This is a genomic window from Hyalangium versicolor, assembly GCF_020103695.1.
Classification (GTDB): domain Bacteria; phylum Myxococcota; class Myxococcia; order Myxococcales; family Myxococcaceae; genus Hyalangium; species Hyalangium versicolor.
The window spans coordinates 1-50,432 of sequence record NZ_JAHXBF010000051.1 but is presented as its reverse complement, the minus strand read 5'-3'; the positions used below and the strand labels follow the sequence as shown (position 1 = coordinate 50,432).

Genomic DNA, 50,432 nt, shown 5'->3' with positions numbered 1-50,432 from the left:
ACAACCGCAAGCGCCGACACTCGAGCCTCGGCTACCTGAGCCCGAGGGACTATGAACGGGCCGCACTACCTGATAGGTTGGCAGCATAACTCCCGTGTCCACTAAACCGGGGCAAGCCCACATCCACCCATTCGTATTGAATGCGAAACATTCCATCCCCAGCCGCTCAAACCAGAGGACTTCCCACCCCGGGCGAGGGCTGACACGTGCCTGAGGCCAACGGGTGCACACCGTCGAGCCCCCAGCAGAAGGAACGCGCCCAGCCTGATCAGTTGGGGCACGGGGCGCCAGCGGCAGCCCAGGTCTCCCACGCGGCGATGAACTCCGGGTACGGCGTGGACACCGGCTCGCGGCCATAGCCCGGGTTCCACCCCCACTTCACGAGCGGGTCCTCGAGGTGGGTGCGGAGCGCGGCCATGTCCATGCCGCCGTTGCGCGCCGGGTCCTTGATCTGCTCGCACAGTGCGCGCGGCGCAACGCCGACGAACACGAGCTTCTCCTCAGGCTTCGGCATGTGCCAGCCCTTGATGTTGCCGGGAGGGACATGGAGGCCATAGTTGCTCGGAGGATTCGCCGGGCCGTGGCACGTCGTGCACTCGGCACCCACCATGCCATGCCCCGTGGGTCCACGCTGCACGTTCATCGCGTGCACGCGGCCCTCATTGCCCTGCAGCGGCGCATCGCCCGCGGGATGGCAGTTCTGACAACGCGGGTGCTGGAGCACCGCGCGCACGGTCCCGAACGCAACCACACCGGTGGCCTCATCCGGCTTCTCGCCCGCGGAAGGCACCGTCTGCTTGCCACCACATCCGGCAAGAACGAGCACGAGCGTCACGAAGATACGCATCATCGAAGGAAGTCCTATGCGAGACGCAGCGGCAGCGTGCGCAGCCGTTGCTTGGTAAGCGCGAACACCGCATTCGCGACGGCAGGTGCAACGGGCGCGGTCGCTGGCTCGCCGATGCCACCCATCTTCGCGTCACTGGGGATCACGTGAACTTGGATCTTCGGCATCTCGAACATGCGCAGCGCGGGGTAGTCGTGGAAGTTGCTCTCGACGACCCGGCCGCCCTCGATGGTCAGCTTGCCGTGCAGTACCGCCGTCAGCCCGAACGCGATCGAGCCCTGGACCTGAGCCTCGATTCCCATCGGGTTGACCGCGGTTCCGCAGTCGACCGCCGCCGTCACCGCATGAACCCTGATGCGGCCACCCTCGACCGAGACCTCCGCGACCTCGGCGATGATCGAGCCGAACGACTCGTGCACCGCGAGGCCACGCGCCCGGCCCGCTGGGGCGGGCGTTCCCCACCCCGCCTTGGCCGCGGCCGTCTCGAGTGCGCGCGCGAACCGAGGCTTGCCCTTCAAAAGCTCCAGGCGGTACGCGAGCGGATCCTTGCCGGCGGCGTGCGCCAGCTCGTCGATCATGCTCTCCATCGCGAACGCGGTATGGGTGTTGCCCACGGAGCGCCACCACAGCACCGTGACCGGGGTCTTCGGGGAGTGCAGCGAGACGTGCTTTGCCTTCAGTTCCTCGAGGTACGGCGACTCGGGGACGCCCTCGACCGACGTCGCGTCGACGCCGTTGTGGACCATGAACTTCTCGAACGGCGTGCCCGCGAGGATCGACTGTCCGACGATGACGTGATGCCACGCCTCGGGCATGCCCGCCTTGTCGAGGCCGACCTGGACGCGGTGGACGAACGCGGGGCGGTAGTACCCACCGCGCATGTCGTCCTCGCGCGTCCAGACGACCTTGACCGGGACGCCGGCCGCCTTCGCGACGATCACGGCCTCGGACACGAAGTCCGCCGCCGGGTTCGCGCGGCGGCCGAATCCACCGCCGAGGAACGTGGTGTGCAGCGTGACCTTGTCGGGCGTCGTGCCCAGGATGGCCGCCGCAGCGCCCTGGTCGACGGTCTGGAACTGGCTCCCCGTCCAGATCTCGCAGCGATCACCGTCGATCTTCACGGTGCAGTTGAGCGGCTCCATCATGGCGTGCGCGAGATACGGCACCTCGTACGACGCCTCGAGCTTGCTGGCGGAGAGGTTGAGCTTCTCCTTCACCTTGCCGGTGTCGGCAACGGTCGTGCCCTCTTCGCGTGCCAGGTCGCGGAACTCGGCGAGGATCTTCTCGGAGCTGGCACCACCGCCCTCGGGCGTCGACCACTCCGCGCGGACGGCATCGCGGCCGAGCTTCGCCGCCCAGAAGTGGCTGGCGATCACCGCGACACCGTTCGCGGTCTGCACGACCTTCTCGACGCCGGGGACCTTCAGCGCATCGGCACCGTCGAACTTCACGAGCTTCGAGCCAAAGGCCGGCGGCCGCAGCACGACCGCGGTCCGCAGACCGGGGAACGAGACGTCGATCCCGAACTGCGCCTTGCCGGTGATCTTCTCGGGCGTGTCGAGCCGGCGCACCTTGGTGCCGATCAGCTTCCACTCCTTCGGATCCTTGAGCTTCACCGTCTTCGGAGGGGACAGCTTCATCGCCTCCTCGGCGACCTCGCCGTACTTCAGCGTCTTGCCGCCGAAGGAGATCACGCCGTTCGCGGCGGTGAGCTTCTCGGGCGTGGTCTTCCATCGGGATGCGGCCGCGCGCAGGAGCAGCACCTTCGCCGTCGCGCCGACGTTGCGGTACCGGTCGAACTCTCCGTGCGTGGACGTCGACCCGCCCGTCATCTGGATGCCCATGGCGGGGTGGCCGTAAACCGGTGCCGCGGGTGCGTGCTCGCTGCGCACCTTCGACCAGTCACAGTCGAGCTCTTCCGCGATCAGCATCGCGAGGCCGGTCCAGATGCCCTGCCCCATCTCGGAGTGCGCGAGCAGGACGGTGACCGAGTCATCACTGCCGATCCGCAGGAACGCGTTCGGGGACGGCAGCGGTGGCTGCGCGGCCTTGGGCGCGGCATGAACCACCTTCGGCACATAGAAGCTGATCACCAGCCCCGCCGTACTCGCCGCCGCACCGGAGAGGAATCCTCGTCGCGAGACGGTCACCTGGCACCTCGCTTCAGCCGCGCGGCGATCCGGACCGCTTCGCGCACGCGCTCGTACGTCCCGCAGCGGCAGATGTTGCCCGACAGCGCGGCGTCGATATCGGAGTCCGTCGGATCCGGCTTCTTGTCGAGCAGCGCCACGGCCGTCATGATCTGACCGGACTGGCAGTAACCACACTGCACGACATCCGCCTCGGCCCATGCGCGCTGCACGGGGTGCGAACCATCCGATGACAGCCCCTCGATCGTCGTGACCTTGCGTTCACCGACACTCGAGACAGGAGTGACACAGGAGCGAACGGGCTTGCCGTCGAGGTGCACCGTACACGCCCCACACTGCGCCATTCCACAGCCGTACTTCGTCCCGCTCAGTTGCAGAAGGTCCCGCAGGACCCAGAGCAGCGGCATGTCGCCGCTGGCTTCCACCTCGCGGACCGCGCCGTTGATGTCGAGCTTCGTTCCCATGCCACGCCTCTCGTCGTTGTCTCAGGTGGCTGCGAGGTCGGCCACCAGCAAATGGCGTCAGCATATACGGCCGAAGCCGCGACTCCGCACGCCGTATTTCAGGCTTGACACGTGTCACCCGCACTCCCCGAGTACACGGTGAAGGCGGAGAAGGGCGACCAGGCGAGCAGCCCTGACACGGGGGGAGGATGGGTCGAGGGCGGCCTATCGCGGGCCGCCCCCGAAGCACTCACCTCATCAATGCTTGCAGTCCGGAGTGGGCGCGGGCTTCTCGACGTCGATCTGGAAGCGGTACCCGTCCTCCCTCACGTAGACGCTGTTGCCCTGGGCCGACTCCATCGGGGCAATCTCTCCCTTGGCTCCCAGCGTCCCCACCCTCACGTAGCGAGAGCTGGCATTGACCTGCCGGGCCAACCGGACGAGCCAGCTCTCTGCTGGAGTCAGCTCCTCCGTCAGCAAGAGATCGTGAAGCTCCGCATCCCGTCCATCCCGGTCGAACACCCGGAAGGTGACCCGGCTCCCCGCGGGCAGCGCCTCATGCGCCTGGACCTGCTGCTCCAATTCCTTCCACTCCGTGGCCTGGAGCGCCGCGGAGCCGAAGTCGACATCCGTGCAGGCGTAGAAGGCCTCCGGGCTGTCTGAACGCTGCCAGATATGGTAGATGACGTGCCGGCCCTGCTTGCCCGCCGGCCAGGGACAATTCACCGTGTAGCGGTTGTTCTGGAGCGGAACAGAGGCGACTTCGCAGAAGGGCGTGGACTCCAGATCCGACCACTTGAGCGGCAGGGCGGGATTGTAGCCACTCTTCGTCACATAGAACCGGTGGTAGCGCGACGCATGGGGTGCGGTCGCGTAATAGATGAAATCGAACCGGCCGTTGGCATTGGGGGCGATCAGTCTCGCGGCCCAGTCCGTCCGGGGCAGATCCAATCCCTTGAACAGCTCGTTGTTCGCGCTGCAAAGCTTGCCATCGGGGATCTGCTGCTGGTGCTGTCCATTGGCCTCCCCGCGCCGCACCCCGTTCCAGTCATAGAGAGCCTGGGTGCCTCCCGCGGCCACCGCGGCCTTGCAGGCAGCGGTCTTGGGGTTCTCCGGCCCTTCCTTGTAGCAGTTGTACACCCGGCTGACGGGGACCTCGAGGGAGCCATGAGCGAAGGAGGAGCCTGCGGACAGCAGCGACAGCACAGCCAGCGAGCCAGAGAGGTGCTTCTTCATGGCGGTCTTCATCCTTGAAGAGAGGGTTTCTCTTCGAGAGGCCATGAGTGCGATTTTCGGGTTTTTCGATATTCCGGGATTACCGCAGCAACCAGCTCTTCCGACCCAAGCGGTGAATTCCGCTCCGAACGAAAGACAGGTTCTCCCTGCATACCTCGTTCAGGCGGGTCCTCCTTGGATTTGCCGGGGAAAAGTCCCCTGCACTTCCGAAGGAACCCATCTGATGAAGGCAATGACGATCGCAGCCCTTGCGTTGGCATCCCTGCTGGCGGGCTCCGCCGTGGCAGGCCCCGAGGCCGATGAAGGCTTGGCCCGGGACGCCTGGGCGCCCACTGGAACCCATGAACTGCAACCCTTGACCGGTGGGACGACCGCGCCAGATGTATTGGATGTCACAACCCTGCCGTTCCTGGCATTGCCGAAGTCTGACGCGTCCGGCATTGGCATGAACGCCACCTCGGGTCCCAACTGTGCGACTCCGCAGGGACCTCTGCCGCCCAGCGGCTGGACGGTGGTCCAGATGGCCAATGTCCCGACCTGCTCGTACCCCTATACCAGCGGCTACTACAGCATCTGCCTCCCGGGCGGCGCGTGCTTCAATCAATACACCTATCGGTCCTACTATGACATCCCCGTCGGCGGCACCCTGCGCTACTGCTCCGCGGTAGGTGTTCCTCCAGGATGGCAGGTGATCCAGATGAACCTGCCCGCGTCGTGCCCGGGTTCTGGCGCGGACTCGGTCATGCAGCACGTGTCCTGCGTTGCAGGCGACACGAATTGCTATCCGCAGTCCGCGAGCATCTCGGCTTCGCCGCAGACCGTCACGGTGCCCTATGGACTCCCGGCGGGCTCCACGACGATCAACTGGAACACGACCAACTACAGCGATCCGTGTGTGTGGGTTCAAAACTCGGGCGGCGGCGTGCAGCTCTGGGCTTGTTCCGGTGGCGGTGCACACAGCGGGGTGTGGCCCTATGTGCCCGCTGGCGGGACGACGACCTTGTGGATCAGCAATGGAGGCAGCGCTTCGCCTTCTCCCAACATCGCCCAGGTCGTCGTGACCGGGCGCCAGGGGACGGCCCCCACCCTCTCCGCATCTCCCAGGGTGGTGACCATTCCCGAAGGCCAGGCTGGCAGCACCACGGTCTCGTACAACCTGTCCGGCTCCGGCCACACGGGAATGTGTGTGTGGGTTCAGAACAGCGGCGGGATTCAGCAGGTCTGGGCCTGCAGCGGCGGAAACACCTTCACAGCCGTCTGGCCCTACGTGCCCAAGGGCGGCACCAGCACCATCTGGCTGAGCCCGAGCCAGACCTCCCCCACCCCCGTCCTGGCCACCGTCACCGTCACGGGCCAGTAACGGAGGATGTAAGGGCGCCGAGCGGCCGAAAACCTAGATCGGCATGAAGATCTTGAGGCCGCTGCGGCCGCCCGCGGCCAGGGTGTTCTGCTCCACGAAGTCGCTGTAGGAGCTCTTGCCGTCGCCCGAGGTGATAGCGGTATGGCCGTAGATGCTGCCGAGGCGCGTGGAGGTCTTCTCCCAGGTGAGCACAAGGCCGGGGATCTTCAGCGCGTCGGCCAGCGACATGTTCACCTGCTTGAACTTGTTCTTCGGCAGGTTGTCGTCGATCTGGTTGCCGTTACCCCACACCTTGATGCCGTAGGTGTTCTGAATGGCGCGGCTCACGCCCGTTGCGCACTTGCCCTGGCTCGAGTAGCCACCCATGCTCATCGCCACCGCGCGGGCATTGTTGGCGAGCGCGGAGTTGCCCTTCACGCCACCGGTGCTGGGAGGGGTCGTGGGCGTGCCGCTCACCGTGATGCCGAGCTGGTTCCAGGTCTTCGGCCCGACGACGCCATCGGCAACGAGGCCCTTCGAGCTCTGGAACGCCTTCACCGCCGCGGTGGTCTTCGGACCGAACTGGCCATCCGCCGCACCGGCATTGAAGCCGAGCTGATTGAGCCGGTTCTGAAGCGCGGTCACTGGAGCGCCACTCTGGCCCTGCTTGAGCGTGGGACCGCTACCACCCGTAGTAGAGGAACCTGCCGCGTTCAGCTTGGCCCACGTCTTCGGCCCGACGATGCCGTCGGCGGCAAGGCCCTTGGCGCTCTGGAATGCCTTCACGGCCGCGGCCGTCTTCGGACCGAACTGGCCGTCGGCCGCGCCCGGAGAAAAGCCCGCTTTGGCCAGGGCCTGCTGAAGGGTCTTTACCGCGGCGCCGGATGAGCCTTGCTTCAGGGTGGGCTGCGAAGGAGCAGCGGCGGAGAGGGTGGTGCGTGCAGCGGAGGAAACCCGCATTTCGATAACCTCGTAAAGTGAGACTGTAGGGAGGTTATCGCCCGCAGGAGGCCCCAAGTTGCGGAAGGGCGCGATTTTTCTGGGGCACCGCCACGGCCACGTCGGAGGCCTGGGTCAAAACCCCCGCACGTGGGAATCGAAAGGAGAAGAAGGAGCCCGCATGCGCGCCGCGATGAGGACGCTCTGCTGGTGCCTCCAGCGCTCCAGCAGAGACTTCGGAATGGAGAAGGACGTGCGGTGACCCTTGCTCTCCAGCAGAAGCAGCCCCTCGAGCAGATTCATGCTGAGGAAGCGCAGCAGCCGGGCCGCGACGGCGCTGGCGTCCCCCATCCGCTCCACCAGCCCGGTAAGGCGCCTCAGGGCCTGAGGGATGACGAAGGCCCAGCCCGGCTGGGGCACCCCCAGCATGTCCGCGACGTTGAGCCCCTGCCACTGATCCTGGTCCAGGAAGAAGCGGATCATGCTCTCGGGCAAGCCCTCCAGGAGCCCCGGAATGATCTGCCTCACGCCCTCGATGAGTGAGGCCGTCATGGCCACGCCCTCGGGCGAAGCGGCGATCTGCCGCTTCCGGATGAGGAACGTGAGCTCCCGGGCCTCCTCCACGGACGCCGGCACCAGCTCCGGGTCCACGCCCATCATGCGCCCCACCGCCGCCCACGTGTAGAGCCAGGACTCCTGCAGTTCGGCGGTGGGCTCGACGCCGAGCATCTTCAACCCCTCCAGCACCACGAAGGAGAAGGTCATCAGCGTGCCTGCCATATCCTCCTGGTTGATGGGCTGACCCAGATCCTGCGCGTCCCACGGGCTCTTGGCGTCGTGGAGGAGCGTGTAGCGGACGGCCGCATGCATCAGCCGCACCTTCTGGACGGTGCGCACTCCCCGGCCATCGGGCTCCAGCCCCCCCTCGGCCATCACGTCCACCACCATCTGCGCTGTCTCGAAGACGCGGCGCACCGCATGCTTGTGCAGATAGCCGGTGCGGTAGAGCACCTGGACGCCCCTGCGCGCCGCGTAGGACGCCGGCAGAGAGTAGAAGCCAAGGACCAGCATCGCCTCGGGGCCAAACAGCTCGAAGAACTTCTGGCCCTGGCGCAGCTTCTCGCGGTCCAGCTTCGGCACATCCGCCTGCGTCTGGGCGAGGTACTCCTTCACGTAGCGTGGCAACCTGCTCGAAGGCTGCTCATCGTTCTCGACCAGGGTCCGCATCAGCCCGTTGATGCTGTCTACCCGGGCTTCGGTGAACAGCCGTTCGATGACGGCGTCGGCGAGCGGATCCATCTTCGTCCGCATCCCGTCCATGAAGGAATGGGACCAGCGGCTCGGGGACATTGGCGCGACCGGGTTCTGCATGAGCTTCCTCGGAGGAGCAGGGAGCGGCCCGTCATCCATCAACGGACATGATCTGCATCATGCACCCGCAGTGCCACCAGTCCCTCCGAGTTTGAAGGCGAAGCACCAGGCCTGCCGGGATGGCCACACGTAACCTCTTGAAAAAACTCACCCGCTCGCGACCTGGCAGGCGGCCGTCCAGGTCTACCACAAGGGACCACTCCTCCCGACCCTTCACTCCTCGGTGCTGCCCTGGATGAGCTCGATGGGCTTCTGGATGCTCATTTGGATTCGACCCGTCCGAGCGGGTTGGCTGCGCCTGTCAGCGCGTTTTGCGCTTCCTGCCAGGCGGAGTCTCCAGGGTAGAGCGCGGTGCGGAGAAAGGCCCAGGTGAGACGCTGGACGGCAGCCACTCGCTCGGGGTTCTCGTCCGTGGTCTCGGCGGCGTCATATCCCGCGATTCCGCCCAGCCCGTGCTCTGCTCCGAACAGGGTGAGCAGGGATTTGGGGCTCGGGGAGAGGAAGTAGGGATCGGCGTGCCAGCCCGCGCCTGCGACCGTCAGATGGGAGAGCCGTCCTTGTCTCCGGCGACCACGAGCGCGGGCGTCGTCATCGTGGAGAAGTCGATGGTCGAGAAGAAGGGGTAATTCTCGGCCGCGAACTTGCTGAGGGCGTTGCCTCGGCCGGGCGCGGCGAGCAGCACGCCCGCCTTGATCCGAGGCTCGGCGAAGTTCACTTCCGTCCCGTCGCGGGGATCCTTGCTCCGCGCGCCCAGCAGCAGACTCGCGGTGTGCCCGCCCATCGAGTGCCCGACGACGGCCACCCTGCTTCGATCCAAGCGCCCGGCGAGCCCAGCGACGGCGCGCTCGATCGCGTCGAGTTGGTCGAGGATGCGCTTCATGTCCTCGGCCCGCGATCGCCAGAACAGCGGCGCATCGGGGTGATCGGAGTCCCGGAGGGAAAGCGTCTTTGAGTCGAGATGGGTGGGCTGGAGCACGACGAAGCCATGTGCCGCCAGGGAGTTGGCGAGTGGGCCGTAGCCGTTCAACGAGGAGAGGTGGTTGGAGTTGCCGTGGCCGTGCGAGAGCAAGAGGATGGGCAGTTCGCCTCCAGTCATGGGTGCGGAGACCCGTACCTGGAGTTCGACGGCGCGACCAGGAGCTGGCAGCACGACGGGGCTGACCGAGAGGACCGGCGTGGGTGCGTTGGGAGTGATGCCTGCGGGAGTCGGTTTGCTCATGATGTCCATCCCGTATTCGTATCTCCCGCAACTGCCCTCTGATTGGACGGAACGGACATTTTCAGTTCCTTTCGCGCCGGATTGATGGGCCGTGGAGGACGCGCGAAAATAGGAGGATGCCGCGCACGATGGACTCTGCCGCCCTGACGTCCTCACTTCCCCGCTTCGTCGAGAACATTCGTGCTGCCGTGCCAATCACTGGACGCGAATATCTCGTTGAACGGCTGCCCGACGGCAGAACGACCCTTGTCTTTCGAGTGCTCGAAGGAGAGCGGAAAGGGGATGTATGCGTCGCGGGCCCGCGAACGCGGGCGCTGTTCAAGAATGCAACCGGAGTCGTGCGGGCAGTCCTCCTTCAGTTCAAGCCCGGCTGGTCGACGCCGCTCCTGGGCGTGACCGCGAACGCGCTGACGGACCAGATCATCCCGCTGGAGGACGTCTGGGGCCGTTCGGGCGCAGACCTCTTCCTCGAGCTCCTTGCAACGCGAAACCTGCCGGAGGTGATTGACCGGCTCTCTCACGCGATCGCCCTTCGTACCCAGCAGACATTCGAACCTGCATCGGCACGGCTCGCTCGCCGTGCGGTTCGCTTGATCGAAGGAGGCGAGGTTCGGGTGGAGAGCGTGGCGGAGCGGCTGGGCGTCACGGCACGGCATCTGCGCCGAGCCTTCATGGAGAACGTCGGCATCGGGCCGAAGGATTTCGCGCGGACCGTTCGCCTGCAGCGTGCCGTGCGGATGGCGGAGACCTCGAAGGACTGGGGACGCATTGCCGTGGACGCGGGCTATTACGACCAGGCGCACCTCATTGCCGACTTCCGGGAGCTCGTCGGGCTCACACCGGGCGCCTTCCTGAAGCGTGTGGGCGATCGGGACGTTCTGTTCGGCTCCGGCGAGGCGGAGACCGCTGTCCACGGCACCACGGAGCGACCCGGGATCAGCTTCCAGCGTCCGACGTGAGTTCTCCGAGTCTTGGCTATCGCGAGCTACGGGGTGGGAGCACCGACGTAGCACTCAGCCTTCATACCGACAGGCGGAAGACGGCAGGAGCGCTCGTCGCGCTCACCGCCGCTACTGGTCGACGTCGCGGACTGCGCCTCGGGCGGCGCTGGTCGTGAAAGCAGCGTAGGCCTTGAGAGCCGCCGAGATCTTGCGCTTGCGCGTGGCGGGCTTCCAGGCCGTGTCGCCCTTGGCCTCCATGGCTGCGCGACGCTCGGCGAGCACAGCGTCGGAGACAGCGAGCCGGATGGCCCGGTTGGGGATGTCGATCTCGATCAGGTCACCCTCCTCGACGAGGCCGATCAGCCCGCCCTCAGCCGCTTCCGGCGAGACGTGCCCGATGGAGAGGCCAGAGGTGCCGCCCGAGAAACGGCCGTCGGTGATCAGGGCGCAGGCCTTCCCCAGGCCTTTCGACTTCAAATAGCTCGTCGGGTAGAGCATCTCCTGCATACCCGGGCCGCCGCGCGGGCCCTCGTAGCGGATCACCACCACGTCGCCCGCGACGACCCTGCCAGCGAGGATGGCGCTGACCGCCGCGTCCTGGCTCTCGTAGACCTTGGCCGGCCCCGAGAACTTCAGGATGCTCTCGTCGACGCCCGCGGTCTTCACGATGCAGCCTTCGAGGGCGAGGTTGCCCTTCAGCACCGCAAGCCCGCCGTCCCGCGAGAAGGCGTGCTCGACGTCGCGAATCACGCCTCGCTCACGATCGAGGTCGAGCTCGTCCCAGCGGCGGCTCTGGCTGAAGGCCGTCTGCGTCGGCACACCACCCGGAGCCGCGCGATAGAAGGTGTGGACGGTCTCGCTGTTGGCGCGGCGAACATCCCAGCGGGACAGGGCCTCGCCAAGCGTGGCGCTGTGCACGGTCGACGTGTCGGTGTGCAGCAGGCCGCCGCGCTCCAGCTCACCGAGAATGGCCATGATGCCGCCGGCGCGGTGGACGTCCTCCATGTGCACGTCGGACTTGGCGGGGGCGACCTTGGACAGACACGGCACCTTGCGCGAGAGCCGGTCGATATCCTCCATGGTGAAGCCGACGCCGGCCTCATGGGCGGCGGCCAGCAGGTGAAGCACCGTGTTGGTCGAGCCGCCCATGGCGATGTCGAGGCTCATCGCGTTCTCGAACGCCTTGAAGGTGGCGATCGAGCGCGGCAGCACACGCTCGTCCTCCAGCTCGTAGTAGCGGCGTGTGATATCGACGATCAGGCGGCCGGCTTCCAGGAACAGCCGCTCGCGGTCGGCGTGGGTGGCCAGGACCGAACCATTGCCAGGCAGGGACAGGCCCAGCGCCTCGGTCAGGCAGTTCATCGAGTTGGCGGTGAACATGCCCGAGCAGGAACCGCAGGTCGGGCAGGCGGAGCGCTCGATCGTCTTCACCTCGGCGTCGCTGATGGAGTCATCAGCCGCGGCGACCATGGCGTCCACCAGATCGAGGGCGACCTGCTTGCCGCGCAGCAACACCTTGCCGGCCTCCATCGGTCCACCGGAGACGAAGACAGCCGGGAGGTTGAGGCGCAGGGCGGCCATCAGCATGCCCGGGGTGATCTTGTCGCAGTTGGAGATGCAGACCATCGCATCCACCGTGTGCGCATTGACCATGTACTCGACGCTGTCGGCGATAAGGTCGCGCGAGGGCAGGCTGTAGAGCATGCCGTCGTGGCCCATGGCGATGCCGTCGTCGACGGCGATGGTGTTGAACTCCTTGGCCACGCCGCCGGCGCGCTCAATCTCGCGGGCGACCAGCTGGCCCAGATCCTTCAGGTGCACGTGGCCCGGCACGAACTGGGTGAAGGAGTTCACCACGGCGATGATCGGCTTGCCGAAGTCGCTCTCTTTCATCCCCGTCGCGCGCCAGAGACCGCGGGCGCCGGCCATGTTGCGGCCATGGGTGGAAGTGCGGGAGCGATAGGCGGGCATGGAGGTCTCGGCGCGAGGGCTCGGGCCCTCTTCGAGGGTATTGTGCCGAAGCGCGCATGCCGGGTCCAGCTCGCCAGCGCGCCGCGCGAATCGCGCGAGAAGGAGGAGCCAACATGCCGAGCGGCCGTCCGAACCTGTCACTCCCCGAAGTCCGGCAGAACCCCTACCCCCTCTACGCCCAGCTGCGCCGCGAGGCGCCCGTCTGCGAGCTGGAACCCGCCGGCTGGGCGATCAGCCGCTACGAGGATGTCGCCCACGTCCTCAAGAACCCGCGAGTCTTCTCCTCCGAGGGACTCCGGTTCGCTGTCGAGCCGCCCTGGTTCGGCCGCTCCAATCCCTGGACCGACTCGCTGGTGATGAAGGACCCGCCCCACCACGCCCGGTTGAGGACGCTCGTCAGCCGGGCCTTTGGCTCCAGTCTCGTGAGCCGCCTGGAGCCGAGCATCCGCGCCACCTGCGAAACCATCACCTCCCGCATTCTGGAGCGCCGCGAGGTGGACTTCGTGCAGGACTTCGCTCTGCCCCTGCCCGCCAGCGTCATCGGCGGCCTGATGGGATTGGATCCCTCTCTGCAGTCGCGCTTCAAGAAGTGGGCGGAGGACATCGTGGCCCTCTCCGTGTCTCGGCCGGAGGACACCGAGCTGCTGGCTTCCGCTCGCACCACCGTGGAGGAGATGGAGCGCTACTTCAATGAAGTGATGGATCATCGTCGTCGCGAGCCCGGCGAGGACATGGTGAGCGATCTGCTCCGCGCCCGTGTGGACGGAGAGCCGCTCACGAACCGGGAGCTGATGGGCTTTCTCTTCTTCCTGCTGCTCGCGGGGCTGGAGACGACGGGCAACCTGCTGTCTACCTCCACCTGGATTCTCTCCCGAGAGCCGGAGCTGCTGGCGAGGCTACGCGCGGATCGCTCGCTCATCCCGCGATTCCTCGAGGAGGTGCTCCGCTACGAGCCCCCCGTCCAGGCCACGTTACGTCTGTGCACCGAGGACACAACGGTCGGCGGCGTCCCCCTTCCCAAGGGCGCCATGATGTATGTCCTTCTGGCCTCGGCGCTGAGAGACGAGAACCACTTCCCAGACGCCGAGCGCTTTGATCTCGATCGGACCGAGCCGGAGAACCTGGCCTTCGGTCATGGCATCCACTTCTGTCTGGGAGCCCAGCTCGCGAGGGTGGAAGCGCGGCTGGCCCTGGAGACAATGCTGACGCGGATCGGAAGGCTCTCCCTGCGCGCGGAGCAGGTAGAGTGGCTGCCTGGCGTTACAGTCCGTGGTCTGAAGGCACTGCCCCTCGAGGTGCGCTCATGAAATCCCAGGCTTGCCTCGCGGTACTGGCGATGCTGATCACAGCCTGTGGTGGCGCGGACCGGTATGAAGCGACGTTGAGCGCGGTCTCCCCGAAGCCTGCTGGCCCCGCTGAAGACGGCATCATCTACTTCAGCCCGCCCGCTTCCGGCCAGGTCGAGATCGAGAGCGGATTCTTCTATACGCCGGAGACCGTCGTGGAGGTGCTCATGAAGGGTCCGTCCCGAGAAGGAGCAAGCGACGACGGCACCGTGGCGAGCATCACGTTCGTCAAGAACGGCAGCGACGCAACTGTCAGCTACTCCGTTCAGGGGAGCTATCCGCTCTCCGGAAAGCAGGAGGACGTGTTCGAGTCCGGGGAGATGTCCATCGTGGTCCGGACGGAAGAGAGCCCTGAGGGAAATCTGCGCGGGCCCATCGTTCCCGTGGATATCCCCTTCTCCCTCGGCTACTGACCGCTTCCAGGTTCCTGGCGAAATCCCGCGACACCTCTTTCCCTCCCAGGTCAGAAGGACCCCAGGAGCCCTTCAGGGCAACTTGAGGAGTGGGGTCCCACCCCCTAGCTATTTGCCCTCATCAAGAGGGTGGCGCGGGCGAGAGCTCGATCGCCAGCTGGGAGAGATGTTCCATGGGACTTTGCGTCCTGTTCCTCCTTCTCGCGGGAGGAGAGCCGCAGCCAGAAAAGCAGGCATTTCCTCAGGAGGTGCAGCGACTCCTCGAAAATGGCTATCAACGCAAGAAGGCCGGAGATCTCGAAGGGGCACTGGCCGCCTTTGAACAGGCTCGCGGACTGGGGACGGATTCCCAGCGCATCGCGATCGAATTGGGCTACCTGCAGGTGGCACGAGGCAGGCTCGAGGAAGCCCGCCAGGGTTTCACGGAAGCATCCCAGGGGCCGGACTCGCACCTGGCGCAGCAGGCGCGGCAAGAGTTGGAGTCCTTGCCCCACCACCTCTGGGCGGATCTCTACCTCGACACCCTGGGGTGGAACCGTACCTTCGGCAGTGGGGTCCCCGCGGATCTCGTCCCCGCCCTGCGTGGACGCGTGTTCGTCCGGCCGTCCCTCGATCTGGACCTGCACTTCTATCTCTTCGCCCAGGTGACGCGAGACATGGCCTCGCACGGCCGTGGCAACCTGGGCGTCCCTGAAATCTATGCTGACAATTACACCCTCACGGGCCTGGGGGTGTTGACACGCTTCGCGTCCCAGCGGGCCGGACTCTTCGTGCAGGCAGGGCCCGCTTTCAATCTCTTGGACGACGGGCGCCGCCGCGTCTCCTTCGATGCCCGGGCCGGCCTCTACTTCGGAGTGGAGTCCTCGGGCTGCCGGCCTCGTCCCTCTCCCGGGGTGGCTCTCATGCTCGCGCCGTGTACCGACGCATACGGCGAGTCTGTGTATGTCAGCCGCTTCAATCACAACGTGGTGGGCTTCCTCCGCGGCCGGGCCGCGGTGTCCTGGCTGCATACCGGCCCGTTGCTCTGGCAGGGATTGCTCGAGGCTCGCGCCGCCGCGGATCGACTGGGCCACTACTACAACAACCTGGCGGATGCGGGAGTGGGCCACCGCTGGCGGCTGCTGGCTCCCATTGGCGTCGATCTGCAGCTCGCCCTCCACGAGGGTTTCTACTTCGGACGGCACTCGGTGGATCCACTGCCTGCCCAGACTCGTTACACCGACCTGCGCCTGCAGGCCTCTACCTATTTCGAGTTCTAAGACATGGACACACTCGACACGGTGGCCCATACGCTGGCCTATCCCATCAGCATCGGCATCTTCCTCAACGGGCTGGACGAGCTGTGGATCGATCTCAACTTCTTCCTGCGAGGACTCCACCGCCGGGAGCGGCGAACCCTCTCCCTGGAAGAGCTGCGCGCGGTTGCCCAGCGGCGCATCGCCATCATGGTGCCCGCCTGGCAGGAGGCCAATGTCATCCAGCAGATGCTGGAGCACAACCTGCGCAGCCTCGACTACGAGCTGAGCAACTACGACTTCTTCCTCGGCACATACCCCAATGACAAGGAGACCCAGGCGCGAGTGGACGCGGTGAGTCGGGTCCACCCCAACGTGCACAAGGTGGTGCTGCCTCATGACGGCCCCACCTCCAAGGCCGACTGTCTCAACTGGGTCTACCAGGGCATCGTCCTGGAGGAGCAACGCTCCGGCCGGCGCTTCGACACCCTCCTCATGCACGACGCGGAGGATGTGATCCATCCCCTGTCGTTGCGGCTGTGCAGCCTGCTCATCCCCCGCCACGAATTCGTGCAGATGCCTGTCTTCTCGCTGGAGCTGCCAAAGAGCAACCTGGTGGGCGCCACGTACATCGACGAGTTCGCCGAGCACCACCTGCGGGACATGCCGGTACGAGAGGCCTTGCACGGGCTGATCCCCTCCGCGGGCGTGGGCAGCGCCTTCGATCGCAACGCCTTCGAGGACATCGCCGGCCGGCACGGGCAACAGCCCTTCAGCACCTCCAGCCTGACGGAGGACTACGAGATCGGCCTCAAGTTCCGCCTGGCCGGCAAACGCGTGCACTTCGCCTGCCGGACCCTGACGCACCCCGCGCAGGCCCCCGGGCCCTCGAGCGCGGGGGTCCCCGAGCGCGAGGAGTACCTCGCCACTCGCGAATACTTCCCGGACAACCTCTGGGCCTCGGTGCGGCAGCGCTCGCGGTGGATTCTCGGCATCACCTTGCAGACCTGGCAGCAGCTCGGCTGGCAGGGAACGCTGCCCGTCCTCTACTGCCTCTGGAGGGATCGCAAGGCGCTCCTCACCAATGCCCTGCTGCTCGGCGCCTATGGCCTGCTGGCCTACGTCTTCGCGCGGACGTCGGTGAGCGCAACCGTGGGAGAGCCCTGGAGCATGGATGATGTCGCCCCCAAAGACTCATGGCTGGCGTGGATCCTCGTCATCAACCTCCTGTTGTTGGTGTGGAGGCTGGGAATGAAGTTCTACGCCGTCAACAGGCTGTATGGGCCTGGGCATGCACTGATGTCCGTGCCTCGCCTCATGCTGGGCAACCTCATCAGCTTGATGGCCACCAACCGCGCCATCTTCCAGTTCGTCCGGCACCGGGTGACCGGCCAGCCGCTGCGCTGGCTGAAGACGACACATGCCTTCCCCAACACGGGGGCCCTGGCGGCGCAACACGAACCGCTCGACGCATGCCAGGTGGCGGGCGAAGTCATCTCCCAGCTCGGCCCCATCCCCCACGTCTCGCAGCCCGAGGAGCCCCCCGCGGTCCTTGCGACCTCCAGCCCGTTCGAAAACTCCGCGCCATGGCAAGCGAGCCGCGGCAGTGAAAGAGGAAACTGACATGACGGCGAAGATACTCGTGGTGGTGGGCACGCGGCCCGAGGGCATCAAGATGGCGCCCGTCGTCCGGGCGCTGCGGCGGAGCAACTGCTTGCAGCCGGTGCTCGTGTCCACCGGCCAGCACCGGCAGATGCTGGATCAGACACTCGCGGTCTTCGGCTTGAAGCCCGATCTGGATCTGGATCTCATGCGACCGGGCCAGACGCTGGATGAAGTCACTTCCCGGGCGGTGCTGGGCATGCGGGAGATCATCCAGCAACACCGCCCGGCCTGGGTGCTCGTCCAGGGGGATACGACCACCGCCTTCGCCGCGGCCCTGGCGGCCTTCTATCAAAAGGTGCCGGTGGGCCACGTGGAGGCCGGTCTGCGCTCGGGAGAGCGGTACTCGCCCTTCCCCGAGGAGATCAACCGCAAGCTCATTGACCAGCTCTCGGAGCTGCTCTTCGCCCCGACGCAGCAGGCCGCCGAGCTGCTGATGGCGGAGGGCTACGCGCGAAGCCAGATCTCCGTGACGGGCAACACGGTGGTGGACGCGCTGTTGACGGCGCGGGAGGTCGCCCGCGCGCGGGGCGGAGGCGTGCCCGGCCTCCCCGAGGAGCTGCTGGCCCACCGGAGGATGGTCCTGGTGACGCTCCACCGCCGCGAGAGCTTCGGCGAGCCGCTCGAGGGGATGTGCCATGCCCTGCGCCGCATCGTGCGTGAGTGCCCCGACGTGGTGCTCGTCTATCCCGTGCACCTCAACCCCCAGGTGCGAGAGCCCGTGCACCGGCTCCTGGGCGGCGAGGAGCGGATCGTCCTGCTGCCGCCCGTGGGTTACCTCGACTTCATCACGCTGATGGAGCGGGCCTCTCTCATCCTCACGGACTCGGGGGGTATCCAGGAGGAGGCGCCCACCTTCGGCAAGCCGCTGCTCGTGTTGCGCGAGGTGACAGAGCGCCCCGAGGGCGTCGCCGCGGGAGTGGCCCGGCTCGTGGGGACCTCGCCCACGCGTATCCATGAGGAGACGGTGGGGCTGCTGCGAGATCCGGCACGCTTCGCCGCCATGGCCCGGGGGCACAACCCCTACGGAGATGGCCACTCCGCCGAGCGCATCACCCACCACTTGGTGGCCCGCGTCGGGGAGCGGGATCAGGCGGACGCGCTGGCCCCCAGCATTCCAAACAGGACCACGGCTGTTTCTCTCGCGGGGAGGCGTCATGAGCTGGAAGAAACGAACCCAACGGTGTGAGGCATCTCGGGCCGCGACGGGGAGGTGCCTTTCGCGCGGGCTCGGTCTGCTCGCCCTCGTGGCTCTGCTCGGCCTGAGTGAGCCGAGTCTGGCGGGCCAGCCTCACCAGCACTCCACGCCAGAGCAGGTGACTCGCTCCCTGCTCTGGAACCCCGCCCCTCCGCCGGTGAGCAGTTCCATGTTCACCAGCGTCCAGGACGATGGCAGCACTCCCAAGGAGTGGAAGGGTCCCACGAAGAAGAAGGGGCCCGAGAACGAAGTGGCCTCTCCCCCAGCGCTCATCCTCTTCGACAGCACGGGCCCCTATGGCTACCTCGGGGAACTCTATGCCATGGGTACCGCGAACCTGGTGAGCCACTTCGGCGGCTGGACCGCCAAAAGGGCCACCACCTACGTGTGCGGTGAGGCACAGAAATTCTCCGCCATCCTCTACTTTGGCTCGACCTATGACGAGCCGCTGCCCACGTGCCTGCTCGACGACGTGTTGCTCACGAACAAGCCCGTCATCTGGGGTGGCTTCAACATCTGGCAGCTCACCGCTCGAGCCGGAGACAGCGCCTTCATCGCCCGCTATGGCTGGCGTTGGCAGGGCCTGGATTTCTCCCAGGTCGCCCAGGTGCGTTACAAGGGCCAGGACCTGGTCCGCTACGCGGGCAACGCCTCCGGCGTGATGCAGTCACTCATCAGCGACGCGCAGAAAGTCACCGTGCTCGCGCAGGCAGTCCGGGCAGATGGCTCGACGTTCCCCTGGGCACTGCGCAGCGGAAACCTCACCTATCTCTCTGAGATCCCCTTCACATACATGTCCGAGGAGGATCGCGTGCTCATCTTCGCGGATCTGCTGTTCGATGCCCTGGCACCAAGCACGCCCGAGCGGCACCGCGCGCTGGTCCGCCTGGAGGACATCAACCCTTCAACGGATCCGGACTCGCTGCGAGCCATTGCCGACTACTTGTGCTCCAGGAATGTGCCATTCGGATTCGGCGTCATCCCCGAGTACGTGGATCCCCTGGGTTACTACAACGAAGGCACCCCAGTGCACCTCACGCTGAAGTCCAGCCCGGAGCTCGTCAGCGCCATCCAATACCTGCTCTCTCATGGAGGCGTCATGGTGATGCATGGCAGGACCCATCAATGGGAGGATGAACTCAATCCCTACACAGGCGTGACGGCGGACGACACGGAGTTCTTCCGGGTCACCCATAACGAGGACTACTCCATCAACTTCCTCGGCCCGCTGCCGAAGGACTCGCGAGGCTGGGCGAAGGATCGGATCCACAAGGGCCAGGAGCTGTTCTCGAAGGCGAAGCTACCAGCGCCGAAGATCTTCGAGTTCCCGCACTACACCGCCTCGGTCAACAGCCAGCGGGCCGTCGCCGAGCTCTTCGATACCCGCTGGGAGCGCGCCATCTACTTCGGCGGGCTGTTGACAAACACCTCCATCAACTCCGCGCACATGTTCGGGCAGCTCTTCCCGTATGTCGTGCAGGATCTCTACGACACCACCGTGCTCCCGGAGAACCTGGGCAACATCGAGCCCGATCAGTTCTACAGCTACCCACGGCGCCTGCCGGAGGACATCATCCGCGCGGCCAGGAAGAACCGGGTCGTGCGCGATGGCTTCGCCAGCTTCTACTTCCATCCCTTCTTCGACATCCAACTGCTCCAGCAGACCGTGGAGGGAATCCAGGCGGAGGGCTTCACGTTCGTCAGCCCGAACGAGCTGATTCCCTAGCCATGAAGTGGCCCCTCCTCACGCTGGGGTTGGCGGGAATGCTCGCCTGTACCCGAACCCATCCGCCAGGAGACTCGTCGGCGGGTCCGGAGCTGCCAGCTCCGGACCCGGGGCTCGAGCGCATCTACGGAGTGACCGTGGACAGCGTGGACGACCTGGAGGCCATCACCGAGTCCCTGCGCCGGCTCAACCACCGGCCCACCACTCGCGTCGTCTTCGACGAGTACGTCCCTGCCTCCGAGTACCTCGAGAGCCTCGAGTCCATCCACCGCGTCAGCTGGATCATGGGAGAGCTGCTCGACTCCTCGAACGTGAGCCTCTACTCGCCCGCCCAGTATCGCGCCCGCGTCACCGAGTACCTCGACGCCCTCTCGCCCCACGTGGACATCTGGGAGATCGGCAACGAGGTCAACGGCGAGTGGCTCGGGGAGCCCGAGGCCGTCGTGGCCAAGATCGAGGACGCCTTCCACCAGGCCAAACAGCGCCAGCGTCTGACTGCCCTCACCCTCTATTACAACGAGGGCTGCGCTCCGGCGGACAACGAGATGTTCACCTGGGTGGAGAAGTACCTGCCGGCCTCCATGCGCGACGAGCTCGACTACGTGCTGGTGAGCTACTACGAGGACGACTGCGATGGACGTCAGCCCGACTGGCAGGGCGTCTTCCACCACCTGGCCACGCTCTTCCCGAAGGCCCGGCTCGGTATGGGAGAGTGCGGCACCACGGACTCCCGCAAGAAAGCCGAGTACATCCGCCGCTACTACGGCATGAAGCTCGATGAGCCGCGCTTCGTGGGCGGCTTCTTCTGGTGGTACTTCAAACAGGACATGGTGCCCTACACCCGCCCCTTGTGGCAGGTGCTGAACGAGACCCTCTCCGCGCAGTAGGACGGGCTCCGAGCCACCACCCGCGTCCGTGGCCCTATACTCGGGCGCCATGAGCCAGGATCTCCAGGCACTCCTCTTGTCCTATGCCTATGTGGGCGCGTGCGTTCTGGTGGGCGAGGTGGCAGCGCGGCGAGGGGTGTCCCGAGAGGTCTCTCGCAAGTTCATTCACGTGAGCGTAGGCCTGTGGATCTTCGGCACGCTGAAGTTGTTCGAGCACCGGGAGTTGGCGGTGATGCCATCGCTGACGGCATCGGTGGCCAACTGGGTCATCCATCGCAAGCGCCTGCTGAAGGCGGTGGACACCGAGCCCGACAACCTGGGAACGGTCTGGTTCGCGCTCACCTTCTCGGCGTGCGTCTGGCTGGCGTGGGACCGGCCCGCGGTGGCGGCGGGCGCCGTGCTGGCCATGGTCGTGGGGGATGCGCTGGCGTCGCTGGTGGGCCGGCGCTTCGGGCGCCACCGGTATGAGACTCTCGGAGGGGAGCGCAAGAGCCTGGAGGGCTCGCTGGCGATGCTCGCGGGAACCTTCCTGGCTGTGCTCGCCGCACTCACGTGGATGCCGGGCCTCGCGCCCGAGATGCCCCGCGTGCCGCTGGCTCTGTTGTGCGTCGTGGTGGCCACCTGCGCCGAGGCCCTCGGCATCCGGGGACGGGACAACCTCTGGGTGCCGCTATGCGCACTGGCCGTGCTCGGCTGGACTCCCATCGCTTCTGCGGCGGGCCTGGGGCTGGGCGCGGGGCTGGCCCTGATCATTGGCGTAGCCGCCTGGCTGAGAGGTTCGCTGAGTCCCAGCGGCGTGCTGGGAGCCATCGTCGTTGGGGCCCCCGTCTTCGGACTGGCGGGCGCGGTGGGAACGGTGGCCCTGCTCGGCTTCTTCTTCTCCTCGAGCGCGCTCTCCAAGGCCTTCCGGGACAGGAAGGCCAGCGTGGAGGCCGAGTACGCCAAGACGGGGACGCGCGATCTGGGGCAGGCGCTGGCCAACGGGGGAGTGGCCGCGCTGGCCGCCGTGCTCCTGGCGCTCACGGGGGACTCGCGCTTCCTGCTGGCGATGCTGGGCGCCCTGGTCGCTGCCAACGCGGACACCTGGGCCACGGAGTTGGGGGTTCTCTCGCGCTCCCATCCCCGAATGATCACCACCTTGCGGCCGGCGGCCCCTGGCACTTCGGGCGCCATCTCAGGAGTGGGGCTGCTGGCCTCCACCGCTGGCGCCGCCTTCGTGGGAATCCTCGCGCTGCTCGCAGGCGTAGCGTGGCAGTGGCTGCCCTGGCTCGTGCTGGCAGGGGTCGTGGGCTCACTGGTGGACAGCTTCCTGGGAGCCACGATGCAGGATGTGCGCTGGTGCGACGCCTGTGGACGGGAGACCGAGCGCCGCGTGCACCGCTGCGGCCAGAACACCCGCGCACTCCGGGGCGTTTCCTGGCTGGGCAATGACACCGTCAACGTGGTGGCCACCGCCGCGGGCGCCCTGCTGGCCTTCTGGGCGTCCTAGGAATTTCGCACCGCCCGGCAGCGGGTTCGATTCCCGCCGCCTCCATCCCGAGAAGCCCAACAATCTTAAAGAGTCGCTGGGTGGCCCTCTTCGAGTTCATCGAGGGCTGGTACAACCCTCATCGCCTCCACTCCGCTCTCGATCGCCAGTCGCCCATCAACTACGGAAAGAAGCTCTTGGCCGCAGCCTGAAGGCCCAACTCCGAGAACCCTCCACGGAATCAGGGCAACTCCAGCAAGCGTCTCCAGCAGGCGTCGGCACAGGGCTTCCTGACGCGTCAGCCGTGTGGGCTTGCGCGTCAACTAACGCCTGCGCGCCAACTGACTCCTGGCCTCCTCCTTCAGACTCCAGTCCCTGCAGCAGCACAACCGGCTCTAGGTCCGCCACTTGCATCTCCTGTCGGCGCTCATTGAGGAGCCATTCATGCTTTTCATTCCAAGAACGGAATTAGAGATCGTTGCGCGGCTTGCCATGATCTCAGCGCTGCTGGGTCTGTCATGCGACAAGGCACCGCTGGGCGAGGACGAATATGGACCCAGCGAGAGGGTTGCGTCCAAAGCTCTCCAGTCCATGGCTACAGGGCAGTGGAGCGCCTCGGGTTCCCTGGCCACGCCTCGCTATGGACACACTGAGACACTGCTACCCAGCGGCAGGGTGCTCGTCGTAGGGGGGCTCGACGCCAACAATACCCTCCTTGCCAGCGCGGAGGTGTACGACCCGAGCACGGGGGTGTGGAGCCCCACGGACACTCTGGCCAGGGCCCGCGCCGCGCATACCGCGACACTGTTGTCGTCAGGCAAGGTGCTGGTCATTGGAGGCTTTGGCCTGAGTGGCGCCCTCGCCAGCGCGGAGGTGTATGACCCGAGTACAGGGACGTGGACCGCGACGAACTCACTGGCTACGGGAACGTATCTACACACGGCAACATTGCTGCACTCAGGTCAGGTTCTTGTCGTCGGGGGAAGAGATGCGACCAATATCCCTCTCGCGAGCGCGGAGGTGTACGACCCGAGCACGGGGATGTGGAGCCCCACAGGATCTCTGGCCACGGCCCGCTATAACCATACTGCAACGCTGTTGCCCTCGGGTCAGGTGCTCGTCACCGGTGGCGAGTACCAAGACGGCTGCTTTGCCAGTACAGAGGTATACGACCCGGGCACGGGAGTGTGGAGCCCCACAGGATCTCTGGCCACAGCCCGCTCCTGGCAAGCGGCGACGCTCCTGTTCTCGGGCAAGGTGCTGGTCGTCGGGGGGATAGGCACCAACAACACCCCTCTTTCCAGCACGGAGGTATACGACCCGGGCACGGGAGCATGGAGCCCCACGGGCGCTCTGGCTACGGTTCGCTACTACAGGCATACGGCGACGCTGTTGCCCTCGGGTCAAGTGCTGGTCACCGGAGGGGACGGCCCCAGTGGCAGAGCGCTTGCCGGCGCGGAGGTATACGACCCGGGTGAGGGACAATGGAATTTCACAAACTCACTTGCCACGGCCCGCTACGGGCACACGGCGACGCTGTTGCCCTCGGGCAACGTGCTGGTCACGGGTGGCATTGGCCCAAGCGGCAGTGCAGTCACAAACTCGGAGGTGTACAACCCAAGCCCAGAGGGATGGAGCCTGACAGGTTCTCTGACCACGGCCCGCTACGGACACACGGCGACACTGTTGCCCTCGGGCAAGGTGCTGGTCACTGGTGGCCGTGGGCCACAAGGCTCCCCCCTCGCCGACGCGGAGGTATATGACCCGGCCACGGGACTGTGGAGTCCCACGAATTCGCTGGCTACGGCTCGCTATTGGCACACGGCAACGCTGCTGCCGTCAGGCAACGTGCTGGTCACTGGAGGCATTGGCCCGGACGGCTATCTCGCCAGTGCAGAGGTATACGACCCAAAGAGAGGAGTGTGGAGTCCCACGAGCTGGCTAGCCACGGCCCGAGCCGGACATACGGCCACGCTGTTACCCTCAGGCAAGGTGCTCGTCACTGGAGGAAGTCCCAACCCAGGCGGCTACCTCGCCAACGCGGAGGTGTACGACCCAGGGACCGGAGGATGGTATTCCACAGGCTCTATGGCCATGGCTCGCTATCATCACACGGCAACGCTCTTGCCCTCAGGCCAAGTCCTGATCATTGGAGGTTTTGGACCTAAAGGCTCTCTCGCCAGCGCAGAGGTGTACACCCCAGATACGGGCATGTGGAACCCGACGAGTTCGCCAGCCATAGCCCGCTACAACCACACGGCGACGGTGCTGCAATCGGGCAAAGTACTGGTCGCCGGTGGCCGTGGTCCAGATGGCGCTCTAACCAGCGCGGAAGTGTATGACTCGGGCACGAGGGTGTGGGGGCCAACGGATTCTCTGGCTCTGGCCCGCTATTGGCACACGGCAACGCTGTTGCCATCGGGCAAGGTGCTGGTCACCGGAGGTATGGGCACCAGCATCCCCCTGGCCTGCGCCGAGATATACGACCCGGGCACGGAGAGGTGGCGCGCGACAGGTTCCGTAGCCACAGCCAACATGAACCACACGGCGACACTGCTGTCCAACGGGAAGGTGCTCGTGGCCGGGGGTTGGTACGAGAACACCGTCTACGACAGGGCGGAAGTGTACGATCTGGGCACGGGTCAGTGGGCTGCCACCCCGGGCCTGCTGACTCACGATCGCCTCCTGCACACGGCAACGCTGCTACCGAGCGGCAAGGTGCTCGTGGTCGGCGGGCAAGTCGCCCTCGGCGCACCCCTCTCCAGCGCGGAGGTGTACGACCCGGATACGGGCCAGTTTACCGCTACGGGCTCGCTGGCCCACGCCCGCGCCGGCCACACAGCGACACTGCTGGTGAGCGGCAAAGTTCTCGTGGCCGGGGGACGAGACGCTCTCGGCTCTGCTCTCGCCAGCGCGGAGGTATATGACCCGAGTACAAGCCAATGGACGACGACTGGCTCGCTACTACAGGCCCGCTCCCTGCACACGGCAACGCTGCTACCGAGCGGCAAGGTGCTCGTGATCGGCGGGCAAGTTGCCCTCGGCGCACCCCTCTCCAGCGCGGAGGTGTACGACCCGGATACGAGCCAGTTTACCGCTACGGGCTCGCTAGCCTACGCCTGCGCCGACCACACCGCAGTGATTCTGCCTAGCGGCAAGGTTCTCGTGGCCGGGGGACGAGACGCTCTCGGCTCTGCTCTCGCCAGCGCGGAGGTGTATGCCCCGAGTACAGGCCAATGGACGACGACTGGCTCGCTACTACAGGCCCGCTCCCTGCATACCGTCACGCCACTTCCCGGAGGCAAAGTGCTCGTGGCCGGGGGGCAAGACACTTTCGGCGCGCCCCTCTCCAGCGCGGAGGTGTACAAGCCGAGTGAAGGGAGCGACCCGAGTCAAGGTAAATGGACCGCTGCCGGCTCGCTGACACAAGCTCGCTCCCTGCACACGACCACATTGCTCCTGAGTGGCAAGGTGCTCGTGGCTGGGGGGCAAGACGGCCACGGCACGTCTCTCTCCAGCGCGGAGGTATACGATTCGGGAACGAACCGATGGGCTATCACAGGCTCAATGACCTCTGCCCGCAGCAAGTACCCCATAGTGGCACTCTTGACTGATGGGCAGGTGCTCGTCACAGGTGGAGGTAGCAACAGCGCAGAGGTGTACGAAGACATGGGGGCCAACTCGGAATGGCGCCCTGTGATTGCGCCGCCCGCCAAGCAAAAGCCGGGGAGCACATTCAACATCACTGGGCTCCGTTTACGCGGTCGGTCGGAGGCAAGCAGCGGCAACACCCAGAACTCGGCTACGAACTTCCCCCTGGTCAGCCTCATGTCAGTGGAGGGAGAAACGCTGATACGCGTAGCTCCTCACGGCTTGTTCTCCGATACAGAGGTGCCCCTACAGATGCCGGCTGTGCCGAATGGCCACTACATCCTCTCTGTCATGACCCAGGGCATTTCCGCCGGGCAGATGGTGCTCGTGGACGGGCCAGCTCCGAAGGCGCCCGAACTCACCGCGCCTGGGGCTCTCGTCAATACGCAGAGGCCAGCCGTCCAAGGCACAGTGGAGGCGGGGCGAAGGGTGACAGTGTGGCTGGACGGGAGCGTGGCGGGAACAGCCGTGGCAAATGCAGAGGGGCTTTGGACCTTCACTCCTGTCTCGGCGCTGAATGAGGGACGCCACCAAGCTCAAGCTACCGCCACGGACGAGGTGGGCAATGTCAGCGCTACTGCCAAGGTCCTCAGCTTCAGTGTTGACACTGTGCCTCCGGAAGCGCCGAAGGTGACTGGGCCTGAACACTTCCTCAATACGCGAAGGCCAGCCATTGGTGGCACGGCGGAGGCTGATGCCATGGTGACAGTCTCGCTGAATGGGACAGCAATAGGGACCGTCAGGACGGAGGTAACTGGAGCTTGGAGCTTCACTCCTGCCATGGAACTGGAACTCGGACACTACGTTGTCTCCGCGACCGCTATGGACGAAGCTGGCAACACCAGCCCACCCGCCACCGAATACTCACTCACCATCCAGCGCAGCCACTATGGCTGGAGTTGCTCCAGCGGCCCCGCCTCCCCTGCCACCTGGATCTTGCTCGCTCTGGCCGGGTCCCTTACGAAGCGTCGGCTCAGTGCTCCTTGATCGGGTGACGGCTCTGCGCCTGCTCGTCTCGGGCGTGGACCTCACGCGCATCCATGAGACGCTCGCCCAGATAACGCTAATGCTGCCATACGTCCAAGCTCGCCCTCGTCATCTTGCGCGGGCGTTCGCGCAGCGAATTCACCCCTAGCAAAATTAAGCGCGGCTCGCGCCCCATCCCTCCCGAGTACTCCCAAAAGAGTAACGTCCAGAGACCCACACGCTTGTCAGTGACAAGTTAGGAGCGGCAGTGAGTCTGGCCAAGTGCTTGAGCACGGTGATCGCCAGCTTGCTTGATGGCAGGGCCTTGATGACGATTGACGAACAGGCGACCCAGCTACCATCGATGCGAACGTGGAGATGCGGGGCACGAGATCTCCGCGACTTCCTGACGACGTGGGCGGGTGGGCTCCCTTCATGGAGGACGACGGGCGGGTCCACCCTGCTCAGGTTCGGCGTCTGCCATGTTGCACGTATGTCGCAGGAACCTGTGGAACGGTCTGGGACAGGACGGGAAGGAATGGAACGCGGAGGGATATCGACTCCGAAGCATCCCGGGCGGTTACGAGATAAGGGCGCGATTCTGCTAGAGGTTTCGCACTGCCCGGCGCGGGTTCGATTCCCGCCGCCTCCATCCCGAGAAGCCCAGCAATCTTGGTTCCGGGCTGAGCATTCGTTTGGCGCCCGCGGACACGGATCTGGCGGGCCCGGCCAAGGCGCTTTCATCCTCGACGAGTGAGGATGAGCCCATGTCAAACAAAACGCTTCGCGCTCTCCTCTTCGCTGTTTCCCTCTCTCTGTGGGCTTCGACCGCCCAGGCCGAACCGGCCGAGTCGGTCGCGGCAGAGACAAGCCCGCCGGCGCACGACGGGTTCCGTTTCGGTGCCTATGCCGAGGTTGACCTTGGAGTCCTCGCCTTCCTCCGACAAGGAACCGCGATCGCCGGCGGAGTGACCTACGGCCCGTTCCGCGCCGGTCTCAGCTATGCCAGCTTCCTGTCCAACCCGTCGCTCGGAGGTGTTCCCGAGGGTTTCGACCTGCGCGTCAACTCTTTGCTGGGAATCAACGCGTCCTACTTCATTGCCCAGAGCACCGACAGAGGCTTCTACCTCCAGGCCATGTTTCACATCAAAGAGCAGGGGGTCACCAACCAAGAGAGCGGAGCGCACGTGGATCTCCACTCACTCGCGCTGGGCCTCGAGCTCGGCTACGTGTGGAAGGTCTACAAGGGCTTGTACGTGGCACCCCGCGTGGGTGCGCTCTACTACCTGAAAAAGCCGCAACCCGGCAACCAGCCGGTCGCGGTGGGTGATCGCCTCTACGACAACGATCGCCACAAGGATTGGGACACCTATTACATCCCGACGCTCAGCGTTGGCTATTCGTGGTGAGGGAGCACGCCCCATGTTCACGCGCAACCTCCAACGCGTCGGCGCGATTGCCTTGGTCTTGGGTGCCGCCGGGTTTGTCCTCGTTTTCTTCTACCTCCACGCAGCGTTCGACTATCCGGCCATCCTGAGCCACGGCGCCGGCGAGGTGCTTCCTCGCCTCGCCGCGGGCGGTGCGACCCTCCGAGCGGCCTGGCTTCTGTACAGCGCTCTGCCGCTGACGTTGCTCTTCGCCGGCATTGCGTCGATGCCCCTGCTGGAGGACGGCAGTGGGCGCGGGCTCGCCCGGCTGGGTGCAGCGGCGGCCGTCCTGGCCGCAGTCACCATGATGCTCGGCCTGTTGCGTTGGCCGTCGATTCACGACGCGCTCGCCTCGAGCTGGGCTTCGGCGAGCGCCGATCACCGTGAGCTCTTGGGAACCCTGTTCGACGCTGCCAACCGGTACCTGGGCAATCTCCTCGGTGAGCTGCTTGGAGAGCTGTCCCTCGCAGGTTGGTTCGCGTGCATCGGGTTTGCGCTGTGGCGCTCGGAACAACGGACAGGCGGAGCGCTCGTGCTTTCTGCGGCTGCGATTGTGGCCATCGGCGCGCTCCGCCAACTGACCTCGGTGGTCGCACCCATCGCCGAGGTAGGCAACGTGGTGCTGCCACTCGGATTGTTCCTGATCGCCGGATTCATGTTCAGAACATCTCCGGCAGCAGTCGCACGGGCGCGCGCGGACGCTCAGCCTCGCTCTTGAAACTCGCGCGGGGTCAGTCCAGTCCAACGCTTGAACGCCTTGAAGAACGCGGGGGGTTCGGTGAACCCAATCAAGTACGCCACCTCGCTCGCGGTGAGCGTACCGCGTGCCAGGTAACGCTTGGCGAACTCCTCGCGAACTTCGGCGAGCAGGTCGTTGTAGCTGGTTTGCTCTTCGGCGAGTCGGCGTTGCAAGCTTCGGGTGCTCATCCCGAGGCGCTTGGCAATCGCTTCGATTCCGCTGTCCCCGCCGTCCATCACCCCGATCAGCGTTTTTCGAACCTGTGCCGTCACCGTATTTGCCGCACCCAGCTTCTCGATCATCTTCCGGCACTCGAGATCGAAGTAATCCCGCAGCCGCGAGTTGAAGGTGGTGACGCCGACCTCGCGCAGACCCACGGGATACACCAACTCGTACCGCGGGCACCCAAACCGGGGCGTGGTGCCATAGAAGGAGAGATACTCGGTCGCGCCGGGCGGGGCGGCGTGCCGCAGACGAACCTCGACCGGTCGCGGGGGCGAATGGCCGAGCTGGCGGATGGCCTGCTCCATGTTGGCCATGTGGTAGTCCATCGCTGCGCGGTAGCCGACGTCGTCGAGCGCGCCGGGCCAAGGAAGCCAGCTGATTCGCGTCGCATCGCGGTCGACGTCCATCTCGTACGTCGCACCGACGGTATAGAGGCGACTGTAGTGAAGCGTGCGATCGAAGGCCTCGCCGATGTTGGCGCAGCTCATCGCCAGAAAGCCAAAGATCTCATTGTCTTCGTGCCGGAACGCCGAGGCGACTCGCAGCGGGAAACCGTGGTCGAAGAGCGCCATCGCACGCCGCCAGACCTCAAAGTAGCGCTCGACTGCGATGTGCGCGTCACCCCGCGGAGGGGTGTTGGCATCGACCCCGCTGCCGCGCAGCAGTGGCTCTGGATCCGCGTCGAGGGTTCGGGCCACGTGGGCCACGAGAAACGGGACAACGCCGCTGACCGTGTGCATGCGAAGGGGAGGGAGGTTATCACGCCTCTGCAGCGGGAGGCGTTCTAGGGCTGGTGCGGATGACGCTCCAGGTGCTCGAGGGCTCGGAGGCCGAGGTACTCTATCGAGGGCTCGGGTCCCATGAACTCCGGCTGGGGTGCACTACGACTTGTACCTCTCGTCCGCCCGCGCCCGCACGAGACGGGACGGAGCGGAGAAACGATCCGGTGTGAGATCAAGGCGTTAGCCGGTAACAGCGCGACCTGCTTGGGGTTTTGCTTCTGCCTTGTTACGGGTTCGATTCCCGCAGCCTCCATGCAGAACAACCCACTACATGGAGTCGAGTTCTCTCCTACGCAGCGCGCCGACGGTAGCGAGCGAAACGCATAGCGCACTGGCGCTGGCGGCGGCTCCGTCAGCAGGCTCAGAAATTCGTGGCCCACGGGTCATGGATGGCAGCAATGCCATCTGCTTGGAGCATCCACTTCGCTTGCGTCTCGGACAGTGGCGGAAGGCTGGCAAAGCCCTTGCTAACCCATGGAGCGTCCAAACAAGGGGGTTCCATGGTCTTCCGAAAGAATGGGTTGATGCCAATGACGCGCGTAGTGAGAAGCACCCTGTACCGCCTGCTGCTGGCCGCGCCCGCCCTCCCATTGACAGCCTGCGGGCCGACCGACGACTGCGGGGGGCCAGCCCCCCGCTTCATCGACAGCGTCGAGCGCAATCCGGACGGAACCACAAACTGCACCCAATGCCCCAAGAGTTCCGCTGGCACCACCGCAATCGCCTGCTGGGCGATCTCGGATGAGGGGAGAATGAAGACCCAGTGCGACTACTACTCGTGTTCCAACGATGGCCGTCGACCGGAGGGGCTGCGGGACGCACGGCTGCACGAGGCAGGGTGTGAGCTTGGCGCGCTCTATGCCCATGTCGCCTGGCTGGAGGCGGCTTCGGTCCCTGCCTTCCTCCGACTTGCTGATGAGCTGCTCGCGCATGGCGCCCCGGAGGCCCTGGTCAAAGCGGCACGGCGCTCGGCACAGGATGAGGTGCGCCACACCCGCGTCATGCAGGCCCTGGCCCACCGCCACGGATCGAGCATGCCCGAGGTGGACATTCCGCCCTTCCAGCCCCGCTCCCTGGAGGCCATGTGCGCGGAGAATGCAGTCGAAGGCTGCGTGCGCGAGACTTTCGGCGCCCTGGTCACGGGCTGGCAGGCGCGCACCGCTGGTGACGCGGAGGTACGCCGCGCGCTGGGTTCCATCTCCCGAGACGAACTGCGCCACGCCGAGCTGGCCTGGGCTGTGGATGCCTGGGCCGCGGAGCGCCTCACCCCGCCAGAGCGTGAGCGCATGCTCCAGCTTCGCCGAGAGACACTGCGTGCGCTGGAGAATGAAGTGGGCAGCCAGCCTCCGCCCGAGCACTTCGTGCGCGAGGCAGGGGTCCCCACCCGTGAACAAGCGCTGAGCCTGCTCCAGGGCCTGGCGGCGCTGGTCGCGTAGCCGCACCAGCAGCTCACCTCCGCCGGCCACGCCGCAGCGGACCGGCGCCCCCACCGTCGCTCAGCTCCCCTGGGAGGCACTTGATCGCACCGCTTCCGTGTCAGGAGCAGCCGGGGTGGGATCGAAGTCGCCCACCGCGCGTGCCAGTTCGAGCCGGGCCAGGCGCACGTTGAGCGACTCGGCGACAGCCGCCAGCTCCGCCTGCGCGAGGGCCGAGTTGGCATCCGACACCTCGAGGTAGGTCGCGGCGCCCAGCTCGAAGCTGTGCTTCACCTGCTGCGCGGACTCACGCGCCACCACGACCTGCTCCTGCGCCGTGGTGAGGTTCTTCTCCGTCGTCTCCAGATCGTCGCGGGCGCGGCGCACCTCGTCGCGCGCCTTCTCCTCGGCGGCGCGCAGCGCGGCGTTCGCCTCGGCGATGCGCCCGGATGCCTCGCGCAACTGCGCCTCGCGCAGACCACCGTCGAAGAGCGTCCAAGAGACGCCCAGCCCCACGCTCCAACTGCTGTTCTGGCCGGTGAAGCCTCCCGCATTGCTCAGGTTGTAGGTGCCCGTGGCGGCCAAGTTTGGCAGATAGCGCGCGGCCACGGCACGGCGCTGCCCACGTGCGACGTCCACGCCCACGCGCGAGGCAGCCACGTCGAACCGAGCCTCCAGGGCGTGCGCCTCGGCACTCGCGGGGTCCGCCATGGTCCCCTGCCCCACCGCCCCCTGCTCCAGAGGAGAGCGGCAGCTAGACAGCGCCCGGCACAGGGCTCGCGTCCGGCTGAGCCTCAGCGGGCTCCTCGGCCTTGTTGTGGCGCTTGCGCGAAGCGAGACCGTCCAGCAGCGAGTACACCACCGGCACCACCACGAGCGTGAGCACCGTGGAGGTAATGAGGCCGCCGATGATGACGAGCGCCATGGGCACGCGAGTCTCGGCACCATCACCGCGAGCCAGCGCCACCGGCACCATGCCGGCCACCATGGCGATGGTCGTCATGAGGATGGGGCGCAGGCGCACAGGCGCCGCCTCCAGCAGCGCGTCTCGCGCGCTCTTGCCGGCCTCGCGCAGCTGCTGCGTGAAGTCGACGAGCAAGATGCCGTTCTTCACCACGAGGCCCATCAGCATGATGACTCCGATGAGGGCAATCATCGACAAGGCGTTGCCCGACAGCAGCAGCGCGCCAATGGCTCCGATGACCGCGAAGGGCAGCGAGAGCATGATGGTGAACGGGTGGATGTAGCTCTCGAACTGCGCGGCCAGGATCATGTACAGCAGCAGGATGCCCAGCCCGAGCGCCATGGCGAAGGCCACGGCCGTCTTGCCCATCTCTTTCGCGTTGCCGGAGAAGCTCCCCGTCACGCCCTTGGGCAGCTCCTGCTGGGACTGCGCCGTGAGGAAGCTCATCGCCTCGCCCAGGGAGTAGCCGGGCGCGAGGTTGGCCAACAGGGTGATCTGGCGCTGCTGGTTGAGGCGATCGATCTGCACCGGGCCCTCGGAGGGGGTGATGTTCGCCACGTTGCGCAGCTCCACCAACTGGCCGCTCGTGGTGCGCACGGTGAGCTGCCCCAGCGCCTCCTGGGAGGCGAGCGTGGCATCGGGCAGGCGCAGCTTCACGTCGTACGTCTCGCCGCCCTCGCGGTACGTCATGAACTCATCGCGGCCGAGGTACGCGCGCAGGGCAGCACCCACCTGGGCAGCCGGCACCCCCAGCTGCGCCGCACGCTCGCGATCGATGCGAACATCGTACTGAGGCTTGCCACTGCGATACGTCGTGTCGATGTCAGTGAGCCCCGGGTTGGACTTCATGGCCGAGACCAGCTTCTCGCTGCCAGCGACGACCTGGGACCAGTTGGTACCGCGCAGCACGTACTGCACCTGCTGGTTGCGGCCGCCACCGCCCACGCCAGAGACGTCCTGCACGGACATCAACACGCCCGGGCGCTGCGCCAGCGTTTCACGCAGGCGGACCTTGAAGGACTCCTGATCGAAGTTGCGCTCCTTGCGCGGCACCAGGTTCACCAGAACCTCGCCCTTGTGCACCTCCTCGAGGGCGCCACCGCCCGCCGTGCTGAACGTCTCCTTCACTCCCTCCATGCCGCGCACCTGCTGAGCCACGATGCCGAGCTCGCGCTCGGTGTCCTCCAGGGTGGAGCCCACGGGCAGCTCGAGCGTCACGCGCACCGTGCCGTTATCGGCGGTCGGGATGAAGGTGAACTTGAGGAAGCGGGCCATCCCCAGCGTCAGCACCAGCACGCCGACGGCGGCAGCCATGGCCAGGCCGCGGCGGTTCAGCACCGCGCCCAGAATGCTCCGGTACCCGTTCTCCATGCCCACCAGCACGCGCTCGATGGCGGCGCTCACGCGATTCGTCGGAGCCCCGTGCCCGTGCCCCTTGAGCAGGCGGCTGGACAGCATGGGCGTGAGCGTCATCGACACGGCGTAGGAGATGAGCACCGCCACCGCCACCGTGACGCCGAACTGGTAGAAGAACCGGCCAATCATTCCCTCCATGAAGGCCACGGGGATGAACACGGCCACGATGGCGAGCGTTACGGCGAACACCGCGACGGCGATCTGCCGGGTGCCATCGAGCGCCGCCTGGATGGGCGTCTTCCCCTCTTCCAGGTGGCGCACGATGTTCTCGATGACCACGATGGCGTCGTCAATGAGCAAGCCGATGGAGAGCGTCAAGGCGAGCATCGTGATGATGTTGAAGGTGAAGCCCAGCAGGGCCATCACCGCGAAGGTGCCGACGACGGACACAGGCAGCGCGATGGCACTCACCAGCGTGGAGCGCAGGTTGCGCAGAAACACGAGCACGATGAGGATGGCGAGCACGCCACCCACCAGCATGTCCTCCTGCACCGCATGGATGGAGGCGCGGATGCTGGTGGAGTTGTCGCTGATGGTGCTCACCGTCACGCCCTGAGGGAGCTGGGAGTTGAGCTCCGCGAGCGACTCCTTGACGAGCTCGGCCACCTGCACAGTGTTCGCACCCGACTGCTTGCGCACCACGAGTGCAATGGCAGCCCCGGTGTCCGAGCGCGCAAGGCCGCGAGCCTCCTGGGCTCCGTCCACCACCGCCGCCACGTCACGCACGCGCACCGGGGTGCCGTTGGGGCTGGCCAGGATGATGTCGCCGATCTCCGAGACACTGCGCGCCTCGGCCGTCAGGCGCACGATGCGCTCGCGCCCACCCTGCGTGGCGCGCCCGCCGGGCAGATCCACGCTCTGCGCCTGGAGGGACTGGCTCACATCGCCAATGGCCAGCCCGTAGCCGCGCAACCGCTGCGGATCGACCACCAACTGGATCTCCCGCTTGCGGCCACCCACCACGCCGATGCTGCCCACGCCCGGCTGGCTCTGCAGCGAGGGTTTGACGACGTCCTCGGCCACGCGCGTCAGCTCGTCGATGGGCAGCGAGCCGGACAGCGACAGCGTCAAGATGGGCGCCGCGCCGATGTCGAACTTCTCGACGACGGGCGTTTCGATGCCGTTGGGCAGTGAGCGCAACGTGGCCTGCACGCGGTCACGCACGTCCTGGGCCGCCACGTCCACGTCGGTGTCCAGCTTGAAGGCGATGGTGATCTGGCTGATGTTCTCCAGGTTGATGGAGTTGAGCTCGTCCACGCCGTTGATCGTGTTGAGCGCCTCCTCGAGCGGATCGGAGACGTTCTTCTCGACGGACTCAGGGTCCGCGCCCGGCAACAGCGTGGTGACGGTGACGACGGGGATGTCGACGTTGGGGTACTGGTCCACGCCGATGCGTGGGTAGGCGTAGAGGCCGAAGACGACGACCGCCGCCATCAACATCAGCGTGAAAACGGGGCGTTTGATGAATGTCTGGAGCATGGGAACGGTGTCCGGAAAGAAGAGAGAAATGGAAGAGAGGAGGAAGGCCGCCCGGAGCTACTGGACGACCTGAAGCGCGGTGCCGTTCTGGAGCGGCATGCTCGCGTCGGCGACGACGCGCTCCTGAGGCTCGAGCCCGTGCACCACGCGCACGAAGCCGGGCAGCACGCGCTCCACCTTGACGTCGCGGCGCTGCGCCTTGCCGTCCTGCACGACCCAGACGAAGCCCTGCTGGCCCTGCGCCTGCACGGCCTGCGAGGGCAGGAAGAGCCCCGCCTGGCCCTGCTCGCTCTCGGAGGAGGCCGCGGCCGAGAAGTCAATCTCCACGAGCGCCCCGGCGCGCAGCTGCACCCCGCCAGCACTCTGGACCGGCAGCACGTCCGCGAGCACCTCGACGGTGCGCGTCTGCTGATCGATGGTGGCCCCCAGGCTCGTCACGCGCGCCTCGAAGGGAGCACCAGAGGGGTTGATCGTGCCCTTGACGACGCTGCCCACCTTCACGCGATCCACGAAGGCCTCGGGCACCGGAGCGCGAACCTCGAGTTCCTGCGTGTTGACGAGGCCGAAGATGGCCGTGCCGGGCGACACGTAGTCCCCCTCGTTGCGGTTGCGGCTGGTGATGACACCATCGAAGGGCGCCGTGAGGGTGGCGTCACGCAGGTTCTCCTGCGCGTTGGCGAACGCGGCGGCCGCCTGGGCGGCCTGTGCCTGAGCCTGTCGGTAGCCCACCTCCGCCTTGTCGAGGGAGGCGCGCGCCAGGCTACCCGCCTGCGCCAGGGCCCGCGCCCGCTCCACCTCCCCCGTCGCGCCGTCGAGCGTCGCATCCGCCGCCGCCTTCGCGGCCCGCGCCTGATCCGCGGCGATGCGAGCATTGGAGGTGTCCAGTTGAGCCAGCACCTGGCCGCGCTTCACACGCGCGCCCACCTTCACATGGACACGCGTGAGGGTACCGGACCCCTGGGCGCTGAGCGTCGCCTCCTGCTTGGAGCGCACGCTGCCGGTGGCCTGCAGGACGTTTGCCTCGAGCTGGGTGGCAGGCGTGAGAGCCCGCACACCCACCGGCTTCTGGGCCACCTGGGCCGCCTGAGGAGGAGGAGCGGCCTTGCTGCCCCCGCCGCACCCCGCCGCCACCACTGCCACTGCCACCACGGCCGACTTCACGAACGTCTTCATCGCTTCATTCCTTGTTCTGTGGGTCTGGAGCCTTCGACAGGAATCCAGACCCGGTGACTGGATTGGTTTTCTGGTCATTTTCGGGCGCACGAACGCCTCACCCCTACGCACGAGGAAGTGCAGGGAGTCAGTTCTTGGGATGGGGCGCCTCGCGTGGAGGCGAGAGGCCGCGAATGAAGATCTCGAAGTAGGCGTCCAACGCTGCCCGATGCGGGGGACTGAGGCCCTGCGTCATCAGCTTGATGACGCTCCCCGAGAGCGTCTCCACGAGCCCCGCCGCCACCAGGTGAGGCTCTGCGACAGCGAAGACCCCTTGCGCATTGCCCTCGGCGAGGATGCGCGCGAGCACCGCGGCATCCTTCTCCTGCATCTCAGGCACGAGGTGCAGGGCCTGCGTGCCCAGATCGAAGATCGTCTCCGCCTGGAGACGCTGCCCGAAAGGCGTTCGTGCGCTCTGCTCCAGCTTGCACTGGATGAATGCCCGAACCCGGCCGTCGGGGGTCGAGGCCCGACGCACGACCGTCTCGAGCTCGGCAAGCCCCTGCGCATGAGAGAGCCGGAGGCAGGCCTCGAACAGCTCCTCCTTGCTCTCGAAGTGGAGGTAGATGCTGCCCTTGCCGACACCTGCTCGGCGGGCAATGTCCTCCATGGAGGCCTTCTTGAAGCCGAAGCGAGCGAAGACCTCACCGGCGGCGTTGAGGATGGCTGTGCGAGGGTCGGAACTCATTGACCAGAATAGTAATCCGGTCAGTCAGTCAGCGCAAGTCTCCTGGTCCCCGAGGCGAAGTCCCCTCCCCTCCAGCCAGCCGGAGGCCCGTTCGGCCCCCTGCTATGAAGAGAGTCCCATGCCCTCGAACCTCCCGAATCGATCGAAGCGGCTCTCCTCCACCCTCGCGCTGAGCCTGGCGTTGGGAACGCTGGCAGCGGGCGCCGGAGACACGCCCAAGAGTGTGATGGACTACTACCAGCAGCTCCCTGCCACCGCCTTCCCCGACAGCACCCGGTACGAGCTGACGCGGTCCAAGAGCGGCTGGATCACGCACTCGAAGGCGGGAGACGACGAGATCTCCGTCACCGTCGATACCAAGAACGGCTACATCGAGTTCACCGACGAGGGAACCGGCGGAGGAGACGCGAAGACGCAGGTGGCGCTCTTCCTCAAGGAGGACAAGACGCCGATCATGGCCGTGAGCATGAGCAGCTTCGACGGCGTGTCAGTCTCGGGCGGCATCACCTTCGCCGAGTTGGCCGGCAATCAGTGGAAGACCGTCACGGACCACGTGCTCCCCTTTGAGATGCAGATCGAGGACTTCCTCGATGAGAAGTGCCTGGAGGCCCTGAATCCGGCGATGAGAACCAACCTGATCAACGAGGGAGTCATCTACACCCTGCCGCGGCAGGGCACTACGATCCGGGCCTCGGTCAAGGTCACCGAGTACATGCTCAAGGACGAATTGCAGGGCAAGAAGTCCCCCTGCCCCAGCGAGAACCCCCGCGAGATGAAGTGGGACAAGAAGGCGGGCCGGTTCTCCTTCGTGGCCGTGAAGCCGGCTGGGAAGAAGTGAAGAAGCAACCCGCCAGGAGGCGACTCCGAATGCTGACACGAACGCTCGTGCTGTTGCTGCTGTGTGCGCTTCCCGCGCTGGCCCAGGAGCCCAAGCTTCTCGATCCCAACAAGGTGCCTCGCGAGGGCCAGGATCCCAAGGTCTTCGTGCCCCAGGGCTGGAGGATCGAGGACATCTACAAGGGTGACCTGAACAAGGATGACAGCCTGGACGTGGTCATCCAACTGGTCGAGGACGGCCCCGAGACGGACGCGGAGGGCGTGGTCCAGACCCACTCGCGTGCGCTCGTGGTCCTGCTGGAGCAGGGAGGAAAGCTGCACCGGGTAGGCGTCTCGAATCGCGTTCTCTACTGCACCACCTGCGGAGGCGCCCTCAGCGCTCCGGGGCCCGGTCAGGTGAAGATCGAGAAGGGCATCATCCTCGTCGACCAGCTCCGGGGCGCGCGAGAGATCGTCCACACCATCTTGCGCTTCCGCTATGAGCCCCAGGACAAACGCGTGCTCCTCATCGGGCAGGATGACATCCAGACGGACCGCAACTCGGGCGAGTCGAAGAGCGTGAGCATCAACCGGCTCACCGGAAAGCGCATCACCGAGAAGCTCCAGTACGACGCGAAGAAGGACAAGGACGTCGTCCTCTCCTCGAAGCAGGACAAGGTAACCGTGAAGAAGCAGTACCTCGAGGACGTGGTCCCCCCAGAGGAATGAAGGCCCGCCCGCGCCCCGAGTGGAGCCGCACTCAGACGTACGTGAGCCACTCTCTGAATGCCTCGTCGCTCCCGCTATGGATGGCGAGGAACCGCTGCGTCAGGCGCGCCGTCACAGGGCCCGGCGCGGGGCCCAGGGCGCGTCCATCCACGTGGCTGATGGGCGCGAGCGGCAGTGACGTCCCCGAGAGGAACACCTCATCCGCATTCCGGAACGTCTCGAGTGGCAACGGCTCCTCGCGCACGGGGATGCCCTCCGCGCGAGCGAGGGCGAGCACCGAATCCCGAGTGATTCCTGCGAGCACGTAGCGCAGCGGCGGCGTCCACACAGCCCCTCCAACGACGGCGAACACGTTCGCGACGGGTGCCTCGGCGATGTGCCCCTCCCGGTCGAGGAGGACAATGTCGTCGGCGCCCGCGGCCTTGGCGCGCCGCCGGTGCAGCATCGGCCCCAGATAGGCCGCGCCGACCTTCACCGAAGGATCCAGTGCCTCGGGAGCCGCCTTGCGCGCGTCTGGAAACGTCGCGACGCGGATCGGCTTCGGAACTCCGGGCTCCTCAAGCAGTTGGCCGGCGATGGCGACATGGCCACGCGAGGAGCGCGGCAGCAGATCCGGCGCTCCCGCGGTGAAGAAGGCCGACCACCGCACGAGGCCTTCGTCCCGGCCCGTGGCGCGGACGACCTCGACGGACGCGCGGAGCAGTTCCTCCTCACCGTAGGAGAGTTCCAGCCCCACCGCCCGTGCCGACCTCAGGAACCGCGCGATGTGCTCGCGTGCGCGGAAGAGCGCGGGCCCCCTCGGCGTGGGATGGAACGAGCCCGCGTCGAACACGAGGCTCCCGCGCTGAGCAGCGTGCGCCATGACCGGCAGCTTCGCGTCCGTGGCATCCACGAGCGCACCTTCGAGCCAGAGACGTGGGGCTGTCACCGCCATGCATGTCCCTCCAGGAGACCGCGCAGCCTACCAGCACTGACCGTGTGGCCGCGCGTCACGGAAGGGCCTCCACCGAATCGCCCTTCCAACCACGCATCCGCAGGACACACTTGGTGCAGAAGTGCATGTGAGCGAGTGCAGCGAAGTTGTAGCCCATCATGCAGGCTCGGTGATCCGCGTCGTGGAAGTCCACGTTGGCGCCGGCGGGATCCGTCGCGTCCTGGAGCTTGTTGAGCAACGCGGGGGTGGTGCGCAGCGCGTCGAGGAACTTTCCGAGGATCGCCTTCTGCGCCATCCCCATCTCGACCGTCTGATCGATGTCCCTGCTATCGAAGCCCGAAGGTGAGTGGGGAAGGAAGAGCTGGTGCCCCATCTCGTGGGCCACGAGCACCTCCGCCCGGACGCCGGGCATGCTCTCCAGGGTGAAGCGCTTGGCGATCGCCTCATTCTTCGGATTGTCGGGGTTCTGCACGAGGCCATACAGGCCCTTCATGTTGCTGACGACGTCGTGAAGCGTCAGGGGTCGCACGAGCGAGAGCGGCACCAGCGTCATCAGGGAAGCCTCATCGCGGAGCACGGCATTGCAGGTGCCGCACTTGCGGCTCGCCTTGTTGGGGACGGAGAGCGCACTCTCGCACTCCGGACACTGGGTGCGGTTGGAGGGGGTCTCGAACCCCCAGCCCGAGGCCGAGAACATGTCGAAGTTGTTCTCGAAATCGAACTGGAACACATGGAGCCCCCGCTCATCGGCTGCCTGCTCCTGGATGAACAGACCGCAGACGCTGAAGAGGAGATCTCGCGTGAGATCCTTGCATACGGTGAGATAAGCAGTCTCATCCGCATAGCCGTGGATGGACTGCACCAGCTTCTGTTTGATCTCTTCGTCCGTCTTGCACGCATTCAGCGAGGTATCCACAGCCTGGGCCCTGAAGGCCGGATGCGTGACGGTGTCCAGGATCTGCATGGCCATTTTCCAGGAGCCCCAGGGAATGGCACCCAGCAGTGGAACGACGTCCCTCACGATCGTCGGGTCTCCCTTGAGCTCGGCACAGGTACGCAGAAACGCGACAAGCCGTGCCACCCTCTCAGGGTTCGTCTTCTTGTCATTGCTGAAATGTGTCTTGTACTTTCCAAGGGCGATTGCGCCGAGCTCCGCGTACGTCCGGAGTTTGATGGCATACCCTCTCTGGAATTGTTCATCCTGGGGTGAGAACACGGCCTGCTCTGCCGCAGACTTCTTGGCCACTTCCTGCATGAGAATCCGGGTGAAGGCAGCCCGGTCCATGGTCGCCGGGCGCACTGCCGCGGAGGAGTCGAAGTCGATGCCACTCCCCTTGAACTCCTGGACGAGCTTCTCCCAGGTGAACTTGCTCTGTCCCGAACCCAGTCCCCAGGTGCCGGGTGGCACCCAATGACGGGCGATACGCACGCGACGGCGCACGGTCATCACGTCCGTGCTGGCGCTGGGGACCGCGTAGGGAATGAAGTGAGCGGGGGTGTTCGCCGCTTGCGGCTGATCCCACACCGCCCTCCCGCCATAGGCGAAGTACACCGAGATCTGGAATTGATCCTCGGAAAGGTGAGCCCCTTCCCCGCTGGGAAACTCCTGCCCGGCAACTGAACATCGAGGTGGGAGTAGACCTCGAGATTGCGGCGGTTGAACCCCTTGTCCCCGACTCCTGTCGGCTTGGGAATGTACTTGGAGGAGCCAAGGGAGAGCTCGATCGAGTCCACCACCACGTCGATGTAGAGCCAGCGCTGGCGCGTCAGGAGGTTGGCCCCCGTGACGCTGACGACCGTCATCTCCAGCTTGTAGGGAGCCTGCTGCACGTTGAGGTGGTCCGTCGGGAACGCAGGGCTCGGATGGTAGGCGACGGTGACGTTCTGGCTCTGGGAGGCAAAGCGCTGCTCTTCGTTGTCATCCAGCCGGCCGGTGAAGGGCGTGGAGCCCACGGCGGGGCAGTCGCCAGGGTTCCAGCTGATCGTCTTGGTCCACAGGTGCGCGATGCCTGCCGTGGACAGATAGTACAGGTCCAGACGCGCCGAGAGGATGTGCGCGGGGTTCTGGAACGCCCAGTTGATGAAGAGCGAGTCGACACCCGGCGCCATCCGATACCGGCCCGAAGCTCCGGCGGCGAGATCACCGTGGGCATGGTCGAACGAGTTGGGCCCTGTCGTGGCCGGACTCCCGCTGAGACCAACATCCCTGCGCTCTCCTCTGGATGCGCGGGAGGTTACCCCAGCTGGCGCGACTCCAGGGGCGCCGGTGACAGGCTCGCCCTCCACTCTGAGTATCAGTAGAGGTCGAGGACTTCGTACTCGCCTGCCACCCAGTCGTGCGCGCCGTAAAACGTCAGCCGCTTCCCGGGTTCGAGAGGCTCGTACATCGACCAGGGATGGGGCTGGCCCAGGGATACCTTGAAGCCTGCGAGCTCGCCCTCCACCTGTTTCAGCGGAGGCTCCAGCACCAGCTCGAACATGACTTCGCCGCTGCGGAGATCCTTCAAGACCAGCACCGTCCCCTCGCGGAGACGTCCATCATCCCCCGAGGGCCCAAGCGGGAGGCTTTCGAGGGCGTTGCAGGTCCTCTTCGTCTTTTCGAGCAGGGTGGTCTCGATCTCGAGCAATGCGGCCCTGTTCTGCGGCGACCAGTCGGCCGCTGTCTGCTGGGCCTGGGCAACCTTCGACTCGGCGGCGACGAGAGCAGCCTCGAGCTCCTTGAGGAACAAGGCCCTGAGACGTGCTTTGTCCAACCGTGGGATGTCGACGTTGCTCATGAGGAGATCCACCCGGCCCGCCGGCGCGAGAGCTGCGCGTACCGGCGGGCCTAGTGGAGAGACGGCGGCTAGAAGACGTACTTCGCGCCCAGCTGAACGCGCCACCGCGACCGGGTGGGGCTCAGGACGACCGTCCGCACCGAGGTGGGCTCGGCGAACGTGTAGATAGGGCGGTTGTTCGCGGCGTCGTAACCCACGGCGCGGAGGAACTGCGACGCGTGGGTCTCGAAGCTGGCATCCTGCTCAGACAGTCCCCAGTCCGAGTTGATCAGGTTCAGGAAGTTGAAGATGTCCGCCTGCACCTCGAGGTGCTGTCCCTTGATCCACTCCGGGGAGTTCCAACCCAGCCGAACATCCACGGTGTTCTGCCACGGGTTGCGGCACGCACCGCGCTGGACGAAACCGCCCTTCGCCTCCCGGAGGCAGTCCTGGCTGTTGATGAACTTCTCCAGGGCCTCGTACTGCGCGGGATCCTGCAGCGAGATCTGCTCCGCGTTGGCCGGGACGAACACCAGGTCGTTCCCGCTGACTCCGTCCGCGTTCACGTCTCCGTTGACGACCCAGGTGTACGGCGACCCCGACTGGCCCACGTAGATGAGGCCGACGTTGAAGCCCAGCGGCAGGGAGCTCGTCGCGGTGAGGGTGATGCGGTGCGGGCGGTCGAACGCGGACGGCCGGACGTTGCGGTCCTGGATGGACCCGTCGATCGGCGAGAACTGGAAGTTCGAGAGCGCCTGCGCGCTCGTGAGGGAGATCCGGTCCACGGCGTCGGTGTAGGTGTAGGCCAGGCTGGCATCCAGGATTTCCGACAACCGCTTGCGCAGCTGCACCGTGCCGCTGAAGACGCGCCCACCGTTCTTGTTGAACACCTTCACGGCCTGGGCGAGGTTGGCGCTGTCGACGCGCGCTGGGTTGGCGCGGAAGCCCGTCGCCCCGAACGTTCCGTAGAGCGCCCGGCCCTCGCCGCTGTCCGACTCCTGGCGGGTGAGGTTCTCGTCGGTCGTGTACCAGCCGTTGATGTCCTTGGTGTAGAGCAGATCGAGCGTGCCCACCAGGCCGAACGGCAGCTTCCGGTCCGCGCCGAGCGCCACGCGGAAGTTCTGCGGATACTTCGTCTTCGGATCGAAGTAGTCGATCTCGCCCTGGTTGACGGGCGCCGTCGGCGCGCTGGTGCCGCCCGCGCAGTCGAACGGCTGGGCGCTCGGGTCGATGGTGAACGCGGGGACCTGGCCGTTGGTGACGTCACGCCGGCAGGTCAGCTCCACCTGCGACAGGCCGTTGATGCTGTAGGCGTTGGCCACCCACACGTAGGCCGGCCGGCCCGAGAAGACACCCGTGCCGCCACGCACGACGGTCTGCCCGCCGTCCACATCCCAGTTCACCCCGAGCCGCGGAGACCAGAGGGGGTTGCCGCTCGGCACCTTGCCGGTGTCGATGGGGAACGCCGCGTTGTCCAGCAGGCGCTGGTTGACGTTGGCCGCGGACAGGAAGGGCACGTCGAGGCGGATGCCGGGGGTGACAGTCAGTCCCTTGAACGGCGTCCACTCGTCCTGCGCATAGAGGCCCAGCTGGAACACGTTGAAGGCGGCCGTGCCAGGCTCCTGGAGATCGCTCACCCCGAAGCGGCGCTGGAACGCGACCGCATTGCCAGCCTCGAAGTCATCCAGGCTGTTGAAGGCCCACACGCCGGTGGAGGCCTGGAAGAAGGCGTTGCGCAGCTTCAGGTACTCGTTGTTGGTGCCGAGCGTGAACGCGTGATCGCCCCGCTTGTAGGTGATGCTGTCCTGCAACTGGTAGATGTCCTGATCCAGCTCGTTGAGCTGCGAGAACCGCTCGGCGCCCGCCGCGAGCCACGAATCCGCCGAGCCGAGCTGGCCGACCTTCACGAGGATCAGCGGGATGTCCATTCCGGGATCGCGATTGTCGCGAAGGATGGAGAAGCCCGCGAGCAGCTCGTTGGAGAGCTTGCCCTCCAAGAAGGTGGAGACGAGCTTCGCCCGGCCGATGTGGCTGCTGGTGGCCTGCGCATAGCCGCTGTTGGACAGCTGGTAGCCGTCGCGCAGACGGGTGACGGACGGCGAGGTCGGCGACCGCGTCAGCGAGTCCTGCAGGGCGTCCACGAAGTTGTAGGACACCTCCAGGTAGCTACCCGGGATGAGGCTGGTGCTGAGCTTGGCGAAGACGTTGTGGTCCGGGTTCCTCAGCTCCGTCGCCAGGGCCGTCCCGGCGTTGTTGACGCCGTACTTGTCGGCCAGGATCGAGGTGAACCGCTCGGCCTCGGCGTTGGTGAAGCCGGCGCGCTCCCTGTCCGCATCCGCATCCACTCCGCCAATCTGGAACGCGTTTCCGAAGGAGGACTTGCGCGCCTGGAGATCGGTGGTGATGAAGAAGTGGAGCTTGTCCTTGATGATCGGGCCGCCGAGGCTGAGGCCGTACTGCCAGGAGTTGTAGCCGAGGAACGTCGGATCATCCTGGTTGCCGGCGAGCTTCTTGTTCTGCCAGTACCCGAAGACCGAGCCGTGGAAATCGTTGGTGCCGCTCTTGGTGATCGCGTTCACCATGCCGCCGGCGAAGTTGCCGTAGCGCACGTCGAACGGAGAGACCTGGATGACGAAGGACTCGATCGCCTCGATCGAGAGGGCCTTGGCATTGGCCTGACCGCCCGGCGTCCCGCTCGAGGTGAGGCCGAAGAGATCGTTGTAGGAGGCGCCATCGATCTGGATGTTGTTGTAGCGGTTGTTCTGCCCCGCCATGTTGGTGCCGCTCACCTGCGGCGCCGTCGAGATCAGATCCGTGAAGTTACGTCCCTGGATGGGCAGATCGAGCACCTCCTTGCTGTCCAGCGTCTGAGAGGGGCCGGTGCGGCCGCGATCCGTGAGCTCGTCGGTGTTCACGGCGGCCACGACGACGATGTTCTCCTCCATGGTCTCGAACTTCTTCAGCTGGACGTTGAGCTGGATACGGCTGCCGAGCACCAGCTGCATCCCGGTGCGCTTGCTGCCGTAGTAGCCCTCGGAGCTGGCGGTGAGGCTGTAGGGGCCACCCGGGGGGACGTTGTCGAACTGGTATTCACCCGACCCGTCACTGACGGCGATGAAGTTCGCGCCCGTCGCGTCGTTGTGGAGCTCGACCGCTACGTCCGGGAGCGGTTTCCCGTCGGCGTCGGTGATTGTTCCTCTGAGTGCTGAGCCAGTGACGCCCTGGGCCAGTGCTGTGGATGCGAAGACCAGGGCTGTGAAGACGACAAGCCCCAGCCGACATGAACGAGACGGATTGCTCAAGTGACCCCTCCAAGGTGCATGAGCGGTGGACTACGCGGGTTCCAGGTTCCCACGGCCCTCTAGTGCGTTGCAGAACAATGTGAAGGGGCATCTCGGTGACAAATGCATGAACTGGGGTCCCCCTGACCCGGCTACCCAGGGGTTCCCCCACCCCTCCCTACCCAACAGGTGTGCCTGAGCTGCACCGCTTTCCCGTGAACCCCCGAAGACCCGGGAACTCGGCCCGCGTTCGCGGGGAACGGAGTAGGGCATCCTCACTCCTGAGTCCGCATCGGCGTCCCACCAGCAACGCGCGCGAGCGTCTCCACCGCGGCCTCGGCCTCCGGCAACAGCTCGCTCGCCGGATGGTTCTCCCGCGCTCTCGCCAGCCAGAGGCGGGCGGCCTCGTGCTGACCTCGCGACGTGGCGGCAAGTACCAGGCAACACGCGTTGAGCGCCCGATTCACCGGTTCGCTGTTCATGGCGTACGCCCGCTCGAGGAGCGGAACCGCCTCGGCTGCGCGTCCGAGCCATACGAGCACCGCGCCGCGCGTGCTGAGGGCGAAAGGGGCTCGAGGGAAACGTGAATGTGCGGCGGTGGAATGGGTGTCCGCCTCTCCGCGCAGGTCCTCACGACGGAGCCGGAAGTCCGCCCACGCAAGGTTGTTGCGGATCAGCCACCGCAGCGCCGGCACTGGCGGCTCCTCGTCCAGGAGTTCCAAGAACAAGTCGCGCGCCGCGGCCAGTTCGCCTTGCTGCAGTCGTACGATGGCCAGCGAGTTGCGCACGACCCACGAGCCGGGCGATCGAGCCAGCGCCGTCTCCAGCACGCGCAATGCCCCCGGAAGGTCGCCGGAGCAGCGCAGTTCCTCGGCCTCCGCGACCGCGGCGGAGATGGCCATCATGTCCAGTTCTCGCTGCGGGGCGAACGGCACCGAGAGCAGCCTCGCGCCATCGTTCTTCCCCAAGGGGAGCCACTTCAATGTGGGGAGCGGGACGAGGTTGAAGACCAGCAGCCACCCGTTGACGAAGGCCAACACCTCTGTGACAGCAAGTCCCCGCGTGAACGCCACCGTCGGGAAGATCGCCTCGCCCACGGAAGATGGCGGTGCCCCGTGCAGTGCGGCTCCCCAGATCGCGGCCGTGACGAGCGGCCCGGCGGCAATGGTCAACCACAGGCGGCCGCGCACACCCCCGACTCCGTCAGCCGCCAAGTAGGTGAACCCTGCGCTGGGGAACGCGTTCAGAGCGAGGCGCGTGCGGCCCCAACGCCATTGGAAGAGGCGCCGCCCCTGGCCGAGTTCGATGCGTGGCACCTCCAGGCCGAGCAAGCGGGCAGCGATCGCGTGCCCCGCTTCGTGCAGCACGATGCTGAGCGCGAGGAGCACCGGGAACACCACGGTGTTGACCAGGACCCATGCGCTCAGAGGCTGCCCACGCAGCACGGAGATCTCCAGGAGGAGAAGCGGCGGCGCAAACAATCCGAGAATCAGTCGGACCATGAACTCATTCGGTGTGAGGAGCGAGATGCAACGCTGCGGCTGCGTATCACGATCGATCGCTGTTGTCCCGCCAAGCCCCACCTCGAAATCATGGCCTGATATGACGCGGGCGAACCCGCGCGCCCCCGCGGCGGATTGAGAGGACGTGGCCATGCTTCACCGAACCTGCATCGCGCTCCTGCTGTGTCTGTCGGCCTGCGCCACAACGGAGCCAGGCCCGGGAACGTTGCCAGCCCCGAATCCGAGGCTCGCCAACCTGCAACGAGCGGCGCAGTTCCCCTGGACGGATGACGGGCATTGCGTGGTGCGAGAAGCATCCAACGAATGGCCCGTCCTGGCGGAGCGGTGCTACCACTCGCTCGACCACGACCGGGTCAGGTTTCGGGATGTCAAAGGCACGTGCGCTGTCGCATCCATGGATGCAGCGGTCTTGGGCGTGGGGCTCTGCGTATTCGTGGCACCGGAGATCGTAGTAGGAGCGGTGGTTGTCATAGGAGTCGTGGTGGTGGCCGCTGCCATCCAAGAGGGGCTGAATGCGTATGAGCGGAGTGCGTCCCGTGCGCGTGCGAAGCCCAAGACCCAAGCGCGCCCCTCCCCTCAAGAGGAACCCGCTGCGAATCGACAGCCCGAGCCGAACGGCTCTCCCGTGGGGAAGGATGGCTTACCCCCAGATCCGCCAGTTTCCCTGGCGCCGCAGGACCGCCAACCCGAGTGCGCGCCCAGACGGGCTTCGCATCGTGGCGGCAATGATCCTCACAACGAATGCGCTGACCGGATTCCGGAGAACAGCTTCCCGGGCTGGGATGTGCTCGTCAATGGCAAGCACTTCGACGCGCTGCAACTCGCCACGCGCACACTGTGGGAGGTCAAGACAGACAATTTCGACACGTACACGGACGACCTACAGGACATCGTGGTCAGAAGTCAGGTGCCAAAGCTGCAGCATGAACGCACGCTCGCCCGGGCCTGTGGATTTGACTTCAAGATCGGCGTGCGCAGCGCCGAGCACAAAGCGGCCCTGCTCAAGCAAGACCCTACCCTCAAAGTTGTCATCATGGATTGGTGCTGAGATGGCAGCCCGATCAAGTTCCCTCAACCTTATCGCGTACGCTCCCGCTCTTACGATGAACGATAGCCGTCCCTTGGAGATTGTTCATGGAATGGAACGCGCGTTCCCCGGCTTGCACCTGGGCTGGATGATCTCCGACAGTGGGCAGCGCATCCCCCTTCCAGATAGAGATGCCTTTGTCTCCCGCGAACGGAGGGACGGGGGCTTCCCACTCCTGCGCAACGGCGATGCGGCGTTCCGGGTAACCCTAACGGGATGGGAAAGTACAGCGGACAACTCGCCGAGTGGTCAGGCACAGTTGGAAATCCATGCGAACCTGCCATGGGCCGCAACGGGTGTCGCGGTTGCGGTGGATGTAATAGAGGCAATCGGCGAGAACTCACGGGCTTTCTGGGGGCATGTGCTGCCAGAGGGGGTGACCGTGACAGTGTCGGACCAGTTTCGCCACTCTGGGAATAGTCCCCATGTCCCGCCGAAAGGACTCCCCTCACTCAACCTCCCATGGCAACTCGTCTCACCTGAGATTCCGCATTACCTCGGATGGCTGAACTATTGGTCGGCCGCGACCGCGCAAGCCATCGGCTTCCCAGACCCGTCACGCGACGGAGAACTGCTCATGCGCGCGCGGTGCACGGCGTCGGGTGGGTGGGTGGTGCAACTCACGGATGCACCACTTGATCTCGAGAACCCCACGCACCTGGATATCCTCCTGCAGGCCTACGAGCGCTTCCCGGAGATCGGCGGGCGCTCGGCACCTTGACTAGAAACGGTCCTCCAAAAGCGCGAACTTTCTCGCGGGGAGCGCGAGGAAGCGCGGGCGAGCGGCGCCCGAGGTTCCACGTTCATCTCCAGGCCGAGGGCAGTGTCACCTCCGCATCGGTCAACCGAGGCAGCCGGGGCTCGGAGTGGGAAGCTCTTCCCTCATGTGGAGCGGCTCCTTCTTCACTGGAAGGTGGCGGCGGCGAGGAGGATACGGCCACCGGCGCTGATCACCCCGGGAAACATGAGAGGGTTTCGCCTGCGCACGACATTGCGAGGCCCTCACGTTCGCCCAGAAGCTCTTGAGCGTCCCTCACCCAACACTTCCCAGAAAATCGTGACAAAGCCTGACGCGAGCAGCATGGGCGGGTGATTCACGCGTGTGAACTGAAGTCGAGGTCAAAACTGACTCGTTGACCGCTGAATACTCCAATCGCATCCTACCTGCCCGACGCATCAGGTCTGTCTGTTGAACTCTGCTGTTGCTCTTCGAGTTGCTGTGCGCGATCCGTCTGGATTCTTCTCGATTTCGCATTGCCAGTCCCTCTCAGCTCTCTCTATGAAAACAACACTGAGCATCAATGCTCCGTTGTGCCTGCTCACCTTCGCAGCATGTCTGGCTCAACCTTCCTTCGCGCAGCGCTATGAGCCGGGCCAGATCAAACCCGAGCCCACGCCTCTGCAGAGCTCGGACACCCCAAGCAACCTCGCGGCCACCAAGGCGGCCACCGCAGGGGCTGTCACCGCAGGCGGTACCGGGTTGGGGTGGGAGACCGCCTTCGTCGAGGGGACGGCGGACTTCCTGGTGGAGCGGGCCGAGGGAGAGCTCAGCACTGTCCTGATGGTCCGGATTGGGAAGCAGCTCTGCGGCGCGGACAAGACAAAGCCCGAGGAGAAACCGGCGGAGCGTCGGCTCCTGCCGGAGACCTGCCGGCTCATGGACACATATTGGAAGGATCCGACCCAGCTCCTCGGCCCCCTGTTCATCAGCGCGGTGCGCTCGGATGTCGAGATGCTGCCGCCCCGCATGCTTCCTGCCGAGGGGGCTGCGCTGGTGGATGTCCTTTGGTACATCGCCAGGGAGTCGCGCAAGGGCCGCCCCACCCTGCAACTAGCACCAAACGCGTAAGCGGCTCGAAACGGGTGACTTGCAGAGTTCCGCCGGTGGTGGGTAGGGGGAGCTGACGCCAGCGCCCGGGAGTTCGCCTGTGGAGCCCTGAGCCGAGCGCCC

Annotated in this window: 38 protein-coding genes; 19 read left to right on the top strand and 19 right to left on the bottom strand. The window is 65.8% G+C overall.

Annotation, left to right across the window (positions count from 1 at the left end):
• Window positions 1-268: 268 nt before the first annotated feature.
• From KY501_RS51120 to KY501_RS51105, 4 genes are all read right to left on the bottom strand, one after another.
• The gene (locus tag KY501_RS51120; RefSeq protein ID WP_224372881.1) at window positions 269-850 is read right to left on the bottom strand and encodes a hypothetical protein; all 582 of its coding nucleotides are present in this window, start codon (window positions 848-850) and stop codon (window positions 269-271) included.
• 11 nt (window positions 851-861) lie between these two features.
• A complete protein-coding gene (locus KY501_RS51115) occupies window positions 862-2,997 on the bottom strand; it encodes a xanthine dehydrogenase family protein molybdopterin-binding subunit (protein ID WP_224372880.1) in 2,136 nt (711 codons plus the stop codon).
• The gene (locus KY501_RS51110; RefSeq protein WP_224372879.1) at window positions 2,994-3,461 is read right to left on the bottom strand and encodes a (2Fe-2S)-binding protein; all 468 of its coding nucleotides are present in this window, start codon (window positions 3,459-3,461) and stop codon (window positions 2,994-2,996) included. Before KY501_RS51110 ends, KY501_RS51115 begins: the two co-directional genes overlap by 4 nt.
• Before the next feature lie 237 nt (window positions 3,462-3,698).
• Window positions 3,699-4,676 carry a lytic polysaccharide monooxygenase gene (locus tag KY501_RS51105; protein ID WP_224372878.1) on the bottom strand — a complete coding sequence of 326 codons (978 nt, stop codon included), beginning with the start codon at window positions 4,674-4,676 and terminating at the stop codon, window positions 3,699-3,701.
• 223 nt (window positions 4,677-4,899) lie between these two features.
• Here KY501_RS51105 and KY501_RS51100 point away from each other — a divergent pair, with 223 nt between their 5' ends.
• Window positions 4,900-6,036: a hypothetical protein gene (locus KY501_RS51100; RefSeq protein ID WP_224372877.1), complete on the top strand. Its 1,137-nt coding sequence runs from the start codon at window positions 4,900-4,902 to the stop codon at window positions 6,034-6,036.
• Window positions 6,037-6,069: 33 nt separating this feature from the next.
• Here KY501_RS51100 and KY501_RS51095 read toward each other — a convergent pair whose 3' ends face one another.
• From KY501_RS51095 to KY501_RS51080, 3 genes are all read right to left on the bottom strand, one after another.
• Window positions 6,070-6,975 carry a peptidoglycan-binding domain-containing protein gene (locus KY501_RS51095; RefSeq protein ID WP_304608736.1) on the bottom strand — a complete coding sequence of 302 codons (906 nt, stop codon included), beginning with the start codon at window positions 6,973-6,975 and terminating at the stop codon, window positions 6,070-6,072.
• Window positions 6,976-7,089: 114 nt separating this feature from the next.
• Window positions 7,090-8,325, bottom strand: coding sequence for an oxygenase MpaB family protein (locus KY501_RS51085; protein WP_224372876.1), 1,236 nt, complete (start codon window positions 8,323-8,325; stop codon window positions 7,090-7,092).
• 538 nt (window positions 8,326-8,863) lie between these two features.
• Window positions 8,864-9,544 carry an alpha/beta hydrolase family protein gene (locus KY501_RS51080; protein ID WP_224372875.1) on the bottom strand — a complete coding sequence of 227 codons (681 nt, stop codon included), beginning with the start codon at window positions 9,542-9,544 and terminating at the stop codon, window positions 8,864-8,866.
• Between the two features lie 128 nt (window positions 9,545-9,672).
• Here KY501_RS51080 and KY501_RS51075 point away from each other — a divergent pair, with 128 nt between their 5' ends.
• Window positions 9,673-10,503: a helix-turn-helix domain-containing protein gene (locus tag KY501_RS51075; protein WP_224372874.1), complete on the top strand. Its 831-nt coding sequence runs from the start codon at window positions 9,673-9,675 to the stop codon at window positions 10,501-10,503.
• A gap of 111 nt (window positions 10,504-10,614) precedes the next feature.
• On the opposite strand, the gene ilvD is transcribed toward KY501_RS51075, so the two are convergent.
• A complete protein-coding gene (ilvD, locus tag KY501_RS51070) occupies window positions 10,615-12,456 on the bottom strand; it encodes a dihydroxy-acid dehydratase (RefSeq protein ID WP_224372873.1) in 1,842 nt (613 codons plus the stop codon).
• 113 nt (window positions 12,457-12,569) lie between these two features.
• On the opposite strand from ilvD, the gene KY501_RS51065 reads away from it, so the two are divergent.
• From KY501_RS51065 to KY501_RS51015, 11 genes are all read left to right on the top strand, one after another.
• Window positions 12,570-13,763, top strand: coding sequence for a cytochrome P450 (locus KY501_RS51065; protein WP_224372872.1), 1,194 nt, complete (start codon window positions 12,570-12,572; stop codon window positions 13,761-13,763).
• Window positions 13,760-14,215 (top strand): hypothetical protein, encoded by a 456-nt coding sequence (locus tag KY501_RS51060; RefSeq protein ID WP_224372871.1) that lies wholly within the window; start codon window positions 13,760-13,762, stop codon window positions 14,213-14,215. The genes KY501_RS51065 and KY501_RS51060 overlap by 4 nt, the downstream gene beginning before the upstream one ends.
• 173 nt (window positions 14,216-14,388) lie before the next feature.
• Window positions 14,389-15,474 carry a tetratricopeptide repeat protein gene (locus KY501_RS51055; protein WP_224372870.1) on the top strand — a complete coding sequence of 362 codons (1,086 nt, stop codon included), beginning with the start codon at window positions 14,389-14,391 and terminating at the stop codon, window positions 15,472-15,474.
• Window positions 15,475-15,477: 3 nt separating this feature from the next.
• Window positions 15,478-17,073: a glycosyl transferase family protein gene (locus KY501_RS51050; protein ID WP_224372869.1), complete on the top strand. Its 1,596-nt coding sequence runs from the start codon at window positions 15,478-15,480 to the stop codon at window positions 17,071-17,073.
• A 1-nt stretch (window position 17,074) separates the two neighbouring features.
• On the top strand, window positions 17,075-18,301 hold the full coding sequence (gene wecB / locus KY501_RS51045) for a non-hydrolyzing UDP-N-acetylglucosamine 2-epimerase (protein WP_224372868.1): 1,227 nt from the start codon (window positions 17,075-17,077) through the stop codon (window positions 18,299-18,301).
• Window positions 18,302-18,479: 178 nt separating this feature from the next.
• Entirely contained in the window at window positions 18,480-20,036 is a 1,557-nt protein-coding gene (locus KY501_RS51040) for a DUF2334 domain-containing protein (RefSeq protein WP_224372867.1), read from the top strand.
• Window positions 20,037-20,038: 2 nt separating this feature from the next.
• Window positions 20,039-20,923, top strand: coding sequence for a hypothetical protein (locus KY501_RS51035; RefSeq protein WP_224372866.1), 885 nt, complete (start codon window positions 20,039-20,041; stop codon window positions 20,921-20,923).
• 49 nt (window positions 20,924-20,972) lie between these two features.
• Entirely contained in the window at window positions 20,973-22,412 is a 1,440-nt protein-coding gene (locus KY501_RS51030) for a DUF92 domain-containing protein (RefSeq protein WP_224372865.1), read from the top strand.
• A 423-nt stretch (window positions 22,413-22,835) separates the two neighbouring features.
• Window positions 22,836-27,029, top strand: coding sequence for a Kelch repeat-containing protein (locus tag KY501_RS51025; protein WP_224372864.1), 4,194 nt, complete (start codon window positions 22,836-22,838; stop codon window positions 27,027-27,029).
• A 746-nt stretch (window positions 27,030-27,775) separates the two neighbouring features.
• Entirely contained in the window at window positions 27,776-28,417 is a 642-nt protein-coding gene (locus KY501_RS51020) for a hypothetical protein (RefSeq protein ID WP_224372863.1), read from the top strand.
• Between the two features lie 13 nt (window positions 28,418-28,430).
• Window positions 28,431-29,153, top strand: a complete 723-nt coding sequence (locus tag KY501_RS51015; RefSeq protein ID WP_224372862.1) for a DUF4386 family protein — start codon at window positions 28,431-28,433, stop codon at window positions 29,151-29,153.
• Here KY501_RS51015 and KY501_RS51010 read toward each other — a convergent pair.
• A complete protein-coding gene (locus KY501_RS51010) occupies window positions 29,138-30,097 on the bottom strand; it encodes an AraC family transcriptional regulator (protein ID WP_224372861.1) in 960 nt (319 codons plus the stop codon). The genes KY501_RS51015 and KY501_RS51010 overlap by 16 nt on opposite strands.
• Before the next feature lie 836 nt (window positions 30,098-30,933).
• Between KY501_RS51010 and KY501_RS51005 the strand changes: the two genes are divergently transcribed.
• Window positions 30,934-31,617: a hypothetical protein gene (locus KY501_RS51005; RefSeq protein WP_224372860.1), complete on the top strand. Its 684-nt coding sequence runs from the start codon at window positions 30,934-30,936 to the stop codon at window positions 31,615-31,617.
• Between the two features lie 60 nt (window positions 31,618-31,677).
• Here the strand turns inward: KY501_RS51005 and KY501_RS51000 are convergent, their stop codons facing one another.
• The 4 genes from KY501_RS51000 to KY501_RS50985 form a co-directional block, all read right to left on the bottom strand.
• Window positions 31,678-32,307, bottom strand: coding sequence for a TolC family protein (locus KY501_RS51000; RefSeq protein WP_224372859.1), 630 nt, complete (start codon window positions 32,305-32,307; stop codon window positions 31,678-31,680).
• Window positions 32,308-32,350: 43 nt separating this feature from the next.
• Entirely contained in the window at window positions 32,351-35,455 is a 3,105-nt protein-coding gene (locus tag KY501_RS50995) for an efflux RND transporter permease subunit (protein WP_224372858.1), read from the bottom strand.
• Between the two features lie 57 nt (window positions 35,456-35,512).
• Window positions 35,513-36,628, bottom strand: coding sequence for an efflux RND transporter periplasmic adaptor subunit (locus KY501_RS50990; protein WP_224372857.1), 1,116 nt, complete (start codon window positions 36,626-36,628; stop codon window positions 35,513-35,515).
• A 127-nt stretch (window positions 36,629-36,755) separates the two neighbouring features.
• Entirely contained in the window at window positions 36,756-37,355 is a 600-nt protein-coding gene (locus KY501_RS50985; RefSeq protein ID WP_224372856.1) for a TetR/AcrR family transcriptional regulator, read from the bottom strand.
• A 118-nt stretch (window positions 37,356-37,473) separates the two neighbouring features.
• Here KY501_RS50985 and KY501_RS50980 point away from each other — a divergent pair, with 118 nt between their 5' ends.
• A complete protein-coding gene (locus KY501_RS50980) occupies window positions 37,474-38,193 on the top strand; it encodes a hypothetical protein (protein WP_224372855.1) in 720 nt (239 codons plus the stop codon).
• Between the two features lie 29 nt (window positions 38,194-38,222).
• A complete protein-coding gene (locus KY501_RS50975) occupies window positions 38,223-38,900 on the top strand; it encodes a hypothetical protein (RefSeq protein WP_224372854.1) in 678 nt (225 codons plus the stop codon).
• 31 nt (window positions 38,901-38,931) lie between these two features.
• On the opposite strand, the gene KY501_RS50970 is transcribed toward KY501_RS50975, so the two are convergent.
• From KY501_RS50970 to KY501_RS50945, 6 genes are all read right to left on the bottom strand, one after another.
• Window positions 38,932-39,834: an aminotransferase class IV gene (locus tag KY501_RS50970; protein ID WP_224372853.1), complete on the bottom strand. Its 903-nt coding sequence runs from the start codon at window positions 39,832-39,834 to the stop codon at window positions 38,932-38,934.
• A 55-nt stretch (window positions 39,835-39,889) separates the two neighbouring features.
• Entirely contained in the window at window positions 39,890-41,386 is a 1,497-nt protein-coding gene (locus tag KY501_RS50965; RefSeq protein ID WP_224372852.1) for a hypothetical protein, read from the bottom strand.
• Window positions 41,281-41,943, bottom strand: coding sequence for a hypothetical protein (locus tag KY501_RS50960; RefSeq protein ID WP_224372851.1), 663 nt, complete (start codon window positions 41,941-41,943; stop codon window positions 41,281-41,283). The genes KY501_RS50965 and KY501_RS50960 overlap by 106 nt, the downstream gene beginning before the upstream one ends.
• 185 nt (window positions 41,944-42,128) lie before the next feature.
• The gene (locus tag KY501_RS50955) at window positions 42,129-42,611 is read right to left on the bottom strand and encodes a hypothetical protein (RefSeq protein ID WP_224372850.1); all 483 of its coding nucleotides are present in this window, start codon (window positions 42,609-42,611) and stop codon (window positions 42,129-42,131) included.
• 68 nt (window positions 42,612-42,679) lie between these two features.
• A complete protein-coding gene (locus tag KY501_RS50950) occupies window positions 42,680-45,892 on the bottom strand; it encodes a TonB-dependent receptor (RefSeq protein WP_224372849.1) in 3,213 nt (1,070 codons plus the stop codon).
• Between the two features lie 254 nt (window positions 45,893-46,146).
• Window positions 46,147-47,526 carry a tetratricopeptide repeat protein gene (locus tag KY501_RS50945; RefSeq protein WP_224372848.1) on the bottom strand — a complete coding sequence of 460 codons (1,380 nt, stop codon included), beginning with the start codon at window positions 47,524-47,526 and terminating at the stop codon, window positions 46,147-46,149.
• A 352-nt stretch (window positions 47,527-47,878) separates the two neighbouring features.
• Between KY501_RS50945 and KY501_RS54155 the strand changes: the two genes are divergently transcribed.
• From KY501_RS54155 to KY501_RS50930, 3 genes are all read left to right on the top strand, one after another.
• Window positions 47,879-48,442, top strand: a complete 564-nt coding sequence (locus KY501_RS54155; RefSeq protein WP_309243065.1) for a DUF6310 domain-containing protein — start codon at window positions 47,879-47,881, stop codon at window positions 48,440-48,442.
• 1 nt (window position 48,443) lies between these two features.
• Window positions 48,444-49,202: a DUF5953 family protein gene (locus KY501_RS50935; RefSeq protein WP_224372846.1), complete on the top strand. Its 759-nt coding sequence runs from the start codon at window positions 48,444-48,446 to the stop codon at window positions 49,200-49,202.
• A 558-nt stretch (window positions 49,203-49,760) separates the two neighbouring features.
• Window positions 49,761-50,330, top strand: coding sequence for a hypothetical protein (locus tag KY501_RS50930; protein WP_224372845.1), 570 nt, complete (start codon window positions 49,761-49,763; stop codon window positions 50,328-50,330).
• Window positions 50,331-50,432 lie beyond the last annotated feature (102 nt).

What these genes read in the sequence shown, in the direction of transcription:
- KY501_RS51080 (WP_224372875.1), bottom strand. Translation starts at nt 9,544, where the DNA reads ATGAGCAAACCGACTCCCGCAGGCATCACTCCCAACGCACCCACGCCG.
- KY501_RS50985 (WP_224372856.1), bottom strand. Translation starts at nt 37,355, where the DNA reads ATGAGTTCCGACCCTCGCACAGCCATCCTCAACGCCGCCGGTGAGGTC.
- ilvD (WP_224372873.1), bottom strand. Translation starts at nt 12,456, where the DNA reads ATGCCCGCCTATCGCTCCCGCACTTCCACCCATGGCCGCAACATGGCC.
- KY501_RS51015 (WP_224372862.1), top strand. Translation starts at nt 28,431, where the DNA reads ATGTTCACGCGCAACCTCCAACGCGTCGGCGCGATTGCCTTGGTCTTG.
- KY501_RS50970 (WP_224372853.1), bottom strand. Translation starts at nt 39,834, where the DNA reads ATGGCGGTGACAGCCCCACGTCTCTGGCTCGAAGGTGCGCTCGTGGAT.
- KY501_RS51000 (WP_224372859.1), bottom strand. Translation starts at nt 32,307, where the DNA reads ATGGCGGACCCCGCGAGTGCCGAGGCGCACGCCCTGGAGGCTCGGTTC.
- KY501_RS50960 (WP_224372851.1), bottom strand. Translation starts at nt 41,943, where the DNA reads ATGGCGCCGGGTGTCGACTCGCTCTTCATCAACTGGGCGTTCCAGAAC.
- KY501_RS51100 (WP_224372877.1), top strand. Translation starts at nt 4,900, where the DNA reads ATGAAGGCAATGACGATCGCAGCCCTTGCGTTGGCATCCCTGCTGGCG.
- KY501_RS51085 (WP_224372876.1), bottom strand. Translation starts at nt 8,325, where the DNA reads ATGCAGAACCCGGTCGCGCCAATGTCCCCGAGCCGCTGGTCCCATTCC.
- KY501_RS51035 (WP_224372866.1), top strand. Translation starts at nt 20,039, where the DNA reads ATGAAGTGGCCCCTCCTCACGCTGGGGTTGGCGGGAATGCTCGCCTGT.
- KY501_RS51025 (WP_224372864.1), top strand. Translation starts at nt 22,836, where the DNA reads ATGCTTTTCATTCCAAGAACGGAATTAGAGATCGTTGCGCGGCTTGCC.
- KY501_RS51095 (WP_304608736.1), bottom strand. Translation starts at nt 6,975, where the DNA reads ATGCGGGTTTCCTCCGCTGCACGCACCACCCTCTCCGCCGCTGCTCCT.
- KY501_RS51110 (WP_224372879.1), bottom strand. Translation starts at nt 3,461, where the DNA reads ATGGGAACGAAGCTCGACATCAACGGCGCGGTCCGCGAGGTGGAAGCC.
- KY501_RS50945 (WP_224372848.1), bottom strand. Translation starts at nt 47,526, where the DNA reads ATGGCCACGTCCTCTCAATCCGCCGCGGGGGCGCGCGGGTTCGCCCGC.
- KY501_RS50990 (WP_224372857.1), bottom strand. Translation starts at nt 36,628, where the DNA reads ATGAAGACGTTCGTGAAGTCGGCCGTGGTGGCAGTGGCAGTGGTGGCG.
- KY501_RS51075 (WP_224372874.1), top strand. Translation starts at nt 9,673, where the DNA reads ATGGACTCTGCCGCCCTGACGTCCTCACTTCCCCGCTTCGTCGAGAAC.
- KY501_RS50935 (WP_224372846.1), top strand. Translation starts at nt 48,444, where the DNA reads ATGGCAGCCCGATCAAGTTCCCTCAACCTTATCGCGTACGCTCCCGCT.
- KY501_RS51005 (WP_224372860.1), top strand. Translation starts at nt 30,934, where the DNA reads ATGAAGACCCAGTGCGACTACTACTCGTGTTCCAACGATGGCCGTCGA.
- KY501_RS50975 (WP_224372854.1), top strand. Translation starts at nt 38,223, where the DNA reads ATGCTGACACGAACGCTCGTGCTGTTGCTGCTGTGTGCGCTTCCCGCG.
- KY501_RS51065 (WP_224372872.1), top strand. Translation starts at nt 12,570, where the DNA reads ATGCCGAGCGGCCGTCCGAACCTGTCACTCCCCGAAGTCCGGCAGAAC.
- KY501_RS51055 (WP_224372870.1), top strand. Translation starts at nt 14,389, where the DNA reads ATGGGACTTTGCGTCCTGTTCCTCCTTCTCGCGGGAGGAGAGCCGCAG.
- KY501_RS51040 (WP_224372867.1), top strand. Translation starts at nt 18,480, where the DNA reads ATGTTCACCAGCGTCCAGGACGATGGCAGCACTCCCAAGGAGTGGAAG.
- KY501_RS51060 (WP_224372871.1), top strand. Translation starts at nt 13,760, where the DNA reads ATGAAATCCCAGGCTTGCCTCGCGGTACTGGCGATGCTGATCACAGCC.
- wecB (WP_224372868.1), top strand. Translation starts at nt 17,075, where the DNA reads ATGACGGCGAAGATACTCGTGGTGGTGGGCACGCGGCCCGAGGGCATC.
- KY501_RS50930 (WP_224372845.1), top strand. Translation starts at nt 49,761, where the DNA reads ATGAAAACAACACTGAGCATCAATGCTCCGTTGTGCCTGCTCACCTTC.
- KY501_RS51050 (WP_224372869.1), top strand. Translation starts at nt 15,478, where the DNA reads ATGGACACACTCGACACGGTGGCCCATACGCTGGCCTATCCCATCAGC.
- KY501_RS51120 (WP_224372881.1), bottom strand. Translation starts at nt 850, where the DNA reads ATGATGCGTATCTTCGTGACGCTCGTGCTCGTTCTTGCCGGATGTGGT.
- KY501_RS50995 (WP_224372858.1), bottom strand. Translation starts at nt 35,455, where the DNA reads ATGCTCCAGACATTCATCAAACGCCCCGTTTTCACGCTGATGTTGATG.
- KY501_RS50955 (WP_224372850.1), bottom strand. Translation starts at nt 42,611, where the DNA reads ATGAGCAACGTCGACATCCCACGGTTGGACAAAGCACGTCTCAGGGCC.
- KY501_RS51105 (WP_224372878.1), bottom strand. Translation starts at nt 4,676, where the DNA reads ATGAAGAAGCACCTCTCTGGCTCGCTGGCTGTGCTGTCGCTGCTGTCC.
- KY501_RS50980 (WP_224372855.1), top strand. Translation starts at nt 37,474, where the DNA reads ATGCCCTCGAACCTCCCGAATCGATCGAAGCGGCTCTCCTCCACCCTC.
- KY501_RS51020 (WP_224372863.1), top strand. Translation starts at nt 27,776, where the DNA reads ATGTCAAACAAAACGCTTCGCGCTCTCCTCTTCGCTGTTTCCCTCTCT.
- KY501_RS51030 (WP_224372865.1), top strand. Translation starts at nt 20,973, where the DNA reads ATGAGCCAGGATCTCCAGGCACTCCTCTTGTCCTATGCCTATGTGGGC.